The sequence below is a fragment of the Rhodococcus sp. 5A-K4 genome (assembly GCF_046097995.1).
In the GTDB taxonomy this organism is placed as follows: Bacteria; Actinomycetota; Actinomycetes; order Mycobacteriales; family Mycobacteriaceae; genus Rhodococcus_F; species Rhodococcus_F erythropolis.
The window spans coordinates 57672-115342 of sequence record NZ_JBJURM010000021.1; the positions used below are offsets into that span (position 1 = coordinate 57672).

The following is a 57671-nucleotide window of genomic DNA, read 5'->3' on the forward strand; positions in this document are numbered from 1 at the left end:
AGAAGACGCCGCCGCGGCCGCCGGTGTCGATGAAGCCACGGCCCAACAGATCGAGGCCTTGCTCGAACAACGTCTCGCGAGTGTCGCGACCGCGACCCCGGTCTATCCGATGGTGTTGCGCGCCTACCGCGATGCCGTCGAACGTGGCGACGCCGCAACAGCCGACGCTCTCATCGCGTGGCTCGGTGGACAACCGCATGTCGGGGCTGCCGCCAAGCGCGTCGCGGGGATTCGGCAGGACGTCGACCATTTCCTGGCGATGGGGTTTCTGCAAGGTTTGCTGGCAGTGCTCAAGGGTGCTCGGCATCCCGGCCTGGTGCTGGTGATCGACGAGGTGGAGACGCTCCAACGGATGCGCTCGGACAGCCGCGCAAAAGCACTGAACGCGTTGCGTCAGTGGATCGACGAGCTGGATTCCGGGCGTTACCCCGGTCTCTACTTGGTGATCACCGGGACACCGGCGTTCTTCGACGGCCGACTGGGTGTGCAAGCGCTGCCGCCGCTGGCGCAGCGTCTGCAAACCGATTTCGGGACGGACTCCCGTTTCGACAATCCTCGTGCACCGCAGATTCGGCTTACCGGATTCGATTTGGAGCGTCTGGTCGAGGTCGGCATCCGCGTCCGCGACGTATATGCGGACGGTTCTGCGCAGCCACACCGAATCCGGTCGATGGTCGATGACGTGTACGTGCGTGATCTCGCGGCCGCCGTGGCCGGTGAGCTGGGCGGCAAGGTCGGGGTATCCCCACGAATCTTCCTCAAGAAGCTCGTTGCGGATGTGCTGGATCGGGTCGATCAATTTGCCGAGTTCGATCCACGTCAGCACTATTCGCTGACGATCGCCGATAGCGAGAAGTCCGAGATCATTGCGGCCACCAGCGCCGACGAGGTGCAGCTGTGACGACGGGTTTCGACGTACTCGACCCGGTAATCCAGCACCACATCGTCAATTCGCTCGGCTGGCCTGGGCTGCGCCCACTTCAGGATGAGTCGGCTACCCCGATCAGTACCGGCTCGGACGCCATCCTGTTGGCACCCACTGCCGGCGGCAAGACCGAGGCTGCGATGTTTCCATTGCTCACACGCATGCAATCGGAGCGGTGGACCGGAATTTCCGTGCTGTACATCTGTCCGCTCAAAGCGCTGCTCAACAACCTCCAACCCCGTATCGCCGGCTACGCCGAATGGATGGGCCGCGGCGCCGCAACGTGGCACGGCGATGTCAGTTCCTCGGCCCGTGGCCGCATCAAACGTGATCGACCGGACATCTTGCTGACAACGCCTGAGTCGCTCGAGTCGATGCTGGTGTCGGAGGGCGTAGACGCGGCTGAAGTTCTGGCCGGCGTTCAGGCAGTCGTCGTCGACGAGGTGCATGCATTTGCCGGTGATGACCGCGGCTGGCACCTGCTCGCGGTGCTCGCTCGCCTCGAAACACTGTTGGGTCGCACACTTCAACGTGTCGGTATGTCTGCCACCGTCGGCAACCCGGATCAGCTGTTGGGCTGGTTGCAAGGCGGGTCTGGTGGGGCTGGTCTCGTGATCTCCCCCGCCGTCGATGGCAGTGCGGTGGTTCCCGATATCACTGTCGACTCGGTAGGTAGTGTCGAGAACGCCTCCACAGTGATTGCGACTCTGCACAAAGGTGAGAAGCGGCTGGTGTTCGTCGACTCCCGCCGGTTGGCGGAAGAACTCGGCAAATCGCTGCGGGAACGCGGAATCACCACCTTCGTCTCCCACTCGTCACTCTCCGCTGCCGAACGACGAGAATCCGAAGAAGCTTTCGCCGAGGCCCGTGACTGCGTCATCGTCGCGACGTCCACCCTCGAACTCGGTATCGATGTCGGTGACCTGGACCGGGTCATCCAGATCAATGCCCCCCGCACCGTCTCGTCGTTTCTGCAGCGGCTCGGCCGGACCGGGCGTAGGCCTGGTTCGACCCGTAATTGTCTGTTCCTGTGCATCACCGAGGAAGCAGTCCTGGATGCTCTAGGCATGCTGCAGTGCTGGTCATCCGGCTGGGTCGAGCCGGTTCTCCCTACGCCCGAACCTCGGCACATTGTCGCGCAGCAGATTTTGGCAGCAGCACTGCAGACCCGGCGAGTACCACTCACCGACTGGCAACAAAGCTGGGGCACGCTCCCCCTCTTCGATGAGACTGCCCCGGAGATCATGTCCCACCTGCTCGATGAGGGGTTCCTCGAACAGGACGCCGGTACCGCGTTCATCGGGCTCAAGGCCGAGAAGCATTTCGGTCGACGCCACTTCATGGAACTCTTGGCGGTCTTCGCCGCGGCACCGGAGTTCAAGGTGCTCGCCGGGCGCGACGAGATCGGGACGGTGGAAACTGCGCTGCTGACCGAAGAAGTTGAAGGGCGCCGAATCTTGTTGTTGGGCGGGCGGTCCTGGGCTGTGACGCACATCGATTGGAAACGCCGCTTCTGTTATGTCGAAGCCAGCGACATCGTAGGTAAGGCCAAGTGGAGCTCGATTCCCGATGGTCCGTCCTTCGAGATCGCGCGCGGTATGAGGGAAGTCCTCCTCGGAGCGCTTCCGCAGGGAGTGACGCTGACCCGTCGTGCGGTGACGACGGTCGACGGTATCCGTGAGGTTCGATCTGGCACCGTCAGCGATGGATCGTTCGTCATTGCCCGCGATGAGCGTGAGGACTGGCGCTGGTGGACCTGGGCTGGTGCGAAAGCCAACCGAACTCTGGGCGCGTGGATCCCGGACCTGGTTGTTCCTCGTCAGATGTCGCGAGCGGACTGCGTACGCCTGCACCGCGACTTGAGCGTGCAAGACATCCGTGACGGACTTGCAGCTGCGCGCGCCCACGATGCGCCGAGACCATTGCCCGCTGTCGACAAAGGCGCGTTGCGCGGACTGAAATTCTCCGCCGCGCTCCCGGAAAACTTGGCCCGCCGAACAATGTCCGCGCGGTTAGTAAATTCAATTGGTGCACAGATATCACTTGAAATGCCCGTCAGATTGACGCTATAGAAGTCATTTGAAATTCTGCAAATACCTCAAATTTGCACTTTTCAGTAGATTGAAAATACATTTATCTCGCATCACTTAACAGCAAAGAAGGAAAATGAACTTTACTCTTAAAGACCTCGGAACGGCTTACCGAATGGCCAAAGTTGATTTATACTACAGCTCCAATCCTCCTATTATAAAAATGGCAGAGTACGAGGAAAATCTTCTTCAGAATCTGCAGTCTCTTCTCATTAAGTTAAATCTCGACTCCGATGATTGGGTCGAAGATCCAGACTTCCTCGGTGGTCGAACTTTCTCCCCAAAGAGCCTAGAATTCAAACTGTCTGACGCCGGTTCCGTAATCCGTTCAAACCCTGCACGTTCTTGGAAAATATTTCTAGAAGGTGAGAACGAACCACCGGAAGCCATTTTTCGCCTATCCGCTATGTGTAGCATAGATTTTCACATACTCTCCACATTATGGATGATGCGAGTCGGACGTAAATTTGACAAATGTCTAAATTCTTCTTCATATGGAAACAGGCTCCGAAAGGCTGCGCCAAACACCATAGAGGATCTATCTCTTGGCTCTTTCAATCCATACATCGCACCTTTTGGAAAGTGGCGCGACGATGGACTTGCTACCATGACGGAAGCACTAAATACAGATAAAGATATAGTTGCTATAACAGCCGATGTTTCATCATTTTACCATGAACTTGACTCACATTTCATGATCGACAATAACTTTATCGAGAAAATACTGGGACTTAACCTATCCCCTTTAGAAGAAAAAATAAACCGTACATTCATAAGGTCGATCCAGGCTTGGGCAAAGGAAACCGGACTGCTACGAGGACTCCCGGTAGGTCTTCCAGCATCTGCGGTAATCGCCAATATGGCTCTGATAGAACTAGATCGAACCATCGAAAATGAAATTGTTCCACTCTACTATGGTCGATATGTTGACGACATAATTCTCGTGCTTGAGAATCGTTCAAACATGACCACTCATTCACAAGTTTGGGATTGGATATTTGCCAGATCCGGAGAGAAATTAAGTTGGGATAGATCCAAAGTCGAGGTTGAGGTCCCATCCAAATCTAAATCAGAAACCGAAGCTGTACGATATCGTGCCGATTATCTCCTAGAGAGCAATATAATATTCTCAAACAAAAAGAATAAAGTATTCTTCCTCGAAGGAGAATCTGGCAAGGTTCTCATATCTTCGATAAGGTCATCGATTCACGAACGAGCAAGCGAGTGGCGTTGCCTTCCTGAGCTACCTAGAGATCCAGCAAAGGTGGCAACCGATATGGTTGCAGCTACGCAATTTGATGGAGAATCAGCAGACAATCTTAGGAAAACCGATTCACTTTCGATGAGACGAGCAGGGTTTGCATTAAAGCTCAGGGATATCGAAGCGTACGAGCGGGATCTAGAACCTAAAGATTGGCCTGATCACCGTCATTCTTTTTATCGAGCATATATAGATCATGTTCTTGTTCTGCCCAACTTCTTCGACTTGGCAGGATACCTTCCTCGAATTATTCAACTAGCCACCAGCTGCAAGGACTTCGAGGAACTTGGCGCTATAATAAGATCAGTTACGAGGATCATTGGTGAGATTTCTTCCAGCTGCAGAATTTCGGTAAATGCCGATGAGTCCCGAAATATTGACAAAAAATCTGTCATCGAGGAATGGACGAACAGATTATACAGTAGCATATACGAAAATATCGCCTCAGCGTTTCCAGGACAATTAACAAAAGACGATATTAAAAAATGGAACATCTATATAAAAACCCCCTTGTTGGGAAAATTAAGTTTTCAAAATTTTTCAATACAAAAGTCCGAAGCGGACCGTAATAGTCTGTTTTGCCGCGACCTTGCGCATGTTCCGTTCAGATTCTCCAAACTACCTGAGGAATTTGTTTCAAGTCGAGGGATATACAAAGAGACCACCGATCCCGCCCCTGGATCACCAATACCTCTCAGCTTGATAGACCTTAATCAATTGCTGCCGGAGGAATCCATCGAAGGATTGGAAACCTTGTCCAACTGGACACTAGGTGATTCGGAAAACTTTCATTCAGGTGTAGCATTTCCAACCCGCCCATTCAGCTTTGCTGAACTTTTTATAGTTGCAAAATCACCATTCAGCAAAGAATCCAACATCGACTTAGTCAAAGTTATCGCGGCGCTACGTGGATGGAAACCAACAGGCACCATGCCAGAGATAAGAAAATCTGATCCTCACACTCTAAATATTCAACCGATTTCTAACACAGCGAAAAAGAAGATCGCAATTAGCAGTTGGAAAACTGAATATGATAGTTGGACGGCTGCGGCTATGAAGCTTGCAGATCCGGACGTGGACCGATACAGACGACTGAATTCTCTTATAAATGAGGTTATCGCCAGGGGGGGCGTTGATTACCTGGTTCTACCTGAGCTAGCCCTACCTTCAAAATGGTTCATTAGAATTGTGCAGAAATTGCACGACAGAGGCATAAACTTGATAAGCGGCATGGAATATTTTCATGCTGAAAACAAGAGAGGGGAGAAGGTTGTCCACAATCAGGTTTGGGCAGCACTGAGGCATAATGGACTCGGATTCCCGTCCACGATGGTAGTAAGACAGGATAAGCAGCGGCCAGCACTCCACGAAGAGCAGACATTACATTCGTTTGCAGGATTAAGGCTCGAACCATATACGAAAACAGATACCCCAACTGTAATTCAAATCGGAAACTTTTCCTTCGCAATGTTAATATGTAGCGAACTCACCAATATTGATTATCGATCGAATCTCCGAGGAAAGATTGATGCCCTATTTGTCCCCGAATGGAATCAGGACATTACGACATTTGTTTCCTTAGTTGAATCCGCCTCACTGGATATTCATGCTTATATCATTCAATGCAACGATGGAGCATACGGCGATAGTCGTATACGTGCACCATACAGTGACACGTGGAAGCGCGATATCGTGAAGGTCAAGGGCGGGGCCCACGATTACATAGTTGTAGGCGAAATAGATATCGATGCACTGCGCCAATTCCAATCTCATCACCGATCACCCGCGGGCCCATTTAAACCAGTACCGGACGGATTCTCACTCTCGTCTGCAAGGCGATCGCTGCCTCGCAGTGGAAAAGGCCGTACGAGCCCCTAGTTATTCCGGGTATGGACGTTAGTGACGAGAGACTGTAATAGGCGGTCTGATCCTATGCATGATAACGGCGGTCTCGGCAGTCGATCGGTTCCGGATATCTCGGGCAATGAAGGTGTCTGTCGGTATCTCTGCCTGTATAACGGCGATGCCCGATATACAGGCAGAGATACCGATCTCATTGCTGTCGGTTCCCGGGTCACGGTGATCCCGACCGCCGGATCGCGGTCGTTGATACCGCGTCGCAGGTCGGGGTTGTGGTCGAGGACTTTACTGACACTGTCATCGGCAGCTCTGAACTGGGGCGGGATTGGGCGGCGGTGGTGCGGTGGGCGATCGCCCTCGACGACGGCCGTTTGGTCTTCGCCGCCGAGGGCGGTCTTGAACTCGCCTGAATATTTCCGTCTCGCCGAGAAAGAATCCCTGAATGCAGGTGCGCTACACACTAGATGTCAGTGGAAAAAGATGCTGTTCAGTACCTTAATGTGCGGCGTCGAATGCATCGATGACGTCGGCTTTGATCCGCCCTTTCGCGCCGACGTCGAAACCGTCCTTGCCGGCCCATTCCCGGATTTCTTTCAGTTGCTCAGCGGATCGATCCGATCCCAATTTTTTGGTCGCAGTCGGCGTTTGTGTGCGGGCCTTGCCGGCAGAGGGGATCTTCTCTGCGACCTTGATATATGGGGCGAATGCCGCTTCGATCTTGTCGGCATTTCCGGGTCGAAGGTCAATTCGATAATCGGCACCTTGATAGGAGAAAGTGACCTCGTGGCCTAGTCCGGTGTCGATGGGTTTTCCGTCGAGATCGTCGATGAGTTGACGAATAAATATTTCGGCCACAGGGAAATCCTCTTCGTTGTGTGTGGGATTATGTCCAGTTCATATTATTCGCGGTATCCGATAATTCGGGACACTCCTACCGACGCCACGCCGACTACCCACCTGCCGGCGGCCTCGGACGAGCCCGTGGTGGCCTCGGCAGTCGATCGGCCTCGATTTTCTGTGTCGCCGAACGATGTTTCATAAACGGCCCATTTATGAACGGAGGGAACGATTTTCGGCAAACTGGGGCGACGCATGTTCCGAAACTCATGTCCAATATCGATGGTTCATTATTTGAATTCCGACAAGTTACGGAACATCGCCCCTTTTAGCTATGCGCAGATCCCTGCCCCTCATCTTCGGCAGGGCCAGCCTTTCTTCCCACCACGAATCCGTTACGTCGCATCTCCCGGACACCCCATCCCCTCCGAAGATCACGATCCGACATCTGCAATGAGCAGTCGATGCGTGAATCGGTGGGTGCTGGTTTCAGAGTTTTGTCTCGTTGGATTGAAGCTTATGTCGCCTCAGATAGTGCCGCTGTCAGGCCCACCTTCTCATCAGTCCTCAACAGCATGATCGCCCAGGCTTTCGACAACACGACGCTCCTACCGTGATTTCGACACAGCAGAGGGTACGTCGACATAGACTTGTCCACCTGAATGGCGCACCCTAATCTCGAACGAATTTAACCTCCGCACGTCAAATTATCCCTGGTCAGGGTGCCATTCTTTGTTCACGACTCGTGTTCACGCTGAATCAGCGTAAAAGCGCGAGGCTACTGCCCCATCTCGCTGAGAGAGCTTACGCCATGAGCAAGCAACATCTGTTCGACCGATCCGAGCCCGAATTCCTCCGTATCGAGGGCGGTGTTGTCACTGAGCACGTCCACGGAGTCGACGATCTGAAGCCGCGCCACGACCGTCAGCAGGGTCACGGCGTCGAACAGGAGCAGCCCTCTCCGTCGCAGGTCGCGATTATCTGCATTCAATGCGGTGCGGGTGTCATCGCTGGTCAACACGACAACGGCTACCACTGCTACGCATGCGGTGGCGACTACCACTTGCGAAACTGTCCTCAGTGCACGCGACTCGTTCATATTCACGGGTCTCTGTACGGACGGAAGGTCCAGTGCCTCACATGTCGACGTACGAGCAGTTGGCGACGCTGGGAACGCAATAGCGTCCGCGCAGGCGCAGTCGCCTCTCAGATCGCACTTCCACAGGCTGAGGTCGCCGACCCCGATCGCCGAATTCTCGGCGGCGTCACCATCGCCGCGGCAGGGGTTCCACCCCTGGCGCCGGGAATCGGATGCAAACTCGAATTCGCCGCTCGCCACATACTGGTCTATTCCCTCATGACAACGGGTAGCTATGAGGTCGTGCAGACGGTCCAGTACGAATCCGTCGACTTCGTACAGATTTCCGGGAGCGGCGCCACGACCATTACCACCGATGCAGGACTGATCGGCGGAGGCTTCGGTGTCAAGGGCGCGGTTGAGGGCATCCTTGCAGCCAGTGTCATCAATGCCCTCACGCGCAGGACGACAACGACGATCGAAGCGATCGTCTATCTCAAAGCGGGGCCAAGCGAGGTGCTACTCAACACGAGCACGTTCACTCCAGCGGTTCTGCAAGTTATGCTCGCACCCTCATTTACCCGCATAGAGCAAGCACGTACCGGAAACAACCCTGCAAGCAGCTTCGGTGGGAGTCCCTAGATACCATCGCAACCCCATAGATCCAAGGATCGCGACACGCACGGATCCTCTCTTTGCTCAGAATTCCTGTTGCGTTTCTCGCTCTCTCGGACCACGGTCCCCCGCCGCAGCGCGGAATCTGGGTCGCGGGGCGATCGATGTCGTTGCCGGAATCGGAATACTACGATAAGTAACATTTATCGCAGTATTCGCGCGGTTTTCTCTTCCGGTTGGTGCGCTCGACTCAGGTCTCGGAGACGACACACCGAAGGTGTCTATGCGTCGGACTTCGGTGAACTTCTTCGCGATCCGTAACTTCGAAAGTCCGCTGAGCGCTTTCCTGCGGGTTCGGGTGTGCGTTTTGACCATCGTCATACCGGACGATCTCGAACACGCTCCTACGTGCGATTCACCTGGGGAAATTTCTGCGCGTTCCGTCCATTTTGCTGTCCGTTGAAATAATCCGATATGGCATAGTTTCTAACGGACGATTCGTCCACTGGACGTCGTGAACGGCAAAAATCGGGAGTGGAATGAAGATCGGCTACGCGCGTGTGAGTACGGCGGCTCAGGATTCGTCGATTCAGGTCGAACTTCTTGCCAAGGAAGGCGTCGGCCGAGACCGGGTCTACGTCGATCACGGAATCAGTGGCCGGCAGACACAGCGACCCGGACTCGACAATGCGATCAACGCCGCCCGCGAAGGCGACGTCTTCTGCGTGACCAAACTCGACAGGCTCTCCCGATCAGCGAAGGACCTTCACGAGACTGTGGGGCGACTGGCGGACAAGGGTGTGGCGTTGTCGATCGACGGGAAGATCTACGACCCGACCGATCCGATGGGAAAAATGTTCATCGGCGTCCTCGGGCTGATGGCCGAATTCGAATCAGACCTGATCCGGAGCAGAACGCGGGACGCTGTGGCCGCGGCCGCGGCGGCTGGCAAGATGAAAGGTCGTCAGCACAAGCTCACCCCGGAAGAGCGTGCGTACCTGTTGCAAACGTACGAGACCGGGCAGTTCAAGATCGAAACACTGTGTAGGAACACAGGTTTGAAGCGTTCAGCACTGTACGCAAACATCGAGTTGGCACGCACCGAACGGGATGCAGGAAGACTTCCGGCACTCTGATCTCGCCCGTCAGTCGATCCAGCATTTCCACGGCCGCGACCTGTTTATCGAGCGCTCTGTGCCAAATAATTCCGAGAGTCACGGAGCTACGCGAGGGTCTCGACCACCGACAGAGCGCCGATCCGCAGAGCATGCGCTTCAGCCTCGGCCGAGGTGTGCACCGGAAAGCTGGAATATCTTCCGGCCGTGGATATTCGCACAATCCGATTGCCGGCACCCGATCGGCAATGACCGCTTCTGCGCCTCTGAGATCCATCTGCTCGACAACTGCTCCCTGCGCGCGGGACCGTCGAGTTCGGATCCAGCGCGGCGGGAGCAGTTCCTGCCGAGCCCACACTTCAGCGGCATTTCGTTCGTGTCAGCCCGAAACTGATGCTCAGCTGAGCGAGTTCAGGGCGGTGATGAACGAGACGGCGGTGATGCCGAGCTTGAGCAGTTCGCTGACCTTGCCGAGATTGAGATCCTCGAGCGATTCGGTGCTCAGCGATGCGGTGTCGAACGATCCCATGAAAACTCCTCAGAAATTATTGATTGAACGGTAGTGACCAACAGCGGAGCAAGAAGGGGGCAGACCCCGGATGCACCGGGCTCCGCCCCCTTCTTCGGCTTGGGGCTACCAGTTCGCCGGGCGGTGGCCGTTCGTGACCGCTACCGCACCCACCGAATGTCATGCCCCGGCCGTTTCCCTAGCTGCCGAAGATGTTGCCGAGATTGCCGAGCGAGCCGGTGCCGGTCTCAGTCTCGGCGTCCTTCTTGGCGAAGTTGGTGGTGCAACCGTTGAACGTCACCGCATCCACGAGAGTGGAGGTTGCGGCCGAGCCGCGGCCGATACTGATGCCGTAGTGGTCGACGACAGCATTCGGCTGCGCTTCGGCGATGGCGTCGAGGCTCACGCGCGCGAAGTCCTTTGCGCCGTCGATGTTCTGGGTGCTCCACCATTCGCCATCCTGAAGGCTGACATGGACGGCTCCGTCGGTGGTGTCCGGTGCGGTGACTCCCGGAACCCACACGAGGGTGGTGAAGCCGGTGTCGGTGAACTTTCCGCCGGTGGTGCCGCTCAGACGCAGCTGGAACGATGCCTTCGCCGTCTCCGCGCGCTCGGCGAAGCCGATTTCGGTGTCGAGGATGTCGGCAAGCTTCACACCGCCCGCCGAGTGATACGACACGGAGCGCTCTTCGACGCCGTCGACCTCCAGCTTCAGGGAGCCGTCCTCGTCAAGAACGTTCTCGGCCGAGTACGAGGCAGTCTGGTCCTTCTCGTCCTCGAACGGGATCCCCCACCCGTTAGTGCTGGTTTCGGTGGAGGTCGCATCGCACGTGAAGCCCGGCGCCGCCTCGTTCGAGCCGAGAGAACCAGTGGGCAGCGCGCCGGCGAAAGCGGGGGCGACCAGAGCTGCGGAGCTGACGAGTGCGGCGACGATTCCGGCGCGGCGAGCAGTGGTGGACATACGAGTTGAACCTCTCGATAAGGAATGCAAAGATCAGCAAAAAACTAGCACAGACTGTCCGGTTTGTGAATGTTTAACTATCGCGTGACCGTAATTCACACACAACCGGAAACCGTTGTTCGGTAACGTGTTTCAGTTTTCGGGCCGTGGTTCCAATTCTCATAGAATGGGATAGTGTGTCCATTGGCGTTCGTCAGCGCGGTTCTGCGTTCACCGGAGCCGGCCCGCGCCGCGATGACCCCGACTCCAACCTTTCGCCATTGGCGGGAATCGTCGTCCGAGACACGACCGAACGAAAAGGGGCTCCACCGGAAAGGGAGTGAGACTTCGCCGGTGGAGCCCTGGCGCACTGACAACCATGACAGAAGCCAGCGCACCAAACAGGGCCGTCAACGCTCATGCGTGAGACCGGCAAGCCCCGGCGCCATCCTCTCGGGGTTGAGTCGAGAACACGGCGACGCCATCGACCCTACGACCCGGAACAGGCCGTAGCGTTCCGGACACACCGCCCTGCTGACCATCGGTGTCCGTTTCCGTACGCCGCAGTTCCGTTTCACACGGCAAGGTGGGGTCAGGACGACCCGAAGAGATTTCCGAGGGAACCGCCCGGTCCTCCCTCTTCCCCCGTTGTCGCGGTAATGGTGAACGTGTCCGCCTGCACCATCGAGTTCACCCATTCGGAGTTTTCGTTCTCCGTCGTCGTGCATCCGGCGTAGAAGACATACGTGCCCGCGGCAAGGTCATCGACGGTGTACGTCTTGGTGTCACCGGGCAACACGGGATCAGGGTGGGTGTCCCAGTTCGAGGTGCCGATATCGAAACCGGCGGGGAAAACAGTTGTTGGTGCAAGGTCGGCGGTCAGCACAGTCAGGCCGCAGTGCGAATTGATCGTGTTGGTGTTGGTGACAGTAGCGCTGAACGTGTCACCGGCGATGCTTGTCTGGACGGTCGGGGTCTGGGGGATGACCACGTCGGCCGACGCGACTGCAGCTCCGGCAATTGTCGTCGCGGCGATCGCTGCAGTTGTTGTCATGAACTTTCGAAGATGCATAGTTTGTCCCTTTTCTCTGCAGATCGGTGACGGCCGAACCGGCGTCAGTGGGGGCTGCCGAGGCCACTCTGGTGGGGTCGTCTGATGGGTCGTCCACTCGACTGCTCGACCGTAATACGCACGTCAGAGCTTGCCGAGACCCCAAAAATGGGGGGGCGAACGATACGGGTGTGCGGTGAAAGTCCGTCTGTTCGAACTCGACACCGGTAACTGCATGGTTGTCCACGCGCGATGCTCGTATCTGCCCAACCACGCTTGCCTGAAAATCTCGACCCAGGGTTCTGGAAACGCTGCCACCGCCCAACCAATAGCTTGTGGATAACTGATCCCCGGTGATGTGATGCTAAAGTCCGATTGATCAAAGATTGCACCTGTCTTCATCAGGTCGGGACCGAATGGAGTCTCACGTCCCATGCCTGAAATAGAACTTCCCTCCGGTACGTCGTGGAGACGGTACGACTGCTGCCAGGCCGAGGTGAGGCAGCAGTGGTGAGTAGATTTCGCCGTGACGCCGCCATCCTCGCCGCGTACCTCGCGCAATTCGAGAACACCGAATCGAACTGCACGGACCCTCACACTGCCGCGACGGCGCTCACGCCCGAGGAACATCACCAGCGTCGACGCGACTACGCCGACAGCCTCGCCTGGGCGACCGCGAAGCAGGTCAACGATGAAGACATCGCGGCGCTCACCCAGATCCGGCAACGCTACGGTTTCCCACCGCAATCGTGAACGTCGGCGGCCCGACGCGCCGGCAGAGACTCGTCGCCGAGAAATAACGAAAGGAACCCGATCGATGAGCGAAGGCTACTTCCGAACCCAATGCCGAGAATGCGACCTCCTCGTCTACGAAGGACCCTGGATCCCACCACGAGAGCGTCACCTCCTGCACGAGCACCATCGCACACTCTGTACAAGTGCGCCGCCTACCGCCCCGACACCGACGCCTCCCACCGCGGTGAACACCACCAGGCCCGCCCCGCTGTTCCTCCTGCCCACTGCGCATCGGGAGCCCAGACCGCGAACACGCTCATCGCCCGCGAAAAATGGACGGCTACAACGAGTGCAGTAACGCGGAGAGGACCATTGCCGATCGGAACCGGGACATACCAGCCTGTCGATCGAAGCCAGGCCTTCACGCCCGTTAAACGCGGGCGACATGTCGCTCGGCAGGGGTTCCCATACGAGGTAAGAACAGATGACCGCCGCGCACCGATCGCATCACTCCACGGGCATCTCTGGCACCGTCGGCGCGCCTGACACACCTCAGAAATCGGGGAACCTTTGTGCAGTAGTGGGTTTCGCAGTTATGTTTCCTGTGGGCGCCCGTCGACCGGCTGGTCACTCGACGGGAGGCGGGACGCCCGCCTCCCGGACCTGTCCCACATGCACCTCCCGCTTCGCCGGGCGGTGGGCGCTGCCATGGATCGCTCTCGCGTCTGAGTGCCCCGCCAGCGCGATTCCGGGGGTGGGATGCGTCAGACGGAGACGACTGTTGTCCCGGTACCTTTTGCAGCACCGGGACAACGATCGCTGACACGAAGGTTGTTCGTCAGCTCCCGAAGATACTGCCAGAGCTGCCGACGCTTCCCGTCCCGGAGCCGCTGGGAACGTGCACCGTCGAGCCGTCGACGACATACCCTAAGGGTCCATCGGTAGCCGGCGTATCAGTGACGAGGATCGGTAGTCGGTACACGCTGCCGTCGTCGCCGCGCAGTTCCAGATGATGCTCACCGGCAGGAACATTCGGAACGACGAAGTCGAGGATCGCCACGCCGTCGTCGTTGACCTCGAACGTGCCGACCTCGACCGGATCGGAGAACAGCGTTCCGACGAACTTGCCCACCTTCGTCACCTGTCCCACGGCGCCGCGAATGGCGACGAACCCGGCCCACAGGTGTGTACCGGACTGCACGACAACCTGATCGGCACTGAGCCCGCCGTGTGAACGTGCCACCGCGGTGTGCCCCAAAGAGTTGAACAGTATTTGACCACTGCAGTCGGTGCCGTACTGCCAGGCGTTGCTCACTGCCGGGCATTGCATCGACAATGCCGAGTACAGGGTGTGGGTCATGGTCTGCGATCCGAATTTCGACGCAATCGCTTCGTGAACGGCCAAAGAACTGGTATCACACACCAGATCACCGATCATGCAGATCGAGGACACAAGTCCGGCGTGAGCATCCTTGAATTTCAGTGCATCAGGGTCAGCGATCGACGCCGAGACCGAGGCACCGGAGCCGTTCGTCGAGCCCAGCTTGTTCCATCCCCCGACGTTTTCGGCGCGGTTGGGTTGATGAGAGGGATCGCCGATGACGACGATCTTCTTCACCTGCGTGAACAGCGACGTCTCACCGCTGCGGTGGGCGTTGCCCATCGTCTTGTTGATCACGTCGGCGCCCTGGGAATAGCCGGCGAGCACCACGGACGCCTGATGGCAGTGCGAGGCGATCAGCCGCAGTTCCTTGGCGAGGTTGTCGGCACCGACCGCGACGGATCGTTGGTACCGGTCGATGTAGGAGAGGTCGAGGAGATTGACCGGGATCGCGGGATAGCGGATCGCCCGGGCCTGCATCGATGCGATATCTGGGGTGCCGGATTCGCCCTGATGGTGCAGTTCGTTGAAGACGGCTTTCACCGGTTCCCCCATCCCCGTGGTGCGGGCGTTGGGGCCGGAATCTTTGGTGTAGACAGGATCGAAAGTGGAGGACTCGTACTGTTCGAGCGTCTTGTCCTGGTCTTCGCCGGAGCCGCGGACGCCGACGAAGTACACGTCATCGCATTCGGCGGGGTTGGTCGTTTCCACTGCCGCGGAGATGGCTGCGGCGAGCTCGTCGGTATTGGTGGCGGTGAAGTACTGCCCGCCGGTGGCATTGGCGATGCAGCTCAGCTCGCTCTCGGCATTGGTCGGGGCGTTGAACCCGACGGCATGGACGCGGAAGTCGACACCGAGATCGTTCTTGATCTCTTGGGCAACGGCACAGGGGTTTCCGCAACTGCTCTGTCCGTCGCTGATCAACACGATGGTGCGGTCCCCGCTGGCCGGCAGGTCACGCGCTGCTGCCCGCAGGGCGTCCGGTGTGGGGGTACCGCCGTCGGCGGAGAGTTGCGTTGTCGCGGCATTGAGTTGGTCTTTGTTGTCGGTGGCGACAGGAACCAACAACCGGCCACCGTCGCCGCAGCTGCCGCTGAAACTACGCAGCCCGGCCGCCTGGCCGGGAGCGAGCGCGTCGATCCCGGCGCGCAGCGCCTCTTTCGCTTGCGTCAGTGGGGATCCCGACATCGATCCCGAGGTGTCGACCACGAACAACACACTCGACTGCCGTAATTCTTGTGCCTGCGCTGCCGGTACCGAGATCGTGGCCATCGCCACCAACAAGCTCAGCACAGCAATCACAGTATTTCTTCGCCGCCCGGGCCCGAATCTGGTGCGCCCGGGAGCGGGCCGCTGGTGCAGTCGCGTCGTCATGTGTTCTCGTCGTCCCTTCACTGCCGTCGATGCACCTGCGCAGTGAGGTGCGGGGTCAAGTCATATGCGCTGTTTCGCCGCAGAGCGGACTTGTCGAATGTTTCGGTACGGTCGGGCGTAGCGGTGTGCCGGTTCCGGAGTGTTTTCGTACCTCGTTAGCGTCACCTAATCAGATGTATCTCAGTCGACAGCCCACCCCTCGCGCATGCCCCCAATTCTGTGGTCTCCCCATACACGCCCCCGTGCGATATCTTCCGGCGTACACGACGATGCGGACGCCTCCCGAAGGGGCGTCCCTGGAAGCTGTCCCCCGCTCGTATCACCGAATGTGTATGCGCCGTAGTCGCTGTCAGCATCCGTCGACCACACACTCATCGCTGGCGCCGCGAAGAGTCAGCGGCCGAGCGACGAGGCATCTGTTGCCCGATCTCGTGCATGGGAGCAACTGGGTTCGTCCTATGTCGGATGAAAGTCTCGACGCGCGCCGAGTCGCGCGCTCGACTGCTCGATGGCGGGCGTCTTCGTGTCGTGGTTGTCGGGGCCTGAAACGGGGTAACTACTGGTACACACTGTGACGAACTTGTGTTTGCGCGATGTGCACTCGAGGCCAGTCCGAACAGTGTGTGCGCTGGGACTGACGAAACCACTCGGCGTGCACGTGCACCCCGCGTCTCATCTCTCGGGAGGACCGCATGAAATATCATCGCCGGGTAGGAATTTCCCCTCTGCCGTCGTCGGCGTCACACGACGTTCCTCTCTCACTCGCACGGTCGACCCGACGGGTCGCTCTCTGCCGAAGAGTAGGGATCGTCGTTCTGGCGATCCTTGTAACTGCGGTCGTCACAAGCATGTCCCGCGCTTCGGCGGGACCCGTCGACACTGTGCTGCCCATCCCGGTCGCCGGCCTCGCCACCGGCCCGACCGGGCTCGGTGGGCCTCTGGTCGGGCAGCATGTCACGGCCACCACCGACACCGAACGGCCCGGAATCACCGAATTCCGTGGCACCGAAGGCATCTGTGCGTGCATGGTCCACTGGCGCAACTTGACTACCGGCGTTGCAGGCACCTCGAACTTGTGGTTCGGGCTACCCGCTACCGGGGGAACAGCGATCACCGGTTCCGGTGTCCTGGTTGCCACCGTCACCACCAGCGGCGCCGGAAGCCCGATCACCGTTCTCCCCGGCGCCGGACTGTGGATCGTTCCCTGACCGACTACTGCGCCCTCAATCCTCTTCTTTGAAAGGGCGCCGAGCACGTGTCACGATTGCACGGCCGCCGTGCCAACATGCGCTCGGCCTGTCACCGTCGGAGGCAGGTGCGCGGACCTTACGGCCGTTTACATTCGGTGACAATGTCGGTCAGAGGCGCATGCACGTACTGTGCCCCCAATTCTGCTGTCTCGCGGCCGACTTCTACCCGTTCTACGGTCGAACGATGACGTGCGAACGCTGAGCCGCCCCAGGTTTTCGGCATCGCTGTACTGTCCACAACGGGGTGAGGATCACCGCATGAACGCCACCGGCATCAGACCGTATCTCGTCGTCCGGGCCATCGGAGCTGTTCCGATTCTGATTGTCGGCGTCAAAGGGATCACCGGTTTCTACAACGACGACATCGCGTGGATGCTCTTGCTGACCGCCCTCGGCCTCACGGTGTGGTTTGTCTCGGATCGGATGCGCAAGAAGAACACCACCTGGGACAGCCTGCGCGCATTCGCCGACCGACATACCGGTGGATCCGAAAGCCCTGCCGCCGAGTCTGTCTCGGGGTACGGCCGATTCGCGCTCGATCATGCATTGCTGTTCTCGGCGCCCGTCCGCAGCGCCCTGATCCGGGAGCATCTCCTTCACACACTGCAGCCTGGTCCTGGGCCCTCGGCCCAACACTTCGGCCTGTACCTGATCGAGAACACCGACCGGCGGATCAGTGTGCGGTTCGGCTCGGTCGCAGCGCCCGACTTGTTCACTGCAGTTATCTCCCTTCAAGACAATGCCTCACGTGCAAGTGGGCGCCTCGACTTCGTCTCCGCGCACTCGCAGCACGGCGTCCTGGTCGCCGGCGAAACGATCGAGCGCCTCCGCCGCGACATCGCCGACGCCGTTCGATCGCTCGCACCGAACGCCTACCTCGCCGACACGCCCGTCGCCGGCGCGATCATCAGGATGTGACCGACGAGAAGCAGACATCATCACCGGCACCCACTGTCGTGACTGAATCCATTCCCGTCTCGACCTGCCCATCCGCGCTCGTGGCGGACCAGATGCCTGACATATCAGCGAATGGTCCCGCGCTGTGCACTGCGCCTGAGAACACCCGCAAACCGACTTCCCGTTCCGAACTCCCTGCTATGTTCTGTCGATCCTGTTCACACGCGCAGCGGAGTCCACCACGTGACCGATACCCCCTCCTACTCCCCCACCGACACGGTCCACCGCATCGGTGTCGTCGAGGACCATGAGGCGGTCGTCATGGGCCTCGAGGCGATGCTCGCCCCGTACCCGTCCCTGTCCGTGTGCGCCTCAGCACCCACCGTCTCCGCACTACTCGCGCAGGAGGTCGCGTTGGATCTGGCGATCCTCGACCTACGCCTCGCAGACGGATCGTCCCCGAAAACCAACGTCGACGAGCTCCGCGCCGCGGGTCTGGAAACCCTCATCTTCACCGGCGCCGAGAACCCGTACCTCGTGCGTTTGGCGGCCAAGGCCGGGGTTCTCGGTGTGGTGCGCAAATCCGAGACCGTCGATGTCGTCGTGGCAGCGATCATCGCCGCCGCCGCGGGCGAACCTGTCGTGACCACGGAGTGGGCCGCTGCCGTCGATGGTGACCCCCATTTGGCCGAGGTCGATCTCAGCCCGCGCCAGCGTGATGTGCTCGCCCTCTACGCCTCCGGGGAAAAGGCCGACCGCGTGGCTCGCCTGACCGGATTGACCACCCACACCGTCAACGACTACCTCGGCCGTATCCGCGCCAAATACGCCGACGCCGGGCGCCCCGCGAACACCAAAACCGACCTCTACAAACGCGCCGTCGAAGACGGGTGGCTTCCGGTCCCCGAACGCGGACTGCGATGACCGGCCCGGCCGTGCTGTCCCCCGCGACGGGTGTCGGCCAGGAGAACACCGATCGCATCCTGCGCATGTTCGCCCGCTTCACCAGCGTCGGCTACCTCGCCTACCTCGCACTGCTGTACCCCTCGATCATTACGACGACGCCGCACATGCATCGATGGTGGACACCTCTCGCTGTGCTGACCGTATTCGGATCCGGCATGCTGCCCGGCCTGCTCTCCTTCCGCCGCAGCACCGCAGCGATGCGCTCGGCGGCCGCCGTGGCCGCACTGGTCTTCCTCGCGGCCGCGTTCACCTGGCCCCTGGCATGGACCGGGGCCCAACTGCCAGGCGATGACGGCGTATGGCTGGCAGCCTTCCCCGGCCTGGCCAGCCTCGCCGGCGTCATCGCCTGGCCGACGAGCGTTGCCTTTATCCATCTCGTGATCGGCTGTACCACAGTGCAAATGATCAACCTCGCCGCCCGAGTCAACGCATCAGCGTCGATGCTCGTACCGGACATCACGTTCGCGATCATGTTCTGCACCCTGTTCGTCGGCGGCGCCGCGATGGCACTACGCACCGGCCGATTGCTCGACACCACGACCGAGTCCACCCGCGCCGCCGCCGCAAGCGCTGCCGCCCAACGGGCCCGCGCCGTCGAACGCGAACGCTTCGACGCCCTCATCCACGACGGAGTGATCGCCACCCTCCTGACCGCCTCCCGGCCTGTGCACCGACACAATGTCCGTGCCCTCGCCTCAACGACCTTGCGTGAACTCGACGAACTGCACACCGTCAGCGATCCCGATCAGTCCATCGGCCTCGACGAGACCCTCGCCCAACTACGCACCGCTACAGTCGATATCGACCCCAACGCCTCGTTCGTCGTAACCGGCACCGAGACTGCAGAAACCTTGCGGATTCCCGTGAGCATCGTCCGGTCCATGAGCGGTGCGCTCTCCGAAGCACTGCGCAACAGTCACCTCCACGCCGGACCACGGGCCACCCGAACAGTCACCGCCGCCTTACAGGCCGACAGCATCGCCATCACCATCGCCGACGACGGCGTCGGATTCGACCACGCCTCGATCCCCCCACACCGCCTGGGCATCGCCGTCAGCATCCTCGGACGAATGCGACCCATCGCCGGTGGATCAGCGCGGGTGGACTCGCGGCCCGGACGCGGCACCACCGTGCACATCGAATGGACGGCGCCATGACCGACGACCGCACCGCATCGAGCGCGAACCATCACACCTCCGACACCCGCGATGTCCGCGAACTCCTCGGGCTGCGCACCACTGCAGCCGCTGTAGTCGTCGGCGCGTTCATCGCGACGTTCCTTCTCCTCGCGCTCACCACAGCCCCCACAGCAAAGTCGTTGTGGGCCGAAACATCAGCTTGGATTGTGGTCAGTGCCGCCGCGGTCACCCTCATCCGGACCGCCGGTGATCCTCTGCCGTATCGGACAACTCTTGCGCTGATGCTGGCGGGACCGATCAGCCTCAATCTGGTGTTCGCGGTCGTACCGATCCCGATCGACGGTCTATTACAACTCTGGCCTCTCTCCGCCGCGACCGCGATCTACACCTATATGTGTGTCCGCGGACGGACTTGGTGGGCATGGCTCGGGATGACCGCCACCTTGGCGAGTTGCGCCTGGTGGGCGCAACGAACCGGACAAAGCGCCGGCTACGGCATCGGAATCTCCGCCATCAACCTCGCCCCACTGTTGATGGCGACGTTCTTCGCCTGGACCATCCGTCCCGCCGCCCGCGACATCTTCGCACTGCGCGAACAAACCATCATCCGCGTCGCCGCCGAAGCCGCCGACACCGCAATCCTCGACGAACGCGACCAACAACTGCGACGACTCGACAACTTGGCCCGCCCCCTCCTCCAACACCTCGCCACAGACGAGGACATCACCGACGAGCAACAACTGGCGTGCACCCTCCTCGAAGCGCACCTACGCGACACCCTCCGAGCCCCCATTCTCGACACCGCCGCCATCGCCGCCGCAGCCAGGGCAGCACGTGCACGGGGAGTCGACGTCATCCTGCTCGACGACCACGGCATGGACCAGACCGCAGACCCCGTCCGCGAACAGATCATCACTGCAGTCCTCACAGCGCTCACCGAAGCCGCCGACGGCACACTCACCGTCAGAGTGTCTCCCCCACAACGCGATACCCTGCTGACCATCCTGCACCGACGCAGCGACGACACCACCCGCAGCGAATACGGGCAGGACGGACTCGCCCTCCTTGCCCCCGACACGCTCATCGATCTGGCCACCGCGTCGCTCCTCTCGAATCGGGCAGAGGGGACCACTCGCGGAGGCGACGACGCGCTGGACGAGCCGTGATCGGATTCGGACTACCGCTGGTTGAGTCTGTCGAGGAGCTCGTTGAAGGAAGCCTCGAAGGTCGACAAGCTGCTCTTGCAGTAGTTCGCGGAACCCGTTGACATCGAACTCATCCCACACCCGGCGTTCTCAAAAGCCTGTGCTGATTCGCTGACAGTGAGAGCCTGGCCCTGAACCGAACCTGCGGCGATACCGACTTGAGTAATCCTATGCGCAAAATCGGCTTTATCCTCCACTACAGCCAAGCAGTTACTGCCGTGTGCCTTCGTGCACCTGATGTCGGCAAGTTCTTCGCCGTCTTTGCAGAACTGGCTGCAAAGACGCTCGAAGCGCGTGGCGCTGGACTCAGTAGAGTTTTCGTTCCCACATCCGGTGAGCAACACCACGCCAAACATCAGAGCACCAACAGCAAGGGCGCCGACCGAGCTACTTCGCGTCATGAATATCTCCTCTACTTAAATTCATTATCCATCCTGGACCAGTCCGCAGTGGTGCGGCGAGGGGATGCCTCCATTAACTGCATCGTCGACCGTAGAGAAAACGTGGCACCCCTCTGATTGACAAATACGGGGTTTGGTCCTGACGGTAGCGCGGAATCTGCATCAGTGAAGTAACAGCCGATAACCCTAGCGCACTACCGTATTCACTTTGAGGCATACCCGTGGTGGCGTTGCCCAAGGCATCGGATAAGGCACCAATTTCTTCTGGCATTCGAGGGCAAGTTCCCGGAGGAATCGGATGGACAGTCGACCTCGCCATCGGGCTCACTCAGCACACACCTGCTCGACCCTGCGCTCTCTTACGTAAGGGTAAAGAGTATCTGGTCGTTGATTTACTTATTCACGACGGCGTGTGCCCCTACTTTTGCCGTCTCTTCAGTTTCGCGCCATCGACGCCACCAGTCATCGCGACAGGCTCATCGCGTATCACGAAGCTAAGTGGATCAAGTTCACTAAAATCGGCGGCCGCCCGAAGATCTTCGACTGCCTCCTCCAGGCCCGCAGCAGTATGCAGAAGGTCGATATCCTGGCTGTACCGTGCATCTGGGAGCCGCACCAACAGCGACGCCCCACCCTTGAGCAACCACCGCCCCTCCGGCTGCGAGAAGATCCGCGCCAAAAACCGCTGCAGATAGAACTCCCGCCGCAAATGCTCGAACTGGCGCCCCCGAAGTGTGGACTCCTTCTTCAGCCGGTCCGACAGCGACCGCTTGAACGCCGCAGCTCCTCGACCTCGCGTCACTGCGCGCGCCGCTGACCGTCGGCGACCTTCCGAGCAGCCTCGGCCACGGGCATATCCACAGCAGCTGCCGCGTCCCGAAGACTCTGCATCGCCGGAGAATTCATCAGCGCCGCCGCATCCCAAATGCTCTGCATCGCCTCAGAATTGACCAGCGCAGCATCCCGAAAGCTCTGCATGGCAGGAGAATGGATCCACCCCTCCGCATTACGAACACTGTGCATCGCCGGAGAATTGACCAGCGCCAGCGAATCCCGAAAACTCTGCATCGCCGGAGAATCCATCAGAGCCACCGTATCTCGCAGACTTTGCAGCGCCGGAATATCCATGAACGCGGAGTTCGGGAGATCAAGCACCCCCTGACCAGCCAGACGCTGCCCCAGCGCACGCGTGGACTGAGGAATCCCCGCCTCCTCCAGGAAGCGACTCAGAAGAGCTTCACCATCGCCCAGACGAACCCCGTACATATGCGCAAACGGCCGCAGCGCCTCACTCACGCTCTCCGAATCCACACGATTGGTGACAACAGCGTCACGAACAATGCCCGCCAGATGCCCACCGTCCAGATGCCCCGCGGCGAGATCGACGATCGTCATCAGCACCGTCGTAACCGGCAGCCCATCCTCGAGCGTCCACGCATCCGGCTCATAGGACGCAACGCGATACCGAACATCGGAAAGACGAGACTGCCGCCGCTTCGACGTCGCGAACTCCATCACATCCGCATCCACGTCACCAAGGCCGTGAAGCCACGCAGCAGACCTGTGCGTCACCACAGCCGGAGACCCGTCACGCAGCCTCTCACCAGCAGTGGCACCGGGCTCGATCATCATCCACGCAGCCCGCAGCCGCTCGGACGGAACACTCGGCGCCCCACCGATCCGATAGACACCATGGCGGATCCGCTCCACCGTTCCAGCCTTAGCCATGCGAGCGACCTGCTGCGCAGAGAACCCCAGCTCCTTTGCTTGAGCCATGGTGAACAGACCCCACTGCTCCGACGACAGGTCAGCAAGGTCGAGAATGCGGGTATCGCTGGACATATGCACCACTATACCAGCGTTAAATATCCACAAATCTGCAAAAGTTACATCTATGCGTGTAACTATTGCAGCACGCTTCGGAGAATTTCCACATCGCCAGAACTCCTACCGAACCGCACCTGGCGCGAACCAATGTTTTGGCCGACCGATCCCACTCGACGTACTCACGTAGACGGACGCATCCGGGCATTCCTGCCCACCCACGGGGCGTCACCCGCTGGTGTGGTGCTCAACCGACGCACGCGCACGGACATTGTTACTGTCATTGACCATGGTCACGATTCAAATGTGCACAGCAGCGCCGGATACCCGGCGCGCCCTTTCCAGCTGACAACCCAGCGAGGCCCGGGATCATTCCTGCCCGGGCTCCTAGTGTCAGTGCAGATTGGTCTCGTTCTCGCGCAAGCGATATCGGAGACCATAGATGCCAAACGCCATGTCTCGACGGCCGAGGAAAAGACGACACCGTCCTCGGGGCACTCCGGCGCGGCGCCCCTCGCCGCTGGTGCAGTCGCAAATGTTTCGCAAGCTCTGGACGAGCACCACGCTCACTGCGATCGCGGCCCAGGTTGCCTCCTTCGCTGCCGTCATAGCGATATGGGACGCCACCGGCAGTGTGTTGTGGATGGGGATTCTCGGTCTCGCTAAATCGGTGCCGATCATCGTGTTCGCACTTGTCGGTGGCATGCTCGCCGACCGAATCGATCGCCGCATCATCGGTGGGTTCTCCAGCCCGCAAGGCCTTGGTCGTCACCGCCCTACCAGTCGATACATGGGGTAGAGGGTTGGCGCTAACCGCAACCTCCTTTCAACTCAGCGTGCTGCTCGGACCGGCAATCGGCGGAATCGTCGCCGCCACACACGGGGTCGCGGGGTGCTTCGCGCTCGCGACAGCACTGGCAGCCTCGGCTGTCTATGGAATCTTCCGCCTACCGCGCACGCCTCCACAGCCCCGCACCCCGCGACCACGACGCACCTCTGACGGCCTGCTGAGCGGCCTGCGCATCGGATGGCGAACACCGGCCTTACGCAGGGCGTTCTTGGTCGATCTCAATGCCACGATCCTCGCCATGCCCACCGCCCTGTTCCCGGCTCTGAACTCCGAACGTTTCGGCGGTCAGACGTACACGTTGAGCCTGATGTTCGCCGCTCTGGCGCTCGGCGGCATCCTGGCGGGCGCAGCGTCCAAATACTTCGCGCACTCCCGCCGGCCGGCGGCACTGATGTTCGGAGCTGCTTTGATCTGGGCGTTCTCCTTGTTGGCACTCGCCGCCGCCCCGCACCTGGCTGCGGCCCTCGGTGTTCTGGCCATCGCCGGCGCGGCAGATACCGTCAGCGTGGTCGCCCGAGGAGTGATTGTTCAGCGAGAAATAGCCGACACCCACCGGGGGCGGATCAGCGCTCTCGACCACATCGTCGAGATCGCCGGCCCCGAACTCGGCAACGCCCGAGCCGGATTGATCGCTCAATTCACCACCGCGACAATAAGCCTCACAGCAGGATCGGCTCTATCCACGCTCGGCGTTCTCGCACTAGCGATCTCGACACCCCGCCGACGACGCCATCGAACTACTAAGACTGAAGATTCTGCCGCACAGGGACGGAACGATCGTCATCCAGCGTGATCCACGCATCCCGATGACCGCCCAGGACATCGGCCGCCGGGCAGGCGTCGCCGTTCCGGTACTCCGTCGCCAGACTGGCCGATCTCAGCGAGGTAGCTTCGCTGCATGACAGTAAAGATCCAAAACGGAGCTACCTACACGATCGTTAAGCGCACAAATCCAACCGACGGACAACGGGACTACTACTGGCTTGGCGACAACGGGCAAGAGATCGAACTGACAGACGACGAGGCCGCTGAACTCCCCTAGATCCCTGGTGATGGGTGAACATTCGCAGATCCCCGTCGCCCTGTTCGAGCAGCAGATGCTGGTGGGTGGTGGCGTAGCTGGGCCTTGCCGCTGCGATTTGCACTGCGTCGCGTCATGCGTGGTGAATGTGGGTTCGCGCCTTTGCGAAGCACATGCCGCTTCAGCGCAAGGCCGCGAGGTCGGTAGTGAGAAGGGTAAAGATTACCGGGTGCGCGACATGTGAACTCCGCTGCGCCAGACAGCGAACCCGGTGAGCGCTCCGACCGCAGCGCTGGCCAGTGGCCCGACGATGAGATACAGCGTCGGGCTCTCGTCACTGCCAGGGCAGAGGGAGATCGTAGGTAAGTTGGCCGGATCCGTGATCTGCGATGTCAGAGGTGCGTACGAAGTACATTGAGTCGGTTGCCCGAGCCACCACAGCACGAAGCCAACGCAGATAAGACCACCAATCAAGAAGGTTGCAGCCCCCGCTGCGATCAACGTACGCATCTCCGCATCCTTCCATGGTCGCGACCACGTTCAGTTCGGCGGATAGCGTCGTCACCATAGAATTGAAACGCCGGATTGAATTGAAACGCCGGATTTGACAGAGACCAGGAGAAGTTCAGTGACCATCGTTTCATCGGAGTGGCCTGACGGCGACGCCGTCGGCGAATTCACCTGGCGCATCAGCGTCTTCACGGCAGACAATCGTCCGGTGCCTCTGGCTGGGCGCTCGCAGACCCACGAGGCCGCCCTGCATGACATGGTCGTCAAAGCCCGGGCCTACATGGCCCAAGAGCCGGGCACGTTCATCGACCGCACCGCACTCCACGTGAACCGAAATTACGTCCAGGTCCAGGGCATCATCGACCCGGAGCTCAGCGTCGACGATATCGTCGCTCGAATCACCGCCGCCTACGATGCCGAAGCCGCCGCCGATGCCGAACGTGAGCGCCGTCGACGCGAGATCGACGCCATTCCGACACTGAGCCCGACGCCCGCAGGCTCGGTACGCGAGGCGTGGCACGACATCGAAGCCTGGCTGACAGTCAACACGGACTACCCGGCTGACAATCGTGTGCCGCCACAGGAGTTGAGGGGCACCGACGGTTGGCCGGACGAGCTCGTCGAGTTTCTGACGCTGTATTCCGGTGCGCCCTATCGGCTACTGCCGCTGAACGCATTGCTGACCGTCGAACAGATCCACGATGCACGCCGATCGATGGTCAAGGTCTGGGCGGGCTTGGCAGCCGAAGAACCCGAGATGGTCGACGCGAATGCGTCAGCGCACCCCGCGGGAACACCTGCCTACTCCTTCATCGACGAGTACATTCCGTTCGCTGGATTGGATGGATACTTCTGGTTCGTCGACACCCGCCCGGGTCCGATGCACGGGTGCGTTACCGAATACAGCCGCGACTCGAGCGACGAGGACGGCCCCAAGTGGGTGTCTATCAGTGCCATGCTGACGGACCTCGCCGACAGCCTGGCGGGTGAGACCGCCTTCGATCGCATGTGGCTGTCATCTGTCACCGATGGCGAAATCGACTGGCAGATAAGACGTTAGCTGCGGCGACATCCTGGCGGTGCGGGCAGCGCCTGGGTTGCCCGGTGTAACGCCAGAGCCTGTCCCGATTCGTCGATCGTCTTCGAACGGGATGACCGTGCCTGCCTCATCTTTGCGCCGCAATCCGATGTCTGGATTGACTGTGAACGTCATCGGGCGGAAGCGCCCGCCCGAAGCCGAATCGGTCACCGCAGTCTTGGCGACCCGGTCTCTACAGCTCCTTCGAGAGCTGGATCCGGTCTTCGACGTCGACTTTTACCAAACCGTCGGGGATCCACTCCCCGACGGCGCCGGGGTCGAACAGGCCCTGGGGTCGAATATCCGTCAGATCCTCGTACCCCCGACGGAAAAATCGATCGAAGCCGCATTGGTCGAGCGCAGGCACTCCCCCACGCCACCGGCGGTGTGTACCCGCTCTCGCTTCCGCAACAGATGACCCTGTATTCAGATGCCGGCGACGTCAGAGTCGTTATCGGTTTCGGGGGCACCTCAGGGTCCGGCGCATTCGTATGTACCTTTGCCAACGAATCACTGATTGCGCTGTCGTTGAAGCTCGTCCAAGGGCTAACCGACATCTGGGACTCTCGCGTCACCGTGCTCTACCGCCGAACCGAATCATCGCCTCAGCGCAACGTACCGGGCGACGCGATCATCGGTAGCTGCACGTACTTCGACCCCGAGTTGCCGATCGACGAAACACAGCTCCCGCCCAGCGTGGAGGTTCTGCCGCACAGGGACGGAACGATCGTCATCCAGAAGGATCCGTCCACACCGTTAACAGGCGACGACATCCGAAGCATCCGCGCAGCAGCAGGACTGCCAACCGAACGACCGGACATCCATCTCCCCAAAGGTTTTCGCCGACTGTAACCACGGCAATGGTCACAGTCGACCGTACAAAAAAGAAGAACCCGCATCTGACATGGAGTCAGACGCGGATTCGTGGTCGATTGTGTCGCCGGGGACTGGCGCCTCTCTGCCTCTACCATCCTGCCGCGATGGCGCGGGCACGCTGCTTGCGGCGCGTGCCCTTGCGAGGGGCAGGCACATGCTTGGACGCGGCCGACGACCGACGCAACTCGAGGCGGGCCCGCAACTGTTCCGGGGAGGCCGGCGTGGTCGCATCAGTCCTCTTCTTGGTGACCATGGCCGGCTCCCTTCTGGTTGTGCAGGCAGGTGGTCTATTCCTACGAGACGCGGAGAGCCTCTCGGTCGACCCTCGACGAGGGTGTGGTCAGACCGGGGATCAAGCGCAGGCCACGGTCAATGTGGGCAACGATACTGATAACCGCAGAGGATGCCATCTTATTTCCCTTGGTCAGAGTGATGTGGGAGTACGAGCGCTGATCTTCGTGCGTGGTGCTGCTAACCCCCGAAGGATTCGAACCTGCATCTTCGGCCTGCCGGGATGCCCCGCCACAGCTTTCACGAGCTCGACGAACAGATCCAGCGCAGTTCGGTCACATCCTCGCAGTTCAGCGAGGTATTGAGCCGTTGTAGCCCGTCCTCGGTCAACGCGGGAGGCGTGTGCCGCCCGTGCCGAGTGCGGACGCCGATCTGCTGGTCCTCGGTGCGAAGCTAACCGGGCGCAGGCCGCCGCTGCGCATGATCTGGGCGTTAACGGCGCGGACGTAAGCGGTGTCGTCCAAGCCCAAAAAGCACACAACCAGGAAAAACACAAAGTTATCCACAGGTCACGTTGTGAAAAAACAACCAACCCAGATTCACTACCCCCGACAACACCAACCACACGACACGCCCGACCGCGTGCGAAACGTCCTTGCCGCCCCCACAACACCCGCATTAACTAACCCCACACCAACACCCGACACACCCGACCCCGTGCAGGGGTCGGCGACAAAACCCCACCAACCCCGCTTAACTACCCCAACCCACACCGGAAGGCACACAACCATGACACGACGAATCGAACACATCGTCACCCTCGACCCCGACGACTTCGACGCCCTACACACCATCTACACCAACAAAGGCAACGCCGACCCCATCGTCAACGCCTACCGACGAACACTCCGCGCAACCACACCAACCTGGCTCCCCACCACCAACATCCCACTCACCCGCAACCACCTCAAAGAACTCATTACCTCGATCAACACCCGCCGCAACCTCATCACCACACTCGACGACAGCGACACCAAAACAACAGCACTCACCGAACACGACGCACTACACGAAATGCTCATCACCATGCTCACCCACCTCGACCGAACCACCACCCAGCCGAAATGACCCGTTACTCCCCATCCACCTCACGCGCGATCCGCCGCAAATACTCACGCGAATAACCAGTCCGCCTCACCAAATCAGACTGCCGCACATCACTATCCAACGCAGCACGAATCGCCACATGTAAAGCAGAACGCCGGAACCGGCAGCTCTGAGCCGTTCACTTGCCGGCTGCGCGAGCCAACCTGCGGATTGTTTCGCGCGTGTAGCCAGTTCGGCGGACGATCTCGGCCTGAATTACGCCCTCGTTCAAGGCATTAAGGATCGCGGCGTGCAATTCAGCCCGCGCTTCTTCCGCTCGTGCCATCGCGGAATCGAAGTCGGAGACAGCGCGATCCAAACGATCCATGTCGCAATAGTAGCCGACGATGGACACTGGGTTGGCCAACCAAGGTTGCTTGCAACCGTGCAACTATGCCACGCTCATAGGCCACATTTGTTGTCATGCCACATCGATAGGCGTACCGTCGAAACTCAAATCCCTACACAGACAAGGCCAACAATGATGTCGCTCACCTCGCCCAGCCTGATCCATGTTGGTCAACACGGAACATCTGCCAGCGGATTCGCCACAATCGCGTGGCTGGAAACCACTCCCGACGACTGGCCCCATGTCACACAAGACTGGGACGAAACTCGCGCACACGTCACCCACCGCCATCGAATTCCGGTCGACACCGAAATCCTTCGATCTGTGGAACCAGAAAGCTCAATCGTCAAACATCGCCGCCAACGTGCACTCTCAAACGCACTCCACACCATCAGTAACCAGAACATCCGCATCGGCAGCGTCTACACCCGCACCACCCCCGACACCCACAGGACCGAGCAGGACGCACTCCACACCACACTCCTCCGACAAATCAATACTCGACTCGCAGACGACGGCAAGTTCGGAATCCTCTTCACCACAACAGAACTCCCCCCACCCCCAAAATTGGGCCTTAACCGAATCCTTGAGACCGCCACACCCGCACACACCTCCGCCGGCACGCAAATGGCCAACATCATCGCCTGGGCCGCGCACCAACACCTCACCCACCACGACCAACCGAACTTCTGCTGGGACCTCTACCAAGACCTCCGCCACATCGACATCTACGGCGAACCGCTTGCGATCGACACCGAAACAGACTGGCTGGAGCCGAATTTGGCCATCTCCAACTGCAAGAGATAAGCAGCACCCGCCCTGACTGAAGCCAAATTCAGTCGTACCTCTACGCAAGGATCCGCACATGACAGTTCGCGTAGTTCCCGGACAAACCGATCTCGCGACACTCCGACCGGAGATCGCCGCGCAATGGGATACCGAACGCAATGAGCGCCGCGCCTCAGAGTTCAATGTAAACAGTCAGTTTCGAGCGTGGTGGCTGTGCGCGCGCAACCACTCTTTCCAACGCAAGATCGCGACCCGAACCAGCAAGGGTGGAACCGGGTGCCCATTCTGTGCGGGATCACGGGCGGTACCCGGTGAAACAGATTTAGCGACGAAAAATCCGGACATTGCGGCTCAGTGGCATCCCAACAAGAACTCGAACGAACCGTCTGAAGTCTCGGCCTTCTCATCGAAGAAGGCGTGGTGGATGTGCACGAAGGGCCACGAGTGGGAAGCTGCCATCTCAAACCGCACGTCCGGAGGGACACGGTGCCCGTTCTGCAGCGGACGCCGACTCATCCCCGGTGTCAATGACCTCGCGACAGTTACCCCTGAGCTCGTTGCGCAATGGGATTCCAGTCGCAATTCACTCGGGCCCAAAGAGGTCACGCGCAGCAGCCACAAGAAAGTGTGGTGGCTGTGCGAGCGATCGCATTCCTGGGAAGCAGCTATCTCCAGCAGATCAGGAGGGACTGGGTGCCCTGTATGCACCAACAAAGTCATTCAGGTAGGGATCAACGACCTAGCCGCTCAAAATCCCCTCCTCGCAGCCCAGTGGCACCCAACCCTCAACGACACCGCCCCCACCAAAGTAGGAACAGGTAGCAACAAGGTCGCCTGGTGGCTGTGCAAACTCGGACACGAGTGGAAGGCAACGGTCGAGCGACGCAGCAGGGGATCCAAGTGCCCCGTTTGTGGCGGATGGCAAGTGCTCGCCGGCTTCAACGACCTAGCCGCACGAAGCCCGCTGATCGCGTCCCAATGGCACCCTACGAAAAACACCACAACCCCCTCGCAAGTCGGCAACGGGACCCCACAGCAAGCCTGGTGGCAGTGCGAAATCGGACACGAATGGCGCGCGGCCGTCAACAGTCGGACAAAGAAGGGCACAGGTTGCCCCTTCTGCGCAGGAAAAGCCGTACTCCCTGGCTACAACGACCTCCAAACAACACGGCCCGACCTCGCACGAGAATGGCATTCCACCCGAAACCCTCTCACCCCAACCGACTTCACATCCGGCAGCAACAAAAAGGTTTGGTGGGCCTGCAGTTCCGGCCATGAATGGCAATCAACAATCATCAATCGCAGCAGCGGCGGCTACGGATGCCCCATCTGCACTAACCGAACAGTGCTCACTGGATACAACGACCTCGCAACAGTGATGCCACAGCTTTCCAGCCAGTGGCATCCAACCCGAAACACCGTAAAACCGACAGAAGTAACGATCGGAAGCAAAAAGAAGATCTGGTGGCAATGCAACGAAGGCCACGAATGGCAAGCCCCCGTGGAGTCACGATCGAGCGGTCAAGACTGCCCGTACTGCTCGAATCGTCGAGTACTTCAGGGATTCAACGACCTCGCAACCACCCACCCACACCTGATTCCCGAATGGCACCCCGACAACACCCGATCACCAGAGTCCGTAACATTCGGAAGCGACCACGAAGCCTTATGGATATGCACCGCCCACCAACATCAGTGGAAAGCAGTTGTTCAGTGGCGTAGCTCGGGGAGCTCATGCCCGATCTGCTCCGGCTACAAAGTTCTTGCCGGTTTCAACGACCTCACAACAACACGACCGGTTCTCGCAGCGGAATGGCACCCCACCCGAAACACCGCTCCCCCAACGGAATATTCAGCAGGAAGCGGAACGAAAGCGTGGTGGACATGCGACAAGAACCACGCATGGAAAGCAACAATCTCCAACCGCGCTTACGGAGGAGCTGGATGCCCCCGATGCAATGCAGGAACCTCCCGACGCGAACGCGAGGTCTGCACACAGATCGCCGCACTACTTAAGGTCTACGACTACGACGGACCACGTCGCGTGGACGGCTGCCCGATACCCATCGACTTTGTCGCAACCGAACTGGGCATCGTCATCGAGTACGACGGCTGGTACTGGCACAAAGAAAAGTTCGACAGCGACACGAGAAAATGCCGCCTGCTCGAAGATCTGGGCTGGACCGTTGTGCGAATCCGCGAACGCGGTTCCCGACAGGAAAGGCTTCCGCTGCTTGATGTCCCATTCATCGAGTGTGGACCCAACGAGCCTGCTCACGTCGTCGCCGAACGGATCTGCGTCCTGCTCCGATCCCTCATTCCGACTGCTTTCAAGGAAATCGACGACGCGCACAGCGCGTTGTCCGACAAGTAATTCCCCTGCGGCGGTGCTTCTTCCGCACAAAAGGAAGCCTTGCTCGCGGAGACTCAGTTCGAACCTGTCACTTTGTGACCAACACCTGCATTTCTCCGACCCGAACCTCAGTGGTAGCGGTCGGAGTGATCGGAATAGTTCCGCCAAAGCTCGCCGTAGGGGTAATCGCCGACCACGACACTACCCAAATCGAGCTGACCGACGGGCGGAAAACCCCACCGGGCTGTCCCTGAGAAGACTTGCCTAAGAAGTGATTACAGGTCGGACTCGGCAGATCCATCGCCACATCGGTATACGGAATTGAATTGACCGGGCACACCGGCGGGATAGTCGGTAACCCATCTCCGTAATTGACTGCAAGTCCTGTGTTCACCGCATTCAGGTTGACGGTGACAACTCCTGTAGTAACCGTACGGTTAATTGGCCCGGTTGTCCGCTCGGAAGGGTTGTTCACCCACAACCAGCTATTGAAACCGACCAAACCGACTTTTTCTCCGGTGTTTGTTGGCTCGGGCGTGATTCCGATGTCGATCGGCTCAACCTGCAATGCTGAGACCGCAGATGAAACAATGTTCATCACCTCCGCTAGGGATACCGGGGTGGGCGGGACATCAATTCCTGGTGCAGCAGGCGCTGGGGCACAGTTGTTTCGGAGGTTGCTGCAACTGTTGCGTTGCAGAACCGGAGGGCCGCTATTTGCGGGAGCGGCACCGCCGCCACTCGCTCCTGCACCGCCGCCGCCCGCTCCGCTACCACCGCCGGCCGCTCCTGCTCCACCCGCTCCGCCACCACCTGTTTGCATCCCCGGGGCCGCGCCTGAAGCACCTCCTCCGGAGGGGACGGAAATGTAGCCGCCACCTGCGGTGACCGTATTGCCTCCGACTGCACCACCGCCCCACGAATCACCTGGAGCCGCGTAGGCCGATGACTGAGTTACGAGCATCATGCTCATCCAAACAACGATACTGAACATCGCCGCTGAGGAGCGACGGAAAGCTCTTGACATGCTCAACTGAACACCTCCTAATTCGGCTGAAAGTTCTGGATTCGTGGAGTGTTTGGTGAAGTTATGGCGAGTCACAGGATGTACCTGGCTTCGTTGGTTGGCTTGCAATTCGCCAGCCACTCGCGTCTGGCCATGCTGAGTTTCTGACGGTGAACTTCGCGAGCTCCGGAGCGCGATTCGGACTTAGCGCGCTCGTTCCGTCAGGCAAAGTCGAACTCAGTGCGGAGATATCTACGCATGTCCGCATCTCCACGAAAGCCTCGCCAGCAATGGGGTTCCCATCTGCGTCCTTTGGTGCTTCCTGCTTCGTCACCGAAGTATCTAGGACTGTGATCGCACCCGAACCGACGACTCCCTTCGATCGCTGTGTCGTGATGTCCCCCTTGATCCCCGACAACACCGGGTCGACCGCGACACCATCCAATCTATTGATATCAACCGCTGGATCATTTTGGATGCTTGCGAGAACTGCGTAAAACTCGTTGATCTTCGCGGTTGCGGCTTCTGTTGCCTGTTGTTCTGGTGACTTGAGCGATCCCTCCGGCCCCGTCAGGACCGGCTGTTGTGTTGACGTGGGAGCGGGATCGTAAGTGTCGCCGTCTGTTCCGCATGCAGAGACAATGGCGGTGGCTGTGACGAGTCCAAACGTCAAAGCTGCCGTCTTGCGGAAGATGTTGTGTGTCATGGTTCCCCCTTCGGGGCTGCCGGTTCGGGAGCCCTATCGGTGTTGTTCGGAGCGTATCGGCTGGACGTCACACTTTCGCATGTCCAGTTGTTGGGCTCTCTTGGTCTGTTGGTTCGCATCAGGATGCTCTCTGGGTGATTCGGTAGGGGCGCTCACCTGTTGTGTCGTGGAAGTCGTCGAGTATTTGCAGTAGTTCAGCTGTCTGCTCGTTGGGGTCGACGTCGAGTTCTGCGAGTTTGGTGAGCAGTGTGTCGATGAGGCCTTGTGTGGCGGTGATGTCGTCGCTGCCGTGGGTTGCGATGATCGCGAGTCGCCAGAGCCCTTCGTGGTATTCGTCGACCTCGAGACCTTTTTGAGCGAGTTCAAGGGCGATGCGCGTGTCGCCTTCTTGTAGGTGACGTGCGGAGAGTTCTTCGATGGCGTCGGTGACTTCGGCGATCATGTTCTGGCGCAGTTCTTCTGCCCAGCCGTATCGTGCGGGCGCTTTCTTCGTGGCGAATGGGGCGCCTTCCACGAGGGCGACGGCTGTGGTCAGTTCGTTGTGGTCGGCGGTGGCGGGGTGTCCTCCGATGAGGTTGTTCCAGATGTCCCAGTCGGTGTGGACGGTGTCGTCGAGGCGGTATGGGGTGTTGCCGGTGTTGTCGAAGACCTTGGGGAATGCGAGGTCTCCGGTGGCGGTTTCGCCGAGGAAGTTGCGGAGTCTGGTGAAGGCGGTGTTTCGGCGGGCGGTGCGTTTTGTGGTTTGTTCGGAGAAGCTGAGGTCTGCGTATGTCTGCTTGGGCCAGATCTTTTCGTCTACTTGGGGTCCGCGGACCCCGGGGTGTGGGTGGGTGGCGATGAGGGCTGCGAGTTCGGTGAGGTGGGGTCGTCGGCCGACGTCGGATCCTTCGTTGAGTGCTGTCACGCGTGGGGTCCCGAGGACGTGGATCCAGATGTGTTCGTCGACGGAGAGTGTGTTGTCTGGTGTCGGCGCGATTGCCATCGCGAAGGGTGGCGTGTTTTCTGCGGTGTCTGGTGTGTTGTTGATCGATGATTCGTCGGCGGGGTCGAGGTAGGTGAGGGTTTCGGTGTCGGCTTCGTCGTCGAATTCGGTTGTTGCGGTGTCGAAGTTCGGTTCTGTTGCGAGAATGTGGACGGTCGGCGCCTGGTGGGGTAGGAGGTCGTCGACCGATGTTGCTTCTGCGATGCGGTCGTCGAAGGCTTCCGCTGTCCATGGGTCGTTCTGGGAAGCGGCGTCGGCGATGGGGTCGGCGTCTGCTGTTTCGAGGACGTCGATGATTGCGTCGAATTCTGCTTCGGAGATGCGTGCGGGTGTGAGGTCGAACGCGGGTCTGCCTGGGCGGCGCAGTGTGGCGGATCCGTCGGTTCCGGTGGTCAGTGTCCAGTCTGCTGTGGGGTCGTCTGCAGCGGTGACCGCGGCGAACGCGACTCGTGGTGCGTTGGCGAGGATGTTGTCGAAGATTTCGCGTTGTGCGGGTGTCAGGGGTTCGGACAGCAGGATGATTTCGGGATTGGTGATGGCACTGTCGGTGTATTCGATACGGGCGTGCGCGATGTCGTCGATTCCGTTGTCTGCGAGGGCTTGTGCGTCGGTTCGTGTGTGGCGGGCGAGTCGTTCGAGGACTGCGTCGGCGGTTGGGGCGTATTCGATCAGTGCTGATCCGTCGGTGTTCGGGCGGGCGAGGGCTTCGCCTGTGCCCACGAGGGTGAGTTTGAGGTTGTCGCCGAGCGGGGAGAAGACGAGGAACACTGCGAGCGCTCGGATGATGTCGCGGGCCTCTGCTGTGGGGGCTGCGATTCCGAGGTGGGAAAGCTGTTCGAGGTTGAGGAGGAGTCTGGATCCGCCTTCGATTTCGCCGATTTCCACCAGGGCTGGGTAGGGGCTGACGGTGGTGAGTGGGGGTTCGAGTTCGTCGTCGGCGGTGATGGTCCAGGCCGACGTCTCGGCGTCGCGTTGCCATGGGGCGGGTAGTTCGATGTCGTCTACGAGCGCGAGTTCGATGCTGCGGTCGTGAAGGAAGACTCCGAGTAGCGCGGGTAGTGGGATGGAGTTGGTGCGGCAGATGTCGGCGACGTCGCGGAGTGCTTTGTCGAGGAGGTCGAGGAGGGAAGGGTCCGCGATCTCACGAATCTGCTGCTCGACAAGTGCTGTCGACTCCTTGGGCATTGGAATGCGTTCACCACGGCGCCTGCGATTCTGCTGGCGTCGACGGAAGAGCCCAACGCCGGCGAGAAGAGAGATGCCGGCGAGTGCGGACAGTCCCATGACGGTTTTGCTGTCCTGGGCGTTGTCGGTCGAGGTGAGGGCTGTGGTTGCTGCCGCGTTTTCCGGCAGTTGTGCGGCGGTGGTATTCAGAGGGACGAGCGTTTCAGGGGCTTGGGTGTCTGCGGGTGTGGCCTGTTGCGCGCCGGTCTCTGGTGTTGGTTCTGGCGTAAGTTCTGGTGCGATTTCCGGTGTGTTGAACTGCTCGGATTGCGAAATGGTTGAGTCGGGGGCACCAGGAGCGGTGGGGGCCGAGGCGGGGGCTGAGTTCTCGTCGATGGCCGGTGCTGGCGCTGGGGCGACGTCAGGAGCCTCGCTGGGGGCGGGTACGTCAACAGATACCGGCGGAGCAGGTTGGGGGGCGGGCTCTGTCGCCGGCGCTTCAGCCACCGAAGGCTCCGCCGCCTCTGCAGCGGGAGCACCGGGGATCTCGATACCGAAGATCCGCGCGGCAGCTTCCTCCGCAGCGCGCGCTTCAGCCTGAGCCATCTCATCGCCACCGGGCACCAGCTCCTGCAACTCCGGAACATCCGGAACCATCAACGGCGACTGCTCCCCCGCTACCTCGGACGGAGCAGACGAAACGGGCACCTCCGGAGTTTCCGGAGCTGCCGCAGTAGGAGCCTCCGGAGCCGCGGCAGTGGGAGACACCGCGACGTCCGGCACCAACTCGGGTGCTGGTTGTGGTGCGGGCTCAGGGACAAGTTCGGGTGCAATCTCTGGAGTGGGTGCGGACGATTCCGCCGCTGGCGTCTCTGCAGCAGAGTTTGGCGATGGTGCGGGTGGAGCTACTTCTGCACCGGTGGCGGCGGGCGTCAGAAAGAGCTGTTGGCCGATTTGGATCACGTCGGTGGTCAGTGGTCCGGTGGCGCCGTGAATTTCGGGGTAGCGGGAGCCGTCACCCAGATACGTTTCAGCGAGGTCCCACAGTGTGTCCCCTGCCTTGACCGTGTAGGCGCCGTCTAGTTGCTTCTCGGGGGCGGTGGGCAATGTCAGTGTGATGCCTGCGTCGATCCAGGCTTCGTCTGGGATTGCGTTCTGGTTGAGTGACTGTATTTCCGGATAGCGTGTTCCGTCTCCGAGATGACGCTCGGCGAGGCCCCATAGTGTGTCGCCGGATTCAGTGACGATGGTTGTCCCGGCTGGTGGCTGCGCTGGGGTTTTCGTCCAGGAAGGGGCGCTCTGTTGCGGGGACTGGGTTTGAGCGTCGTTGAAGAACGCGGGTGCGCTGATCGAGGTCGGTGAAGCGTGGTTGGGGCCAAGGATGTCGGCAGCGGGGGTGGCTGTTGCTGCGCCAGCGGTGATCAGTAGGAGTGCGCCACTCACGAGTATCGCTGCCGAGTGCTGTTGGAATTGAAGTCCTTTGATGCGTCTGACTTTGACACCGCGAAGCGCTGCAGCGAGTTCGATGATGATCGAGTAGGCGAAGGTGGCCCAGGCGATCCAACCGATGATTGTCAGTGCAGAGAGGAAGAGCGTTCCGTCGTCTTGGGTGGTGAGTGCTTCTTTGATTGCGTCGAAGGTCAGGCTGGTAACGCCGGCGAGGGGGTTTCCGGCGAATGTATAGAGCGCGAACGGGATTCCGGCAGTGAGCGCGAGGAGGGTGATGAGGTAGAGCAGGCCTTTGAGGCGGGCTGCGGCGACATTCACGTCGGGGTCCTCTCGCTCGTACGGAAAATAATTGAAGAAGTTGCGCCATCGAGGCTCTGATGAGCGGTGTTGTGGGTCCGGATCCCGAGTTCGCTCATGGGGCGCCGATCGCTCCGGCGCCCGTGTTGGTGCGGTTGAGGTTCACGTGCGCTGTTCCGACGACCGTTTGTTCGCCTATACCTATGAGCCCGAGGACTTTCGGCGTGTAGTGAGCTGTTGTGGTGATCAGGAGGGTGTTGGGCCCGGTTGGGACGACTACACCCTTGATGTCGGTTGCGGCCAAGTACTTTTGCGCTTCGATCATGGCAGTTGCAGGGTTGACGACCACAGCCGTACCGCGGGCGGCGAGGGGGGTGATGACAGCTTGGCCAGCAGCGCGTGCGGCCTCTTCTGCTACCAGCTGGGCTTGTTGTTTGGCATGGAGCTTTCCACCTCCGTCGACGACGAGGCCGAGGCAAAGCAGCAGCCCGAAGGCAATAATCACTGTCCAGAGCACGATCGATCCTCGATCGTCTTCCGGCTTGCGGAGCTTCGCGATGAGGTTGTTCATCGGACTCTCTCTCGGTAGGTGTCAATCGGCGAGGAGCTTGTGTGCTGGATGGTGCGTACTCCACTGATCCCGAAGAGACCGAGGGAGTCGAGAGAGACGTCGCACGTCACGGTGGTTCGCACTGTCGCTGTCACGCCGGGGCGGGTACGAAATCCGCTGGTGTCTGTGCTGATCGAGAGGTTGATGCAGTCGAGTCCCTTCGCCGCGAGATCTGAGGTCGCCGCTTCCTTCGCACTGGTAGGAGCTTGAGAGATGGTCCTGGCGAGGGAAGCTGATCGAGATGCTTCGGCTGCAGCGTGTTCCACTTTTTGGTGGGCCATGGTGACCATCCCGCCAACGATGATGATCGCGATCAGCAGCAGGACTACGGGCGTCATGATGACGAGCTCGAGGGTTTCGGCGCCGCGGTCGTTGGCGTGTATTCGTCTGCGCAGGTTGGTCAGTGCGCTCAATACGGTATGGGTCGGTAGAGGAAGAGGATGTCGGGGTCGAATCCGGTCGTTACCCCAAGGACTAGGAGAAAGAGCGCGAGGGCCGCGGCCGTGAGGAGCCGGTTTCTGCGTGTTCTCGTCATAGGTTTCTCCGCTCGTCGGAAATGTTGTGTTCATGGGATCAACGGGCTTCCGAATTGCAAAATGATCGTTGGGTCTTGGATGAAGAAGTAGAAGGCAGCCGTGCCGGCTATGGCAAACAGGACCACAACGGTTGCTTCTATAAGGTTCAGGTGACTTCGGTCGTCGGTCGTCTTTCCGTTCCCGGATCGCTCTGAGTCCGTCATTGCGGTGACCTCTCCTCCACGGGGCCTGATGGATTCCGTTGCCTGGTCTGTTTCCGGACGGTGGCCGCTCACCAGGGGTCTCCCGGGTTGGTAACGCGTTCGACCGGAGCGCTCTGATCGATGTTGACGGTCAGGTTCAGGAATGGGATGAGTGAAATCGGCTGTCCGACAATTCGGATGGTGGCCTCGCGCTGGTTGCGTGTCACGGAGACGGCAGGACCACGAAGTACCGTCGCTCCTGTCTGCGTGATGAATCCGTACGCGGCCGCTGTGCCGGCCGCCGATGTGCCGAACTGGGATCGCGCTTGGCGAAGACCTTCCTCACCAGCTTTCATCGCGACGTTGCGCGCATGAAAATAGAGGGCTCCTTGGACGGCACCGAAGAACAGTAGGAGCACGACCGGCCAGATGATGACAGTTTCAAGAACGCCACCACGGTCGCTGCTGAGCTGAGATCGCAAGCGCGCGAGTGGTGTTGCCGTGGATGGCTGCATAGTGCCCCTCCTTCTGTGGTGCGTTGTCAGACGATGGTCGCGAGGTATTTCTGCACCGTCGGGCCGAGTTGTATCAAGACGAATAGGGCAAAGAGACATACTGCGGCGGAGACGATCCAGAAGCGAAGGATGTTGCCTCCGTCGTTGTGCCGGTGGCGGTTAGTGAGAGTCATCGCAGCGCGCCCTTCTATATCGCCTGATCAGGAGATTCGAGTTTCGTTGGCGAGGGGTGGATCGTCATGTCAGGAGGCTGTCGACGATCCACCCCTGTACGCCTCGTTTACTGAATTTGGTTGAGGTAGCGCATGACAACGGGACCGATGTAAGCGATTGCCGCGATTGCGAGGGCCGCGACGCCAGCCCAGATGATGACCTGTTCGAGCGTTCCACCACGATCCGAACGTCGTTTGGCGGTTCCACCTGCTCGATCGAGGAAGCCTGTGATCATCGCGATGCCGGCAAGTGTTGTGACGGTGGTTGCGCGCTGAGCACGGTGGGCGAAATTGTTGATCATTTTTGGTCCTCCTGTTTGTTTTTGCCCTCTACTGGAGAAGAGGTGCGGTTCGTGTGCCGCTGTGACCGTCCGAGTAAAACTTTTTTCAGAAGGACAGAAACTTGGCGTTTGCAGGTTATCTCGGGGGTGATGGCAGGTACTGCTCGTAGAGTGGGTATGTGCTGGTGGAGCGTTTGCGTTCTGGTCGCGGTTACGGCCTTCAGTAGGTAATTGAAGAGTTGCCATGGCTATGAACCGAGAACAATGTTGGACAGAGCAGGGATAAATAGCATTGCCATGAAAATGATTCCGAGGACGGCAAGCGGTGCTTGGATCTTCTCCGTTGCCGATCCGGCCTTGCCGAGTTCATCGGAGAGTTGAGCGTTGCGAAGCGCAGATGCTCGGGCGCTGAGTGTGACTGCGACTGACGCTCCCTGTTCGCCTGTCAGAGTCATGATGTCCGCAAGGTCGGCGAGGTCGGGCAATTCGAGTTCCCCGGAAATGCGGGTGAGGGTATCCCACGGAGCCTGACCAGAACGTTGAGCCCGCATGAGCTCTTCGTCGAGCCGTCGGAAGACCCAGGAATCTCCAACGGCAGCTGCACGTTCGAGGCTCTGCACAGCACCGACGCCTCCTGTGCGGTTGAGTGCCACGAACTCGATGTAGGCGCCGAGAGAGCGGCTGAACTCCTCGCGGGCGGCGGCTGCCTTTTTGCGGACATCGATATCGGGGGTGATGAAGAGAACTCCGGCGACGGCGATCGAAAGGATTGTCGGAATCCCCCAGGGAAGCCCGTGTCCGAGGGCTGTGAGCATCAGGTTCAGTGCAGGGAAGAACAACAATCCGACGAGCGCAGAGAGGACCTTGTCGCCGAGGAAGTACGGAATCCCGATCTTGAGTATCGCCAGATCCGATCGCGGGATTCTGAGGATCGTGGAGTCTGTGGTGTACGGCAAAAGTCGCGTTCCGACCTTCCCACGGATGGAGTCGTCGTCGAAGGCTTCGTCGGGGGCCTCGTTCGATCGGTGCGCGCCAAGGTTGTCGAGGACATCGGAGAGCGACGCCTGCGCCGGGGCGAATCGGAGAAAAAGGCAGATCAGTCCGACGCAAAGAACGATCGCCAGCAGGGCCGCTTGAATTTGGAACGTCATGACAGGACTCCTTCGATGAAGCTCTCACTTTTCGCGCTCGAGTTCTGCCGGGTTGTTCCGAGGAATCTCGACAGTTTCGGCGGTTGGATGAGCTTCTTCATCCATAACAGGCACGCGATGAAACCTGCGATTTGAACGAGGAAAATGAGCTGTCCCGCAGGAGTTTTGTAGAAGGTCATGTAGTCGGTGAAAAGGAACAGGCCGACGGTGAATCCGATGGTGATGATGGTGACCCACCGAGCAGTAGTCCGACTGCCTTTTCGTGCTGCTTCGACGGCTCGTCTGTTCCGGACATCTTCGGCCACCGACCTCGAGAGTCGATCGAGCACTGCCGTCAGACCGGATCCTCGGATGGCGGCGCTTTGAATGAGTGATCCGACGATCAGGTCTCCTGTGGCGTCGTCCAGATCGTCAGCGAAACCGCGAAGCGCGTCGATGATCGGGGTGTTGGTGCGTAGGCGTTGGATGAGTCGACTGATTTCGGTGGTGAGCGCTTCGGGCATTGCCTTGTGCGTCGCGATGATCGCCTGTTCTATTCCAGTTCCCACGGCCAGCACACCGCTCAGGTTGCGCACCCACTCTTCCATTGCATTCAGGCGCGCGATTTCCCCTTCGGCGGCTGGTTTCCCGAGTAGGAACGGCAGGCCCACGAAGATCACGGGTCCGAGCGGCAGCGCGATGAACCAACCACTGACCATCCAGGTCAAACCGCCGACGAGTACCCCGGCGACGAGCAGGATCTTGTTTCTCCTGCTGATCTTTATCGGGGATCGGCGATGTCGCTGTGGGGCGGTGGGGTCCCTCCTGTCTTTCCATCCGTTGTAGATGAGCGCGATTCCTCCGAGGAGGACCAGAACGAGAAGGATTGCGAGCAATGTGTACATCAGTACCCTTCCTCGAATCTGAGTGAGTGGCGCGGGATGCTCTGTTCAGGGAATCCGCCCTCGATGACTTTGCGACGAAGTTTCGGCGGCAATGTCCCGTATTCGCCTGTGCCGCCAGGGATTCCTTCGTAGATTGTCGAGACCGCGGGCATTCCGTCCTCACCTGGCTCAATCCAGATGATTTCGCTGATGTAGCGGGTGTGCACGCGCTCGCCGGCGTCGTTGGTGGAATAGGCAGTGTCGAGCTGGACGATCAGGTTGATATGGGCAGCCACCTGGCGAATGGCGTAGCGCTCGGTCACGCCGGCTTCGAGTGCGACGGTAACCAATCGGTTGATCGCACCCTTAGCATCGTCAGCGTGTGTGGTGGACAGCGAGCCTTTCGCCATCTGCATCGCTTTGAACATGGCGATGATCTCCTTGCCGGCGACCTCGCCGACGATGACTCGTTCGAGTTGCATGCGCACGAAGGCATAGAGGATGGCGGACAGGTCGGTGGCGCCCTTGAATTCGTTGGTCGTAGAGTCGCGTTCACCGCCACCTGTGATCACCTCGGCCGGCACGATGAAGTCTTCTCGTCCGGGCATCTCGTGGAGGAAGAGCTCTCGTTCGGTTTCGGCTGTGCCGATACGGGTTTCGAGCGGCAAGGCGTTCGCGAGCGCTCTGGTGAGGGTTGTCTTTCCGGAGCCCATGGGACCTGAAGTCACGATCGATGCACCGCCGATGACCATCGCTGCCAACAGGTTCGCGAGGAGGTCTGGCATCACTTTGTATCCGACGAGAGTGTCGAGAGTGATGTCCTTGAGGCGGTGCAGGCGGATCGCCACGTGTGGTTCGGGGACTGTCCACGCCATCGCGGAGAGGCGAATATTGCCTGGGAGGTTCAATCTCAAATGCGGGTTGTTGACGGCGAAGGTGCGTCCGCCGCCCTCAGATCGCTGTCCGAGGTTGATCAACCAGTCGATGAGTTCCTCGTCGGAATCGAAAATCTTTGGACGCTTCTGAAGCCGCCCATCCGGATACATGACCACGACCCTCGTGCCGGTCAGAAGGATATTTTCGATCGTCGGGTCGTCGACGAGGACTTGCAAGGGACCCAGACCGAAGATCGTGTTGTAGACGTCTTGCGCGAGCTGCTTCTCAGCGCCGGCATCGATCGCCCCGGATCCGCTTTCGATTCCGAACGTGATGTGCCGCTTGACCTTGTCGGCGATGATCTCCCGACCCTTGTGTTGCTCTTCTTCCTGCGTATAGGGCAGGAGGGTATCGGCGGTCTCGTCTGACTCGACGTCGTGCTTGCGGGCAGCGACGACCTGACTGAGTTCCTGCGAGGCTTCGTCTACGAGCTTGCGTACGAGGCGTCGGTACGCAACCGCGCTACCTGCGGAGTCGATAGATTTGACGATCTCGCTAGCGGCAGGAGGCGGCGTCCATGCCGGCTCGGACATTGTTGCCGTGGGTACGGCATTGCCATGCCCTGCTGCGCTGAGGAGGCTGGCGGCCGCGCTGTTACTTCGATGCTGCGTGTGAAGCGCGCCGGTTGAGTCGAGATGGTGGGACTCACCGCTGTCCACGCCACGCACGTCCGACGCGCTTTGATGGTCGATAGCCAAGGCATCGGATTCGTCGACCTCGTTGAGGACTAGCCACAGCGGTATACGTGCAGGGTCCTGTTCGTTCCGATCGGTCATGAGGGATCTCCAATGGATGCGGGAGCAGGCTGACTGCCGGGAAGGGGCTGATGCCGGGAAGGATTCACCCATTCGGGACGGTGTTCTTCGATGTAGGCCTGCATCTTTGGCCACGCGCTTTCGAGGTTCCGGAGATAACGGGACTGGGTTCGCTGAAACTTTGTGAGCTCGTGCCCCTCCGAGAAGATTTTCGCGTGTTTGGGCGAATCAGGCAGAGTAAAGGCGACGTCGACGCCAAGCGCCTTGCCGATTTCCGAAGCGCTGTAGTACTTGTCTTCGATCACCACCAGCCCGATAGCAGCCGGTGACCGGACGGCGCGCAGCTGCGCACGCAGCTGATCGAGCACGCCTTTGAGTGATCCCAAAGCCGTTGGACTCGTACGAGTTACCACAAGAATCAGATCGGATTGTGTTATCAAATCGTGCGGTCCTGATCGATGTCCGAGACGTCCGCCATCGACAACTACTGTGGCGCCGCGCCTGTCGATTGCACGAAGGTGAGCACCGAGAGGTCCCCAGGTAGTTGCCATGGAATTAGCTTGAGACGCGGTGCGTAGACCCGGTACGGCCCACACATTGGTTTCTGGGATGTTCAGCGACTGGGCACTGAACGATTCGCCAAACTTTCCATGGCGCGCAGGCTCTACGAGGTTGATCAGGGAGCAGGGTCCTCGGCGCATAGCTCCTTTGAAATATCCACTGTGGAGCGGCGATCCGCCGACGGGATCCGCTTCGACGTAAAGTACGCCGCTGTTTTCGCAGCTAAGAGCGAGCCCAAGAGCGGTCGTCGAGACACCGGGAGCCCCGGTTGCCGAGGCGAGTACGACGAACATCTGACTACTTCTCTCTGGTGTCGAGCACGATCGCGACACGTCGTGTCGCTGCGCGAGCTGATACCCATGACGCCTCGTCCGCCTGCACCAGCACGTCCACAGTGGTTTCCTGTGTCGCCTCGATGAGAGTGGTGGAAACAACCTGCGCTTTGCTGGTGATGGGGCCCTGGACTGGGGAGTCATCTTGGTCGCGGGGTGTGTCGACGATGCGCACCATGTCGCCGGCGCGGAGCGGCTCAGCGGGCAGTTTCGCGTAGCTGACGGTGACACCGACCAATGTCAGGCCTTTGGTGGGGATAACGGCAGAAGTGACCGCGTTGGGATTAAGGACGGTTCCGCTCGGAATTGGCACGGCTGCAACCTGTCCGACCACGGTGGCTTTGTCTTCTACTGCGACGGAGGCGATTCCAGCATCGGCGTTGACTTGTTTGGTCGTAAGGTCTTGTGAGGTGATCTGTTGCCCTTGTGCGATGTCCTGTGACACCACCAGCACATTCGTCACTTGACGCATTCCGTTAACCAGAGCTACAGCGCCGATGACGAACACGACTACCAGTGCGATCCCGGCCGCGAGGAATACCGGTCGGCGACGAACTTTGGTCCTCGAAGTCGCGGTGAAGTCGGAAGTCCGTCGAACAGTCGGGTTGTCCGGATCAACGTCTTCCCCGATGGCTTTGGACTTTGCTGTGGTGCGGATTTTTTCGAAAACCATGGGTTTCAGTCCTTTTCGTTCTCAAGCTGGAAGTGCGCTGTGAGTGCCGCAGTGATGAGTTGGCTTCTGGATCGAGCGGCAAAATCCTTCTTCAGCTCATCGAGCACTTCGAAGTCGGAAGCGCGAAGGGAGTAGGCAACAGGCGTGGTCGGAACTTTGGACGGCGATGTCGATCCCACTCCCCTGGCCTTGAAAAGTCGGCCACCCACTACACCCCCCGGGTGGATGAAGTCGTTGAGCCGGTCGTGGGTCGCTTCGATCGCTGCGATGATGAACTCGCCGTTGGTCAGACGACGTACGGTTCGTGCTTCTGCTAGCTGCGTCGCAATTGCAGTGGGCAGATGGACATTCGACGAAACGACAGGATCGACGAGATCGTCGTCCTCGGGCGGCGGATCAGTAGCGCTCGCTGGTGCTGCGAAATCGGCTTCGAGAGATTCGTGCCGGCGTCGCACCATAGAGACGCCCTGGGCGAGTGTCTGCTCAGTTGCCCGTGGAGCGCTCATTGCACTCCGCCTCGACTGACTCCCTGGGCGGGCAATGAAAGACGCTCAGGCTGCCCCTGAGGCGCGTGAACACATCCTGATCGCACAATCATCTTTATCCGCCTATCGCTTCGGCCGTGTGTCGCGCGGCTCCGACCTTGTGCCGCACGACTAGGTATAGCGGCGGGCAGTTACATCACGAACACGTCAGTCACCCACCGAACACAGGGAAATGGCGCAAAGCGGGTAAACCTTCGCAAGGACACTAATCTGACCTGCGGTTATCCGACAGTGATAATAAACCGCGCGGTTCGTAGCAGAACACAAACTGCTGGCAAGACGGTGGTAGGACGGGGTTTTGTTACCTGTGTAATGTCCGTCACAACTACTGCGATTTGACCCTGCACGAACCCCCTCTCGCCGAACTTTGAGCCCTCAATATCGCGACATAGACGCGACCCGGCTCCACGGAATGTTGTTGAAAGTTCTATAACCGCATACGAATTCACACAGAAGGGACTTCGGTCCCTATTCGGTCGGTATCGGGTTCTCCTACAGCCGCAGTGAAGAAGGCGACTGCTTTCGGGCCAGCGAAACGCCGACCCTGCCATTCACACCTGCCTCTTGCCCTCACTCGGCCCCCATGAGGCCGCCGGGCGCCCATATGCGTCCCGTATCGCCGCAAACGGGGGCCTCGCCACAGAGCCACCAAGTGCCCACCATCTATTCACCAATTGCCCACTACTACTCGACTATCTTGGCGCCAGGTGAGCGAACATCTCACTTTCACTCCCCCGCCGGTTGCCTTCTGCAATCCATCTTGTCGCCCGCCGACATTCGATTGACTGCATGTCGACTACTCACCCATGGCCGACTCCTCCCCCTGCACTCCTCGTGACAGAGACCCATAATGCTGCGATCATTGTTGGCATGCCCCTGCCGCTAGGTTCGACGCGCATGGAACCTGCGCACTGGATCGATGATCTGGCATGGCATCGGCAGGTATACAAGCAATCCAAGTTCCGCTGGGACGGCACCGAAGCCCTGCTGGTTGCGACCGAATTCACCGGAGGACGTCAAGACTTCCGAACGGTGGCCGATCTGCGTGAACTTGAGGTATATCGCCTCGCACTTTCCGAGTACACAACAACGTGTCAGCGGGCACTCGGCCTTGCCCTCCAGGAGGCAAGAAACGGCTTAGGAACGAGTGGTTGGGAAGGCGTCGCCGCACTGCTAGATCTCAGCGCTGTGGACTGCTCCGCCAGCTCGTACTTTGCACGTTGGGGCGACCCTCGTATTGCAGGCCAATTCAGCAATCCTCAAGTGCGCAGGATCCGGAAGATGTGTGCTGGATTCTTCTTCGCCAGCCCCCTACTTCTTGCATGGGAACTAGCCCAGCTGTGGAAGCTCTATCGAGCTGCTGAAGAGCTCCTCGAGGACACACTCGTTGACCTTGTCGTCGAGCTACAGCCGCACGTCCACACATCAGATCTGCTTCACGCGTTGCATACGACGACCGAGGTCGGCCTCAGCAATCGGATCAACAGTCAGAGGCACGAGCGCGGCCCAGCTGGAGATCCCCGTCGCGCACCACGCCAGCAGTTCTCCCCATTAAGTATCTAGGACATAACCGCCGTTCAAACGCCTTTATACCGCCGTTTATGGCACAAATTCCGCTGTTCAGGGAAAGGGCGAAATCGTGCCCGTGTTGGACGGCGGTGGCATGCCTGCCAGATATCTGGGCCGATTTTGGTTGAATTCGGCCCGACTACGGCTGTGACGTCTTAGGATCTTTCTCCCGTCGTGTCCGCTCCCAATTCCGGCACGGCGTCCGTCACGCGTTCCTCTGCACCTTCTGCTTCGGGTTCCTCTGTGGATTCTCCTGTTGCCTCCGCCCTCAAATATGGCCCGGCTTCCAGCACTTGTTCCACTGAGATTTGAGGCGTTTTGACTACTGCGGTTTCTGGCAATTGTTCTCCCGGATCCTCTGGCCTCAGCTCCACTGTCATTTCACGTGCGATTTCCTCCGATGATTCCGGCAGCAGTTCCCTCGCTCCTTCCGCCATAAGTTCTGGCGCGACTTACGGCACGATCCATGGCATCAATTCGTACGGCAACACACGCCTACTTTCCCGCCATAATTCTGGCATGCTTTCTGGCGTGCTTTCCACCGTGTTTACCTGCGTGTTTTCACGTACGACTTGCAAGTAGTTTTCACCCGTGATTCACTACCTGTATGCAGGCAGCGAATCACGTAGGGAATGCAGCACACATACGGGCAATTATTCCTGCTTGCACTACAGCGTGAATACACCCCGTAATGACCGCCATCAATCACACGCGATGTCCTACGCGTTGTGCGGCGTGAAACTCGGCAGACACTTTTCATCCGGAACCTAACCAACGTCGGAGTGACCAAATGGCACAGAACATCGCAGCAGCCGTTTCCGAAACTGCGTTCAGCAAGCAGATTCCCAACACCATCGCCTTCGCGAACGGCAAAGGCGGGGTAGGGAAGACCTCATTGAGCGCCAACTGTGGTGGGCTTGCAGCCGCTGGTGGGTGGCGAGTCCTCATCCTCGACCTTGATCCTCAGGGGAACCTCGCCCGCGACCTCGGGTACGACGTTGCCGACGGTCAAGACCTGCTCAATGCGCTCATCACCGGCACTGAGCCCCCGCTGCTCAAGGATGTCCGGCCAGGCCTCGACGTTGTTCCCGGTGGCCCCACGCTCGCTGATATCCAGGGCCTGATGTTTTCACGTGCCAACAGGTCTCATAGCGACGACGACGGCGAGCCCGAAACACTAGGTGACCTGCTGTTTCGATCGCTTTCCGGCATTGCGGCGAACTACGATCTCATCTTGTTCGACACCCCGCCTGGTGACGTTATGATCCTCGACGCCGTTCTTGCGTGCTGCCAAGGCGTGGTCATCCCCACTCGAGCAGATGAAGGCAGCCTTGACGGTCTCACTCGAATTGCGAAGCGCTTCAAACGCGCTCGACGCGTCAATCCGGACCTCCGCCTCGCCGGCGTCGTCCTCTTCGGTATCGGGTCCCGATCCTCTCGGCTCGAAGATGCAGTTCGAGACTCTGTCTACGAGATCATCGGAGAATCAGCTCCCGTCTTCGATACCTATATCCGCTACCTGGAAACGGCAGGCTTCGACCTACGTCGCCACGGCATCCTCGCCCACGAACTCGAAACTCAAGCCGCTGCCGCACAGAAAGGCCGCCTCAAGGCACTTCGAGCAGGAACTAAGCCTGCAGAAGATTTCTTGGCGCGCAATGCAACTGGGCTCGCAGAGGACTACGAAAAGCTCACGATGGAAATCATCGGCAAACTGACCGAGATCAATCAGGAAGTCGAGGCAGTGTCGTGAGCGCACGCAAGGTTGCGCGCGAAAGCCTCGAGGACGCATTCTCCGCGCCCAGTGGGCCCGGGCGCAGGGGAGCGGGGCTGGCTCGAATGCTGCCGCCGACGCGTGCGCCGCGGCCATCAGTTCCCGTGGACCCTGCCGATACCGCTGAGCAGACGTCGCCCGCCGTTCGTTCCACAGCACCAGGTATGCCGATGCCGGTAGAGCCAGAGCATTCTGAAACCCCGCCAGATCCGAAGGTCGCGTCGAACACGCAGGCACCGAGCATTCCGGACAATGCCTCTCAAACGAATCCAGGCGAAGCCCTTCAGTCAGCGAAGTCACGCATGTCCTCGTTGACCCCGCCGTCGGCCGATCCTGAGGCCGCAGGTGATGTGAAACCCGCCGAACCGGCCGCATCATCCACTCCGGCGATGGATGTCGACGACGCGCCGGATGATGTCGACGCGGTCGAGAACATGCCGATCTACATCGATAGCGCCACTCTGACGGCCCTGAAGGCTGAGAAGGGGCGGATAGGGGGGACGTACGCCGATGTCGCCGAAGTCGCGTTGGACGAACAGATCGGCGAAGTAGGGGACATTCTGCGGCAAGGGCCGGCGAAGAGCCCACAAGCTGGTGCATTCAGTTCGTTGCCCAAGCGACGGAGGTCGCCTCAGATTCGAGGTGGAATCCAGGTTCAGTTGCGGTTCACGAAAGCGCAGCGAGACTGGCTCGATGAGAAAGTCGCGGAGTTCGGCGCACCGTCGCGCAGTGTCGTGGTAGCGGTTGCATTGCAAATCCATCTCGGGACCCGGCCGAAGTAGGGGCGTGCGGGGAAGTAGTTCCTTCTCCAATATTGGTTCGGACTTACGTCTTTCTCCTCGTTCCCCACTTCGCTCCCCACAATGCTCCCCACTCGCGTGGGGAGCATTTTATGTGCCTTGAACTGTACTTATGTCTCGCTCCCCATGCTCCCCACACTTTTCCGCTGAGGTTCGCGCGTAGAGGGATTCGGGTGGTGTTTGGCTACATGTGTCGTGTCATGTCCTGACTGGGAGTGCGGAGATGTGATGAGCCCGGAGCAGACTCACGAAAAGTTCTTCGACGGGATCGGTCACAGGAGTGATCTCCAAGGACCTCCTCTCTTTTGAGGACGGGATACCTGGCGATCAAAGGAAGGGGAGTGAGCTGTCACCATGGTTTCGGCACCAGCACGCGACACACCCGAAAATGGGGGTAATCGCTATCAGATACGAATTGGATCTAAGGTTGCGTTATGGCACGTCCACACAAGGGGCCGCGCGGGTTCATTGCAACTCGGGCGCCTGAATGTCAACACAACGTCTACGAGCAACGCGCCCGGGAGATCGGTCTCCCGTCTGGCGACTACGCAGTACTCGTCCTTGCTCTCGTTCATGGCTTCGACGTGCCCGACTACATCATCGTTCAGCTTGATCCGGAGTCGTTGCATCGTCTCGATCCCGGGCAGTACGCATCTAGCAATGTCCAGGTCGACCGTTTGGTTGCAGCTGTGGAACGACGGTCTCGACCCCAGCAACTACGGATGGTGGGGACATGATCTTTACCTAGACAGCGAAAAACCCCCCGTGCTTGGCGGCAGGAGGGGGGCTTTTCTCGAATTTTCCGTCCGCTCGATCCGTGAAAGGAGCGGTGCGTCTTCAATGGTAGCTCAACCCCGCTTGGGGAGGCCACCTTTGTGGGCCGTGTCGTTGTGACATACGCACCCGTCGGTATTAAATGATGACCTTGCCCGCGCGCCGCGGCCATATGTGGTCGATGGACAACATTCGGGGACTTCTTGAGTCCTCGGGTGGAATGAAGGTGCGCAGCTCCACGCAGCTCTCGGCGCGGTGCCCAGTTCATCCGGATGACAACGCATCCCTGTCGGTAACGTGGACGGATGATGGTGCCGGCGGAAAGATCCTGCTCAAGTGCCATGGTTGCGCCGCTAGCGCGCAGGACATTGTTGACGCCCTGGGGATCGCGACGTCCGATCTCTTCGATACACCCCTTCCTCCTGGGAGTTCCACCTCAGTCCTCGCCGGACGGTCAGCGCGTCAGCGGACTGCCGGCCGACGTCGAGGAAAGCTGGGCGCACTTCCAAAGCCGATTGCGACGAAATCTGCCGCTCGTGAACTTGATCACGACTGGATGCATGTCGCGGCATACCCGTATGTCGATGCGGAGGGCAAGCTTGTCCAGGAGGTGATTCGGGAAGAGTGCACCAGCTGTGAGCTGGGTCGGCACAAGCAGTTTCGGCAAGTTTTCATTTCTCCCCTCGGCCGGCGTGTCAAGCAGAAACCCCGCGAATTCCGCTCAGTGCTCTATCGATTGCCACAGATCCTTGAGGCAATCACTGCCGGACAAGCTATCTGGCTCCTCGAAGGTGAAAAGGATGTCGACACCGCCGAACAACTGGGTCTTGTCGCTACGACCAATGCGCAAGGTGGGCGCAGTTTTCCTCCTGAGTGTGCAGAGATCTTTCACGAGGTCACCGTTCGAATCGTTCTCGATCGCGACGACGCCGGTTGGAATCGGGGCATCGATCTTGCGTCCTTACTCGGAGGGGTGGGAGCGCACGTACAACTGCTGTTACCGGCGACACTCGAGCCCAAGAGCGATTTCTCTGATCACGTACTGGCGGGGAAGTGGAGAGGGGACGACGAATTCGGTGGTTTCATCCCCGTCAACGCCGGCGAGGTCGCGGCGCACGCGTACGCGGGTGCGGTGCGCGGGAAGCACCTACTTGTCGAAAAGGCCGCAGCCGAGGCTCATGCTCACGTCGCCTCGATCACTGATACAAGTGATTCGCAGCTGTCCTTAAAGCGCGCCAAGCGTTGGGCCCTGGAATCGGAACTTCGATTCGGGATATTGAGTGAAGCTGTTGATCGTTGTCGTCTCCAGGCTGCGGCGGAGGGCAGTGAGTGGGCAGGTCAGGCGGCCGACGAGGCAGTGGCCGCTTGGCGGCTGGCGCGCAATGCAGCTCGTGGGTCACATGAAATAGCTCAGGTTCCGGTCCCTCCGTTGCTGCAGGATCCTGATCTTCACAATGAAGTGCCAGCAGCTCAAGAAGAGGCCGCTGGTTCGTCGTCGGGATCTGCGCGTGTCCTCGAGACTGGTGTTACTGCCGCGCCTGGAGGATCCACCGTTCAGCGAGGTTCGGCGATTTCAGCGCCGACGTATCGGATCGTCGATATGCAGTTGGTCGAGATCACAACGACCAAAGATGGGGAAGAGAGCGCCAAACTCGTCTTGGGTTTGGATGCCCGCATCGTCGAAATGGAGTATCTGGAAGCTCAGGACGAGTCGTTCGACATTGACCTGCCCAAACTGATGGGGCGAGAGGGGATTGTCGGACAGAGAGAGGCGAATCCTCCTGCACCCAAACAACTTTCAGCCGTCATTATCGGTTACACACATCCCGACACCGGGGAATTCATGCGGCTGCGGATCGCCGCTCTCGATTACCGCGACTGCGGTTGGGTCGAATCGTTGCCTGGCCCTCCTGCTTATGACTCACGCCCTTCCGGAATAGCAAAGTTGCGTGATGCGCTCAAGGTCGCCGGCGGGACAATCGCGCGAACCGTTCGGTTCAGATCCACCGGATGGCGACGGACCCCGGAAGGGGAGTGGTTCTTTGTGCATGCCGGGGGTGCGATCAGTGGTGATGGAGCACGTGTGGCTCCGGTCTTGCTGAGTGGACCTTTGGCTCGTTACGACCTGCCTGCACCGATTCGAGATGCGACGCGGATCCGAGAGGCGTTCTTGGCGCATTCGGGCTCGATGTTGACTCAGTTCCCCTCGCGTGTGTCCGCGACGTTGCTCGGGCACGTCTATCGATCTGCTCTCGGCCCGAACCCGTGGGTGCTGTTGATCGTGGGCTCACCGGGGTCGTACAAGACGTCTCTGACATCAATCGCGATGCATCACTGGGGGGAGTTGTGGGATCGGCGGCGGCCGGCATCGTCCATGTCGGGCAACGGAGATACGCTCAATGCCCTTCGGATCAAACTGAATTCGGCGAAGGATGCCCTCTACTGGGCTGATGACGTTGCTCCGACGCGGGATTGGGGTGCCGCTCAGAAGTCCCTGGAGGAATTCGCACGCATGGTGCATAACGGAGAATCTCGATCGCGTTCCACTCGTGATGGTTTGGGCATTCTCGATGGCACACCCCCTCGCGCGTCAGCTGTTGTCACGTCCGAGGTCATGCCTCGTCCCGGATCGGGCGCTCAGCGCATGCTTGCAGTACCTCTGCAAGCGGATGAGATCGAGTTGGATCAGCTCATTGCTCTCGACCGGGACGAGAGTCGGCACGGCCGCGCCTTGTTGATGGCCAGCTTCCTGCAGTATCTGGCCAGTCGTTTGGACGAGACTCGCGAGATAGCGGCTCGAGCCGCTGCGCATTATGCCGAGTCTCTGCGCTCGAGTGGAGAGAGTGTGCGCCAAGCTGAAGCCGTGGGCGCGATCTGGGGCGGTTGGGTTGCTATGACCCGTTTTCTACTCGATGTGGGCGCATTGACAGAGCAAGAAGTCGATCAGACCCTAGAGATGGTCCATGTCGGCCTCCGCGACGCGATTACCGCGGCCGCCGATCCTGATTTGCCTTCTCGCACTGGTGCCCGGGTTCGCGAGCTGATTGCCCATGCCCTACGTACCGGATTGGCGTATGTCGACGATGTTCGGACCGGCGAGGCTCCCGTGTTTCCCCTGGCTAACAGGTTGGGGTGGCGACGGACACTTGTGGGTGAATTCCAAGACGTAAAGAAATATCGCGAAGACGCGCGCGGAATCCGCCTTGGCTACGTACTCACTGATCCGACGCCACGCGATGGGGAAGCCCAATTGCTCGTGGAGTCAACGGCTCTCGAGCAGGTCCTCAAGGCAGCAGCACAATCGATGTCGGATGCTCCACAGATCGACCGCGGCACAGCGCTGCGAGCCTTGTACGACGAAGGGATCCTGATCGGCGAAGAGCGCACAGGTAAAACGCCTAGGTACACGGTCCAGCGCACTATCCATTGTGAAGATCGGCGTCAGCGCTTGACCGCGTTGAGGTTGTGGAAGGTACTCGGCGATGACGAGTCCGACGGAGCAGGTCCCTCAGATTCTGACGGAACATGCCCTTCAGGATCGGATGACACGAGAAATCCTGGCGTCAGTCGCGGACCTGTAGACGAAAGTGCCATATCCCGCCTCTCTCGGGTGCACCATCTCTCGCACCTTTCAGGCATCCTGCCAGCGAAATCCAGTCGGGGTCATCACCTACAGTCCTCCATGCCCGATAACACGCAGAACTTGAACGTGTCTGCTATCGCCGAGGAGGAGCAGGTGGCAAGCTATCACGACGCGGAAGGCTGCAGAGGGGTCGCCGAACCGATCTTCCCCGCCGCACCGTGCTCGATGTGTGGACTCACCTCACCCTTCGCGTTCGAAAAGCGCCCGATGCACATCGAGTGCTGGCTCGACAGCACGGCCAAAATGCGTGCGGCGCTGTCTGTTTCATCTCCAAATAGCGACGACATGGCGGAAAACGTGTCGCCGCTGTCCGGCAAATCCCTACCTTCAGGCAGAAACTCAGGGAGAACTTCGACGCACGCCAGCGAAAGTCGCGCAGTAAGGCTCGATCCGAGCACAACCGGCAGTGCGGCGAATCGACGGCGCTTCGCCGGGCCGGCGGGGGTACTCGACGTCGATGGATTATGGCTACCGAGCGGTGAGGTTATCGACCCCGGCCCCATCCTCCACGTGGGGCACATTGCCGAAGTGATCCGGGCACAGAACTTCGGTACCGCAGTGAATGAACGGTGGAGCGAGCCCGGGCAAATCTGGGTGACCGACGCCATGGCGCGGCGGTTCGGGATCGAGACAGGGACCCTCGGAGATGATCCACGTCAACGTGCTGAAGAAATGCGCACGTTGACCGCAGGTATCCCTTTCGTGACTGAGGCTTTGGAGGAGGGCTGGTCTCTGGGCGGAAAGTTCGGTGATCGTCTGGGTACGTGGACGCGAGTGTGGCATGGCGACGAACGGGGTGTCTGGATAGCGTTTGTCTCGGCAATGGGTCAGGACGAAGCGGATATGCCGATCCTCGCCGATGACCCGACGCCAGCGGTATTGGCGGCACGCTTGGCGACGTTCGCCGACGCGTTGAAGTTTCCGTGGGCAATGTCTGCGTCCACGACAGGATTCGATCTGATGATCAGCACTCGTTCGCGGGAACGCGACACGGTTTTCGCTCCGTCACAACCAATTCCACCATCCCAGATGAGTAACACCGAAACCGATATCGACTGGTCACGGCCCCTGACCACGGATGAGGCCGAACATCTCTTTATCCACGCGTATGACCGAGGTGGATCCCACGCCGCAGGCATCGCCAGCCTCGAACTCGGAATCGGAGATCCGCAGCATCACGAGAGCGGCGCCGTATTCGACAAATCTCTGCCTGGTTACTGGAAGATCGAGATTCCGGAATCCTCGGACTGGCGGTACCCGAATCCATTGAACCCGAGAGGGCTTTCGATCAACGAGCCCAAATGGGTCACAACGCCGACCATGCAGTACGCCCACGAACTCGGTTACGAGCCGGAAGTTATCGAGGCGTACGTGTGGAACGAGCACGGCAGAGTCCTCGATCCTTGGTACAAGCGGATCCGCGATGCGCGTACCGCATTGGACCTTGCCGATCCCGATGCTCAACTCGCCCGCGATCAACTCAAGGTTGTCTACACACGCACTCTGGGCATGCTCGGCAGTAGCGATTTCATGAAGGGCCGGCCGGGCTATGCTCCGGAACGGCGCCATCACATCATCGCGAAAGCCCGAGCGAACATCCTCCGCCGCGTGGTGAAGATCGGCAAGGCCGCCGACCGGTGGCCAGTTGCCATCTCGAACGACACCGTTCTGTACGTCTCCGACAATCCTGATCCGATCGCTTCCTGGCCTGGAGAGCAAGAGACGCTAGGTCGCGGGTTCGGGCAGTACAAATGGGAAGGCTCGGCCTTGCTCGCCGACCAGGCCGAGTTCTTGACCGGTAAGGGCTACCGAGGAAAAGACCAACTCCATTTGGACTGGAATGCCGCGGACTACACCGTTCGCGGTGATCAGTGATGGCACGTAAGAACACGAACAAAGATCCTGGCCGCCGGTCAAAAATCTTCGGTGCCCTCACTGGAAGAAGCGGCGCCTCGGTGTCACCCGGGCGAGCAGCTCCGGACGTTCGAGGACTATTGCTCGCTGCGTATGGACTCAATAAGCGAGGCGGTCTCAACACTGCAGATGCGGCCAAAGACCTTGGGGTAACCCAACGTACGGTTCAGCGGTGGGTAGCAACAGAAGGGCACCAACGGATCGGTAAACCCAAAGCAGACACGTTGCAGAAACTCGCAAAGAAATCACGGCAAGCGGCCACGACGCAGCGCGGACGCAAAGCTGCGCTGGCATCTTTTCGAGCGACGTCGAAAGGCAAGGCACTCGCAAATCGGGGTGGTCACCTTCGCGTACGTGGTCATCAAGGTCCGAGCGCCGCCGGTAAGACCTACAAGCGGGACCGCCAGATCCAACTCGAACTCACCCCTGCCGATGTCGAAGCAATGTGGTCTGCGTTCGAGCAGAACGGCGATGAAGGTGTGTCCAAGTGGATGACGAACCATGCCGATGAGCAGTATGTCGCCGGCTGGGAATTCGAACGCATCGACGAGATGGGGATCGATCGCCCATGAAGGCCCCTGCGGCCCCTCGTTGGACGCGCAAGCGCCTCGAAGCGATGTTGGGGACCTGCTACGGGCGTACCCCCACCGGACACGTTGATACGGCTGCCGTCGCGAATACGGCCGGCGTCAGTGTTCGCACTGTCCAGCGATGGATGGCGGGCAGTAACCGCCAGAATGCGGCGATTCCGCACACCAGACTTCTGCAGTTGTGCCGCCCGCCGGC

52 protein-coding genes and 2 pseudogenes (2 of these 54 cut by a window edge) are annotated in these 57671 nt (G+C 59.7%); 29 read left to right on the forward strand and 25 right to left on the reverse strand.

Annotated elements, in window-relative coordinates; translation table 11 throughout:
• The 4 genes and pseudogenes from brxD to ACKAMS_RS24185 form a co-directional block, all read left to right on the forward strand.
• Positions 1-901, forward strand: partial view of a BREX system ATP-binding protein BrxD gene (gene brxD / locus ACKAMS_RS24170; protein WP_408989658.1) — the 3' portion only. The gene continues 392 nt to the left of window position 1, outside the view; only the last 901 of its 1293 coding nucleotides appear in the window; its start codon lies beyond the left edge, outside the window; it ends in the stop codon at positions 899-901.
• Positions 898-2997, forward strand: coding sequence for a DEAD/DEAH box helicase (locus ACKAMS_RS24175; protein WP_408989659.1), 2100 nt, complete (start codon positions 898-900; stop codon positions 2995-2997). Before brxD ends, ACKAMS_RS24175 begins: the two co-directional genes overlap by 4 nt.
• A gap of 94 nt (positions 2998-3091) precedes the next feature.
• On the forward strand, positions 3092-6154 hold the full coding sequence (locus ACKAMS_RS24180) for a reverse transcriptase domain-containing protein (RefSeq protein WP_408989660.1): 3063 nt from the start codon (positions 3092-3094) through the stop codon (positions 6152-6154).
• Between the two features lie 201 nt (positions 6155-6355).
• Positions 6356-6546: pseudogene (locus ACKAMS_RS24185) on the forward strand (hypothetical protein).
• Between the two features lie 85 nt (positions 6547-6631).
• On the opposite strand, the gene ACKAMS_RS24190 reads toward ACKAMS_RS24185, so the two are convergent.
• Positions 6632-6991 (reverse strand): Lsr2 family protein, encoded by a 360-nt coding sequence (locus ACKAMS_RS24190; RefSeq protein WP_408989661.1) that lies wholly within the window; start codon positions 6989-6991, stop codon positions 6632-6634.
• Between the two features lie 793 nt (positions 6992-7784).
• Between ACKAMS_RS24190 and ACKAMS_RS24195 the strand changes: the two genes are divergently transcribed.
• Together ACKAMS_RS24195 and ACKAMS_RS24200 are read left to right on the forward strand one after the other, a co-directional pair.
• Complete coding sequence (locus ACKAMS_RS24195; RefSeq protein ID WP_408989662.1) at positions 7785-8693, forward strand: hypothetical protein; 909 nt, start codon at positions 7785-7787, stop codon at positions 8691-8693.
• A gap of 512 nt (positions 8694-9205) precedes the next feature.
• A complete protein-coding gene (locus ACKAMS_RS24200) occupies positions 9206-9802 on the forward strand; it encodes a recombinase family protein (protein WP_060939882.1) in 597 nt (198 codons plus the stop codon).
• Between the two features lie 376 nt (positions 9803-10178).
• Here ACKAMS_RS24200 and ACKAMS_RS24205 read toward each other — a convergent pair whose 3' ends face one another.
• The 3 genes from ACKAMS_RS24205 to ACKAMS_RS24215 all read right to left on the reverse strand — a co-directional run bounded on the left by ACKAMS_RS24205 (position 10179) and on the right by ACKAMS_RS24215 (position 12283).
• Positions 10179-10310, reverse strand: coding sequence for a hypothetical protein (locus ACKAMS_RS24205; RefSeq protein WP_256066028.1), 132 nt, complete (start codon positions 10308-10310; stop codon positions 10179-10181).
• A gap of 178 nt (positions 10311-10488) precedes the next feature.
• Positions 10489-11250 carry a hypothetical protein gene (locus tag ACKAMS_RS24210; RefSeq protein ID WP_060939881.1) on the reverse strand — a complete coding sequence of 254 codons (762 nt, stop codon included), beginning with the start codon at positions 11248-11250 and terminating at the stop codon, positions 10489-10491.
• A gap of 571 nt (positions 11251-11821) precedes the next feature.
• A complete protein-coding gene (locus tag ACKAMS_RS24215; protein ID WP_143542713.1) occupies positions 11822-12283 on the reverse strand; it encodes a hypothetical protein in 462 nt (153 codons plus the stop codon).
• A 507-nt stretch (positions 12284-12790) separates the two neighbouring features.
• Here ACKAMS_RS24215 and ACKAMS_RS24220 point away from each other — a divergent pair.
• Positions 12791-13033, forward strand: coding sequence for a hypothetical protein (locus ACKAMS_RS24220; protein WP_143542714.1), 243 nt, complete (start codon positions 12791-12793; stop codon positions 13031-13033).
• Positions 13034-13853: 820 nt separating this feature from the next.
• Here ACKAMS_RS24220 and ACKAMS_RS24225 read toward each other — a convergent pair.
• Positions 13854-15689 carry a cutinase family protein gene (locus ACKAMS_RS24225; protein ID WP_162267918.1) on the reverse strand — a complete coding sequence of 612 codons (1836 nt, stop codon included), beginning with the start codon at positions 15687-15689 and terminating at the stop codon, positions 13854-13856.
• Positions 15690-16618: 929 nt separating this feature from the next.
• Between ACKAMS_RS24225 and ACKAMS_RS24230 the strand changes: the two genes are divergently transcribed.
• The 5 genes from ACKAMS_RS24230 to ACKAMS_RS24250 all read left to right on the forward strand — a co-directional run bounded on the left by ACKAMS_RS24230 (position 16619) and on the right by ACKAMS_RS24250 (position 21188).
• Positions 16619-16978 carry a hypothetical protein gene (locus ACKAMS_RS24230; protein WP_024488160.1) on the forward strand — a complete coding sequence of 120 codons (360 nt, stop codon included), beginning with the start codon at positions 16619-16621 and terminating at the stop codon, positions 16976-16978.
• Positions 16979-17278: 300 nt separating this feature from the next.
• Entirely contained in the window at positions 17279-17938 is a 660-nt protein-coding gene (locus tag ACKAMS_RS24235) for a hypothetical protein (RefSeq protein ID WP_024488159.1), read from the forward strand.
• Positions 17939-18238: 300 nt separating this feature from the next.
• Positions 18239-18841 (forward strand): LuxR C-terminal-related transcriptional regulator, encoded by a 603-nt coding sequence (locus ACKAMS_RS24240; RefSeq protein WP_235867983.1) that lies wholly within the window; start codon positions 18239-18241, stop codon positions 18839-18841.
• Positions 18838-20040, forward strand: coding sequence for a sensor histidine kinase (locus ACKAMS_RS24245; RefSeq protein ID WP_060939878.1), 1203 nt, complete (start codon positions 18838-18840; stop codon positions 20038-20040). Before ACKAMS_RS24240 ends, ACKAMS_RS24245 begins: the two co-directional genes overlap by 4 nt.
• Complete coding sequence (locus ACKAMS_RS24250) at positions 20037-21188, forward strand: hypothetical protein (protein ID WP_408989663.1); 1152 nt, start codon at positions 20037-20039, stop codon at positions 21186-21188. Before ACKAMS_RS24245 ends, ACKAMS_RS24250 begins: the two co-directional genes overlap by 4 nt.
• Before the next feature lie 11 nt (positions 21189-21199).
• Here the strand turns inward: ACKAMS_RS24250 and ACKAMS_RS24255 are convergent, their stop codons facing one another.
• The 3 genes from ACKAMS_RS24255 to ACKAMS_RS24265 all read right to left on the reverse strand — a co-directional run bounded on the left by ACKAMS_RS24255 (position 21200) and on the right by ACKAMS_RS24265 (position 23470).
• On the reverse strand, positions 21200-21628 hold the full coding sequence (locus ACKAMS_RS24255; RefSeq protein ID WP_143542715.1) for a hypothetical protein: 429 nt from the start codon (positions 21626-21628) through the stop codon (positions 21200-21202).
• Positions 21629-22046: 418 nt separating this feature from the next.
• The gene (locus tag ACKAMS_RS24260; protein ID WP_408989664.1) at positions 22047-22430 is read right to left on the reverse strand and encodes a nucleotidyl transferase AbiEii/AbiGii toxin family protein; all 384 of its coding nucleotides are present in this window, start codon (positions 22428-22430) and stop codon (positions 22047-22049) included.
• Positions 22427-23470 carry a type IV toxin-antitoxin system AbiEi family antitoxin domain-containing protein gene (locus ACKAMS_RS24265; protein ID WP_408989665.1) on the reverse strand — a complete coding sequence of 348 codons (1044 nt, stop codon included), beginning with the start codon at positions 23468-23470 and terminating at the stop codon, positions 22427-22429. Before ACKAMS_RS24265 ends, ACKAMS_RS24260 begins: the two co-directional genes overlap by 4 nt.
• Positions 23471-23906: 436 nt before the next feature.
• Between ACKAMS_RS24265 and ACKAMS_RS24270 the strand changes: the two genes are divergently transcribed.
• From ACKAMS_RS24270 to ACKAMS_RS24280, 3 genes are all read left to right on the forward strand, one after another.
• Positions 23907-24251 (forward strand): MFS transporter, encoded by a 345-nt coding sequence (locus tag ACKAMS_RS24270; protein ID WP_408989682.1) that lies wholly within the window; start codon positions 23907-23909, stop codon positions 24249-24251.
• The gene (locus tag ACKAMS_RS24275) at positions 24190-25095 is read left to right on the forward strand and encodes an MFS transporter (RefSeq protein ID WP_408989666.1); all 906 of its coding nucleotides are present in this window, start codon (positions 24190-24192) and stop codon (positions 25093-25095) included. Before ACKAMS_RS24270 ends, ACKAMS_RS24275 begins: the two co-directional genes overlap by 62 nt.
• A 105-nt stretch (positions 25096-25200) precedes the next feature.
• On the forward strand, positions 25201-25344 hold the full coding sequence (locus tag ACKAMS_RS24280; protein WP_197940534.1) for a hypothetical protein: 144 nt from the start codon (positions 25201-25203) through the stop codon (positions 25342-25344).
• A gap of 201 nt (positions 25345-25545) precedes the next feature.
• On the opposite strand, the gene ACKAMS_RS24285 is transcribed toward ACKAMS_RS24280, so the two are convergent.
• Complete coding sequence (locus ACKAMS_RS24285) at positions 25546-25833, reverse strand: hypothetical protein (RefSeq protein WP_408989667.1); 288 nt, start codon at positions 25831-25833, stop codon at positions 25546-25548.
• A gap of 118 nt (positions 25834-25951) precedes the next feature.
• Here ACKAMS_RS24285 and ACKAMS_RS24290 point away from each other — a divergent pair, with 118 nt between their 5' ends.
• From ACKAMS_RS24290 to ACKAMS_RS24300, 3 genes are all read left to right on the forward strand, one after another.
• Positions 25952-26893 (forward strand): hypothetical protein, encoded by a 942-nt coding sequence (locus ACKAMS_RS24290; protein ID WP_408989668.1) that lies wholly within the window; start codon positions 25952-25954, stop codon positions 26891-26893.
• A gap of 97 nt (positions 26894-26990) precedes the next feature.
• The gene (locus ACKAMS_RS24295; RefSeq protein WP_232252755.1) at positions 26991-27329 is read left to right on the forward strand and encodes a hypothetical protein; all 339 of its coding nucleotides are present in this window, start codon (positions 26991-26993) and stop codon (positions 27327-27329) included.
• On the forward strand, positions 27326-27763 hold the full coding sequence (locus ACKAMS_RS24300; protein WP_232252754.1) for a hypothetical protein: 438 nt from the start codon (positions 27326-27328) through the stop codon (positions 27761-27763). Before ACKAMS_RS24295 ends, ACKAMS_RS24300 begins: the two co-directional genes overlap by 4 nt.
• A gap of 112 nt (positions 27764-27875) precedes the next feature.
• Here the strand turns inward: ACKAMS_RS24300 and ACKAMS_RS24305 are convergent, their stop codons facing one another.
• The gene (locus ACKAMS_RS24305) at positions 27876-28040 is read right to left on the reverse strand and encodes a hypothetical protein (protein ID WP_197940532.1); all 165 of its coding nucleotides are present in this window, start codon (positions 28038-28040) and stop codon (positions 27876-27878) included.
• A gap of 767 nt (positions 28041-28807) precedes the next feature.
• Between ACKAMS_RS24305 and ACKAMS_RS24310 the strand changes: the two genes are divergently transcribed.
• Positions 28808-29146, forward strand: a complete 339-nt coding sequence (locus ACKAMS_RS24310; protein ID WP_408989669.1) for a hypothetical protein — start codon at positions 28808-28810, stop codon at positions 29144-29146.
• A gap of 157 nt (positions 29147-29303) precedes the next feature.
• On the opposite strand, the gene ACKAMS_RS24315 is transcribed toward ACKAMS_RS24310, so the two are convergent.
• A complete protein-coding gene (locus ACKAMS_RS24315; RefSeq protein ID WP_197940530.1) occupies positions 29304-29492 on the reverse strand; it encodes a hypothetical protein in 189 nt (62 codons plus the stop codon).
• A gap of 90 nt (positions 29493-29582) precedes the next feature.
• Here ACKAMS_RS24315 and ACKAMS_RS24320 point away from each other — a divergent pair, with 90 nt between their 5' ends.
• The 3 genes and pseudogenes from ACKAMS_RS24320 (at position 29583) to ACKAMS_RS24330 (ending at position 32676) form a co-directional block, all read left to right on the forward strand.
• Positions 29583-30320: a hypothetical protein gene (locus tag ACKAMS_RS24320; RefSeq protein ID WP_408989670.1), complete on the forward strand. Its 738-nt coding sequence runs from the start codon at positions 29583-29585 to the stop codon at positions 30318-30320.
• Between the two features lie 58 nt (positions 30321-30378).
• Positions 30379-32199 (forward strand): annotated as a pseudogene (locus tag ACKAMS_RS24325) (zinc-ribbon domain-containing protein); the annotation flags it as partial.
• 147 nt (positions 32200-32346) lie between these two features.
• Positions 32347-32676 (forward strand): DUF559 domain-containing protein, encoded by a 330-nt coding sequence (locus ACKAMS_RS24330; RefSeq protein ID WP_307846834.1) that lies wholly within the window; start codon positions 32347-32349, stop codon positions 32674-32676.
• 67 nt (positions 32677-32743) lie between these two features.
• On the opposite strand, the gene ACKAMS_RS24335 is transcribed toward ACKAMS_RS24330, so the two are convergent.
• From ACKAMS_RS24335 to ACKAMS_RS24400, 14 genes are all read right to left on the reverse strand, one after another.
• On the reverse strand, positions 32744-33253 hold the full coding sequence (locus ACKAMS_RS24335; RefSeq protein ID WP_230793574.1) for a hypothetical protein: 510 nt from the start codon (positions 33251-33253) through the stop codon (positions 32744-32746).
• A gap of 490 nt (positions 33254-33743) precedes the next feature.
• Complete coding sequence (locus tag ACKAMS_RS24340) at positions 33744-34367, reverse strand: hypothetical protein (RefSeq protein ID WP_232252752.1); 624 nt, start codon at positions 34365-34367, stop codon at positions 33744-33746.
• A gap of 118 nt (positions 34368-34485) precedes the next feature.
• Positions 34486-38280, reverse strand: coding sequence for a LysM peptidoglycan-binding domain-containing protein (locus tag ACKAMS_RS24345; protein WP_408989671.1), 3795 nt, complete (start codon positions 38278-38280; stop codon positions 34486-34488).
• Between the two features lie 94 nt (positions 38281-38374).
• Positions 38375-38830 (reverse strand): pilus assembly protein TadG-related protein, encoded by a 456-nt coding sequence (locus ACKAMS_RS24350; RefSeq protein ID WP_011133365.1) that lies wholly within the window; start codon positions 38828-38830, stop codon positions 38375-38377.
• Positions 38827-39282: a TadE/TadG family type IV pilus assembly protein gene (locus tag ACKAMS_RS24355; protein ID WP_408989672.1), complete on the reverse strand. Its 456-nt coding sequence runs from the start codon at positions 39280-39282 to the stop codon at positions 38827-38829. The genes ACKAMS_RS24350 and ACKAMS_RS24355 overlap by 4 nt, the downstream gene beginning before the upstream one ends.
• A gap of 394 nt (positions 39283-39676) precedes the next feature.
• The gene (locus ACKAMS_RS24360; protein ID WP_046380341.1) at positions 39677-40102 is read right to left on the reverse strand and encodes a TadE family protein; all 426 of its coding nucleotides are present in this window, start codon (positions 40100-40102) and stop codon (positions 39677-39679) included.
• A gap of 26 nt (positions 40103-40128) precedes the next feature.
• The gene (locus ACKAMS_RS24365) at positions 40129-40275 is read right to left on the reverse strand and encodes a hypothetical protein (RefSeq protein ID WP_156525103.1); all 147 of its coding nucleotides are present in this window, start codon (positions 40273-40275) and stop codon (positions 40129-40131) included.
• Between the two features lie 107 nt (positions 40276-40382).
• Entirely contained in the window at positions 40383-40616 is a 234-nt protein-coding gene (locus ACKAMS_RS24370; RefSeq protein WP_046380340.1) for a hypothetical protein, read from the reverse strand.
• Between the two features lie 227 nt (positions 40617-40843).
• Positions 40844-41746 carry a type II secretion system F family protein gene (locus tag ACKAMS_RS24375; protein ID WP_011133361.1) on the reverse strand — a complete coding sequence of 301 codons (903 nt, stop codon included), beginning with the start codon at positions 41744-41746 and terminating at the stop codon, positions 40844-40846.
• Positions 41743-42630, reverse strand: a complete 888-nt coding sequence (locus ACKAMS_RS24380) for a type II secretion system F family protein (RefSeq protein WP_011133360.1) — start codon at positions 42628-42630, stop codon at positions 41743-41745. Before ACKAMS_RS24380 ends, ACKAMS_RS24375 begins: the two co-directional genes overlap by 4 nt.
• Positions 42630-44321: a CpaF family protein gene (locus ACKAMS_RS24385; protein ID WP_219468990.1), complete on the reverse strand. Its 1692-nt coding sequence runs from the start codon at positions 44319-44321 to the stop codon at positions 42630-42632. The genes ACKAMS_RS24380 and ACKAMS_RS24385 overlap by 1 nt, the downstream gene beginning before the upstream one ends.
• Positions 44318-44668 (reverse strand): hypothetical protein, encoded by a 351-nt coding sequence (locus ACKAMS_RS24390; protein WP_144245828.1) that lies wholly within the window; start codon positions 44666-44668, stop codon positions 44318-44320. Before ACKAMS_RS24390 ends, ACKAMS_RS24385 begins: the two co-directional genes overlap by 4 nt.
• Positions 44669-45158: 490 nt before the next feature.
• On the reverse strand, positions 45159-45866 hold the full coding sequence (locus ACKAMS_RS24395) for an SAF domain-containing protein (protein WP_135000657.1): 708 nt from the start codon (positions 45864-45866) through the stop codon (positions 45159-45161).
• 5 nt (positions 45867-45871) lie between these two features.
• On the reverse strand, positions 45872-46372 hold the full coding sequence (locus ACKAMS_RS24400) for a hypothetical protein (protein WP_408989673.1): 501 nt from the start codon (positions 46370-46372) through the stop codon (positions 45872-45874).
• 873 nt (positions 46373-47245) lie between these two features.
• Between ACKAMS_RS24400 and ACKAMS_RS24405 the strand changes: the two genes are divergently transcribed.
• The 7 genes from ACKAMS_RS24405 to ACKAMS_RS24435 all read left to right on the forward strand — a co-directional run.
• On the forward strand, positions 47246-47974 hold the full coding sequence (locus ACKAMS_RS24405) for a hypothetical protein (RefSeq protein WP_408989674.1): 729 nt from the start codon (positions 47246-47248) through the stop codon (positions 47972-47974).
• A 796-nt stretch (positions 47975-48770) separates the two neighbouring features.
• Complete coding sequence (locus tag ACKAMS_RS24410; protein WP_042953771.1) at positions 48771-49733, forward strand: ParA family protein; 963 nt, start codon at positions 48771-48773, stop codon at positions 49731-49733.
• Positions 49730-50536, forward strand: a complete 807-nt coding sequence (locus ACKAMS_RS24415) for a hypothetical protein (protein WP_408989675.1) — start codon at positions 49730-49732, stop codon at positions 50534-50536. Before ACKAMS_RS24410 ends, ACKAMS_RS24415 begins: the two co-directional genes overlap by 4 nt.
• Before the next feature lie 452 nt (positions 50537-50988).
• Complete coding sequence (locus ACKAMS_RS24420) at positions 50989-51291, forward strand: hypothetical protein (protein ID WP_042446037.1); 303 nt, start codon at positions 50989-50991, stop codon at positions 51289-51291.
• 257 nt (positions 51292-51548) lie between these two features.
• Positions 51549-56846: a telomere-binding protein gene (locus ACKAMS_RS24425; protein WP_408989676.1), complete on the forward strand. Its 5298-nt coding sequence runs from the start codon at positions 51549-51551 to the stop codon at positions 56844-56846.
• A 263-nt stretch (positions 56847-57109) separates the two neighbouring features.
• Positions 57110-57457, forward strand: a complete 348-nt coding sequence (locus ACKAMS_RS24430) for a hypothetical protein (protein WP_225989397.1) — start codon at positions 57110-57112, stop codon at positions 57455-57457.
• Positions 57454-57671: the beginning of a hypothetical protein gene (locus ACKAMS_RS24435; RefSeq protein ID WP_408989677.1), read on the forward strand. The gene runs 415 nt beyond the window's last position; only the first 218 of its 633 coding nucleotides appear in the window; it begins with the start codon at positions 57454-57456; the stop codon falls past the right edge of the window. Before ACKAMS_RS24430 ends, ACKAMS_RS24435 begins: the two co-directional genes overlap by 4 nt.

Excerpts from the sequence above, each read along its gene's own strand:
- ACKAMS_RS24315 (WP_197940530.1), bottom strand. The coding sequence starts at position 29,492 with ATGGATCGTTTGGATCGCGCTGTCTCCGACTTCGATTCCGCGATGGCA.
- ACKAMS_RS24230 (WP_024488160.1), top strand. The coding sequence starts at position 16,619 with ATGTCCCGCGCTTCGGCGGGACCCGTCGACACTGTGCTGCCCATCCCG.
- ACKAMS_RS24310 (WP_408989669.1), top strand. The coding sequence starts at position 28,808 with ATGACACGACGAATCGAACACATCGTCACCCTCGACCCCGACGACTTC.
- ACKAMS_RS24285 (WP_408989667.1), bottom strand. The coding sequence starts at position 25,833 with ATGCGTACGTTGATCGCAGCGGGGGCTGCAACCTTCTTGATTGGTGGT.
- ACKAMS_RS24280 (WP_197940534.1), top strand. The coding sequence starts at position 25,201 with ATGACAGTAAAGATCCAAAACGGAGCTACCTACACGATCGTTAAGCGC.
- ACKAMS_RS24375 (WP_011133361.1), bottom strand. The coding sequence starts at position 41,746 with ATGACGTTCCAAATTCAAGCGGCCCTGCTGGCGATCGTTCTTTGCGTC.
- ACKAMS_RS24200 (WP_060939882.1), top strand. The coding sequence starts at position 9,206 with ATGAAGATCGGCTACGCGCGTGTGAGTACGGCGGCTCAGGATTCGTCG.
- ACKAMS_RS24385 (WP_219468990.1), bottom strand. The coding sequence starts at position 44,321 with ATGACCGATCGGAACGAACAGGACCCTGCACGTATACCGCTGTGGCTA.
- ACKAMS_RS24205 (WP_256066028.1), bottom strand. The coding sequence starts at position 10,310 with ATGGGATCGTTCGACACCGCATCGCTGAGCACCGAATCGCTCGAGGAT.
- ACKAMS_RS24180 (WP_408989660.1), top strand. The coding sequence starts at position 3,092 with ATGAACTTTACTCTTAAAGACCTCGGAACGGCTTACCGAATGGCCAAA.
- ACKAMS_RS24335 (WP_230793574.1), bottom strand. The coding sequence starts at position 33,253 with ATGAACATTGTTTCATCTGCGGTCTCAGCATTGCAGGTTGAGCCGATC.
- ACKAMS_RS24215 (WP_143542713.1), bottom strand. The coding sequence starts at position 12,283 with ATGACAACAACTGCAGCGATCGCCGCGACGACAATTGCCGGAGCTGCA.
- ACKAMS_RS24370 (WP_046380340.1), bottom strand. The coding sequence starts at position 40,616 with ATGATCAACAATTTCGCCCACCGTGCTCAGCGCGCAACCACCGTCACA.
- ACKAMS_RS24380 (WP_011133360.1), bottom strand. The coding sequence starts at position 42,630 with ATGTACACATTGCTCGCAATCCTTCTCGTTCTGGTCCTCCTCGGAGGA.
- ACKAMS_RS24195 (WP_408989662.1), top strand. The coding sequence starts at position 7,785 with ATGAGCAAGCAACATCTGTTCGACCGATCCGAGCCCGAATTCCTCCGT.
- ACKAMS_RS24270 (WP_408989682.1), top strand. The coding sequence starts at position 23,907 with ATGTCTCGACGGCCGAGGAAAAGACGACACCGTCCTCGGGGCACTCCG.
- ACKAMS_RS24300 (WP_232252754.1), top strand. The coding sequence starts at position 27,326 with ATGACCCTGTATTCAGATGCCGGCGACGTCAGAGTCGTTATCGGTTTC.
- ACKAMS_RS24350 (WP_011133365.1), bottom strand. The coding sequence starts at position 38,830 with ATGAACAACCTCATCGCGAAGCTCCGCAAGCCGGAAGACGATCGAGGA.
- ACKAMS_RS24410 (WP_042953771.1), top strand. The coding sequence starts at position 48,771 with ATGGCACAGAACATCGCAGCAGCCGTTTCCGAAACTGCGTTCAGCAAG.
- ACKAMS_RS24360 (WP_046380341.1), bottom strand. The coding sequence starts at position 40,102 with ATGCAGCCATCCACGGCAACACCACTCGCGCGCTTGCGATCTCAGCTC.
- ACKAMS_RS24210 (WP_060939881.1), bottom strand. The coding sequence starts at position 11,250 with ATGTCCACCACTGCTCGCCGCGCCGGAATCGTCGCCGCACTCGTCAGC.
- ACKAMS_RS24340 (WP_232252752.1), bottom strand. The coding sequence starts at position 34,367 with ATGACACACAACATCTTCCGCAAGACGGCAGCTTTGACGTTTGGACTC.
- ACKAMS_RS24255 (WP_143542715.1), bottom strand. The coding sequence starts at position 21,628 with ATGACGCGAAGTAGCTCGGTCGGCGCCCTTGCTGTTGGTGCTCTGATG.
- ACKAMS_RS24245 (WP_060939878.1), top strand. The coding sequence starts at position 18,838 with ATGACCGGCCCGGCCGTGCTGTCCCCCGCGACGGGTGTCGGCCAGGAG.
- ACKAMS_RS24425 (WP_408989676.1), top strand. The coding sequence starts at position 51,549 with ATGAAGGTGCGCAGCTCCACGCAGCTCTCGGCGCGGTGCCCAGTTCAT.
- ACKAMS_RS24240 (WP_235867983.1), top strand. The coding sequence starts at position 18,239 with ATGGGCCTCGAGGCGATGCTCGCCCCGTACCCGTCCCTGTCCGTGTGC.
- ACKAMS_RS24250 (WP_408989663.1), top strand. The coding sequence starts at position 20,037 with ATGACCGACGACCGCACCGCATCGAGCGCGAACCATCACACCTCCGAC.
- ACKAMS_RS24305 (WP_197940532.1), bottom strand. The coding sequence starts at position 28,040 with ATGGTCACCAAGAAGAGGACTGATGCGACCACGCCGGCCTCCCCGGAA.
- ACKAMS_RS24365 (WP_156525103.1), bottom strand. The coding sequence starts at position 40,275 with ATGACTCTCACTAACCGCCACCGGCACAACGACGGAGGCAACATCCTT.
- ACKAMS_RS24420 (WP_042446037.1), top strand. The coding sequence starts at position 50,989 with ATGGCACGTCCACACAAGGGGCCGCGCGGGTTCATTGCAACTCGGGCG.
- ACKAMS_RS24265 (WP_408989665.1), bottom strand. The coding sequence starts at position 23,470 with ATGTCCAGCGATACCCGCATTCTCGACCTTGCTGACCTGTCGTCGGAG.
- ACKAMS_RS24400 (WP_408989673.1), bottom strand. The coding sequence starts at position 46,372 with ATGAGCGCTCCACGGGCAACTGAGCAGACACTCGCCCAGGGCGTCTCT.
- ACKAMS_RS24235 (WP_024488159.1), top strand. The coding sequence starts at position 17,279 with ATGAACGCCACCGGCATCAGACCGTATCTCGTCGTCCGGGCCATCGGA.
- ACKAMS_RS24395 (WP_135000657.1), bottom strand. The coding sequence starts at position 45,866 with ATGGTTTTCGAAAAAATCCGCACCACAGCAAAGTCCAAAGCCATCGGG.